This window comes from Paenibacillus elgii NBRC 100335, from assembly GCF_004000865.1.
Taxonomy (GTDB): domain Bacteria; phylum Bacillota; class Bacilli; order Paenibacillales; family NBRC-103111; genus Paenibacillus_G; species Paenibacillus_G elgii.
In genome coordinates this window covers 1-49267 of the sequence record NZ_BIMB01000054.1, presented here as the reverse complement: position 1 = coordinate 49267, position 49267 = coordinate 1, and the positions used below count along the sequence as shown (strand labels likewise).

43 protein-coding genes are annotated in these 49267 nt (G+C 55.5%); 12 read left to right on the top strand and 31 right to left on the bottom strand.

Annotated features, from left to right (window positions below):
* The 6 genes from PEL01S_RS28295 to PEL01S_RS28270 form a co-directional block, all read right to left on the bottom strand.
* Positions 1-197, bottom strand: a 197-nt coding sequence (locus PEL01S_RS28295) for a hypothetical protein (RefSeq protein WP_164824330.1), incomplete at its 3' end; no start/stop codon positions are given.
* Positions 198-269: 72 nt separating this feature from the next.
* Complete coding sequence (locus tag PEL01S_RS28290; protein WP_127462640.1) at positions 270-1286, bottom strand: aldo/keto reductase; 1017 nt, start codon at positions 1284-1286, stop codon at positions 270-272.
* 206 nt (positions 1287-1492) lie between these two features.
* Positions 1493-3664 (bottom strand): S-layer homology domain-containing protein, encoded by a 2172-nt coding sequence (locus tag PEL01S_RS28285; RefSeq protein ID WP_127462639.1) that lies wholly within the window; start codon positions 3662-3664, stop codon positions 1493-1495.
* Positions 3665-3858: 194 nt separating this feature from the next.
* The gene (locus PEL01S_RS28280; protein ID WP_163767792.1) at positions 3859-5409 is read right to left on the bottom strand and encodes an anti-sigma factor domain-containing protein; all 1551 of its coding nucleotides are present in this window, start codon (positions 5407-5409) and stop codon (positions 3859-3861) included.
* Positions 5402-6211: an RNA polymerase sigma factor SigI gene (gene sigI / locus PEL01S_RS28275; protein ID WP_063185756.1), complete on the bottom strand. Its 810-nt coding sequence runs from the start codon at positions 6209-6211 to the stop codon at positions 5402-5404. The genes PEL01S_RS28280 and sigI overlap by 8 nt, the downstream gene beginning before the upstream one ends.
* Before the next feature lie 307 nt (positions 6212-6518).
* A complete protein-coding gene (locus PEL01S_RS28270; RefSeq protein WP_063185754.1) occupies positions 6519-6947 on the bottom strand; it encodes a hypothetical protein in 429 nt (142 codons plus the stop codon).
* 473 nt (positions 6948-7420) lie between these two features.
* On the opposite strand from PEL01S_RS28270, the gene PEL01S_RS28265 reads away from it, so the two are divergent.
* From PEL01S_RS28265 to PEL01S_RS28245, 5 genes are all read left to right on the top strand, one after another.
* Complete coding sequence (locus tag PEL01S_RS28265; RefSeq protein WP_127462637.1) at positions 7421-7930, top strand: DUF4912 domain-containing protein; 510 nt, start codon at positions 7421-7423, stop codon at positions 7928-7930.
* A 12-nt stretch (positions 7931-7942) separates the two neighbouring features.
* On the top strand, positions 7943-10852 hold the full coding sequence (locus tag PEL01S_RS28260) for a 1,4-alpha-glucan branching protein domain-containing protein (RefSeq protein ID WP_127462636.1): 2910 nt from the start codon (positions 7943-7945) through the stop codon (positions 10850-10852).
* A 58-nt stretch (positions 10853-10910) separates the two neighbouring features.
* Positions 10911-13307, top strand: coding sequence for a sugar phosphate nucleotidyltransferase (locus PEL01S_RS28255; protein WP_127462635.1), 2397 nt, complete (start codon positions 10911-10913; stop codon positions 13305-13307).
* A 69-nt stretch (positions 13308-13376) separates the two neighbouring features.
* Complete coding sequence (locus tag PEL01S_RS28250) at positions 13377-13589, top strand: KTSC domain-containing protein (protein ID WP_063185748.1); 213 nt, start codon at positions 13377-13379, stop codon at positions 13587-13589.
* 167 nt (positions 13590-13756) lie between these two features.
* A complete protein-coding gene (locus PEL01S_RS28245; RefSeq protein WP_174807023.1) occupies positions 13757-15733 on the top strand; it encodes a glycoside hydrolase family 15 protein in 1977 nt (658 codons plus the stop codon).
* 88 nt (positions 15734-15821) lie between these two features.
* On the opposite strand, the gene PEL01S_RS28240 is transcribed toward PEL01S_RS28245, so the two are convergent.
* The 6 genes from PEL01S_RS28240 to PEL01S_RS28215 form a co-directional block, all read right to left on the bottom strand.
* On the bottom strand, positions 15822-16328 hold the full coding sequence (locus PEL01S_RS28240; protein WP_127462634.1) for a DUF1572 family protein: 507 nt from the start codon (positions 16326-16328) through the stop codon (positions 15822-15824).
* Positions 16329-16473: 145 nt separating this feature from the next.
* Positions 16474-16857: a glycine cleavage system protein GcvH gene (gcvH, locus tag PEL01S_RS28235; protein WP_010499566.1), complete on the bottom strand. Its 384-nt coding sequence runs from the start codon at positions 16855-16857 to the stop codon at positions 16474-16476.
* 96 nt (positions 16858-16953) lie between these two features.
* Positions 16954-17502, bottom strand: a complete 549-nt coding sequence (locus tag PEL01S_RS28230) for a peroxiredoxin (RefSeq protein ID WP_010499564.1) — start codon at positions 17500-17502, stop codon at positions 16954-16956.
* Positions 17503-17732: 230 nt separating this feature from the next.
* Positions 17733-18812: a 3-isopropylmalate dehydrogenase gene (gene leuB, locus PEL01S_RS28225; RefSeq protein WP_010499563.1), complete on the bottom strand. Its 1080-nt coding sequence runs from the start codon at positions 18810-18812 to the stop codon at positions 17733-17735.
* Between the two features lie 189 nt (positions 18813-19001).
* Positions 19002-20501: a PH domain-containing protein gene (locus PEL01S_RS28220; protein WP_127462633.1), complete on the bottom strand. Its 1500-nt coding sequence runs from the start codon at positions 20499-20501 to the stop codon at positions 19002-19004.
* On the bottom strand, positions 20498-20992 hold the full coding sequence (locus tag PEL01S_RS28215) for a PH domain-containing protein (protein WP_127462632.1): 495 nt from the start codon (positions 20990-20992) through the stop codon (positions 20498-20500). Before PEL01S_RS28215 ends, PEL01S_RS28220 begins: the two co-directional genes overlap by 4 nt.
* A gap of 203 nt (positions 20993-21195) precedes the next feature.
* On the opposite strand from PEL01S_RS28215, the gene PEL01S_RS28210 reads away from it, so the two are divergent.
* Both PEL01S_RS28210 and PEL01S_RS28205 read left to right on the top strand, forming a co-directional pair.
* Positions 21196-21768, top strand: a complete 573-nt coding sequence (locus PEL01S_RS28210; protein ID WP_127462631.1) for a DUF2975 domain-containing protein — start codon at positions 21196-21198, stop codon at positions 21766-21768.
* Positions 21769-21787: 19 nt separating this feature from the next.
* Positions 21788-22006, top strand: a complete 219-nt coding sequence (locus PEL01S_RS28205; protein ID WP_127462630.1) for a helix-turn-helix domain-containing protein — start codon at positions 21788-21790, stop codon at positions 22004-22006.
* A gap of 196 nt (positions 22007-22202) precedes the next feature.
* Here the strand turns inward: PEL01S_RS28205 and PEL01S_RS28200 are convergent, their stop codons facing one another.
* Positions 22203-23102 (bottom strand): hypothetical protein, encoded by a 900-nt coding sequence (locus PEL01S_RS28200; RefSeq protein WP_127462629.1) that lies wholly within the window; start codon positions 23100-23102, stop codon positions 22203-22205.
* A 129-nt stretch (positions 23103-23231) separates the two neighbouring features.
* Positions 23232-24053 (bottom strand): AraC family transcriptional regulator, encoded by an 822-nt coding sequence (locus tag PEL01S_RS28195; RefSeq protein WP_127462628.1) that lies wholly within the window; start codon positions 24051-24053, stop codon positions 23232-23234.
* A 191-nt stretch (positions 24054-24244) separates the two neighbouring features.
* Here PEL01S_RS28195 and PEL01S_RS28190 point away from each other — a divergent pair, with 191 nt between their 5' ends.
* Positions 24245-25435 carry an aminotransferase-like domain-containing protein gene (locus PEL01S_RS28190; RefSeq protein WP_127462627.1) on the top strand — a complete coding sequence of 397 codons (1191 nt, stop codon included), beginning with the start codon at positions 24245-24247 and terminating at the stop codon, positions 25433-25435.
* 83 nt (positions 25436-25518) lie between these two features.
* On the opposite strand, the gene PEL01S_RS28185 is transcribed toward PEL01S_RS28190, so the two are convergent.
* The 4 genes from PEL01S_RS28185 to ilvB all read right to left on the bottom strand — a co-directional run bounded on the left by PEL01S_RS28185 (position 25519) and on the right by ilvB (position 30603).
* Positions 25519-27066 carry a 2-isopropylmalate synthase gene (locus PEL01S_RS28185; RefSeq protein WP_063185731.1) on the bottom strand — a complete coding sequence of 516 codons (1548 nt, stop codon included), beginning with the start codon at positions 27064-27066 and terminating at the stop codon, positions 25519-25521.
* A 159-nt stretch (positions 27067-27225) separates the two neighbouring features.
* Positions 27226-28218 carry a ketol-acid reductoisomerase gene (gene ilvC / locus PEL01S_RS28180; RefSeq protein WP_063185729.1) on the bottom strand — a complete coding sequence of 331 codons (993 nt, stop codon included), beginning with the start codon at positions 28216-28218 and terminating at the stop codon, positions 27226-27228.
* Between the two features lie 157 nt (positions 28219-28375).
* Positions 28376-28864 (bottom strand): acetolactate synthase small subunit, encoded by a 489-nt coding sequence (ilvN, locus tag PEL01S_RS28175; protein ID WP_036693781.1) that lies wholly within the window; start codon positions 28862-28864, stop codon positions 28376-28378.
* Entirely contained in the window at positions 28861-30603 is a 1743-nt protein-coding gene (gene ilvB, locus PEL01S_RS28170; protein ID WP_108530084.1) for a biosynthetic-type acetolactate synthase large subunit, read from the bottom strand. Before ilvB ends, ilvN begins: the two co-directional genes overlap by 4 nt.
* 957 nt (positions 30604-31560) lie before the next feature.
* Between ilvB and PEL01S_RS28165 the strand changes: the two genes are divergently transcribed.
* Positions 31561-32739, top strand: a complete 1179-nt coding sequence (locus PEL01S_RS28165; protein WP_127462626.1) for a metallophosphoesterase family protein — start codon at positions 31561-31563, stop codon at positions 32737-32739.
* 295 nt (positions 32740-33034) lie between these two features.
* On the opposite strand, the gene PEL01S_RS28160 is transcribed toward PEL01S_RS28165, so the two are convergent.
* From PEL01S_RS28160 to PEL01S_RS28110, 11 genes are all read right to left on the bottom strand, one after another.
* On the bottom strand, positions 33035-33424 hold the full coding sequence (locus tag PEL01S_RS28160) for a GtrA family protein (RefSeq protein WP_063185726.1): 390 nt from the start codon (positions 33422-33424) through the stop codon (positions 33035-33037).
* A complete protein-coding gene (locus PEL01S_RS28155) occupies positions 33421-34407 on the bottom strand; it encodes a glycosyltransferase family 2 protein (RefSeq protein ID WP_127462625.1) in 987 nt (328 codons plus the stop codon). The genes PEL01S_RS28160 and PEL01S_RS28155 overlap by 4 nt, the downstream gene beginning before the upstream one ends.
* A gap of 20 nt (positions 34408-34427) precedes the next feature.
* A complete protein-coding gene (locus PEL01S_RS28150; RefSeq protein ID WP_127462624.1) occupies positions 34428-36008 on the bottom strand; it encodes an ArnT family glycosyltransferase in 1581 nt (526 codons plus the stop codon).
* A 2-nt stretch (positions 36009-36010) separates the two neighbouring features.
* Positions 36011-38380: a cyclic di-GMP-binding domain-containing protein, MshE-related gene (locus tag PEL01S_RS28145; protein WP_127462623.1), complete on the bottom strand. Its 2370-nt coding sequence runs from the start codon at positions 38378-38380 to the stop codon at positions 36011-36013.
* Positions 38359-38589 carry a hypothetical protein gene (locus tag PEL01S_RS28140; RefSeq protein WP_108530079.1) on the bottom strand — a complete coding sequence of 77 codons (231 nt, stop codon included), beginning with the start codon at positions 38587-38589 and terminating at the stop codon, positions 38359-38361. The genes PEL01S_RS28145 and PEL01S_RS28140 overlap by 22 nt, the downstream gene beginning before the upstream one ends.
* A 12-nt stretch (positions 38590-38601) precedes the next feature.
* On the bottom strand, positions 38602-39909 hold the full coding sequence (locus PEL01S_RS28135; RefSeq protein WP_127462622.1) for a sugar phosphate nucleotidyltransferase: 1308 nt from the start codon (positions 39907-39909) through the stop codon (positions 38602-38604).
* 234 nt (positions 39910-40143) lie between these two features.
* On the bottom strand, positions 40144-40503 hold the full coding sequence (rplT, locus tag PEL01S_RS28130; RefSeq protein ID WP_063185717.1) for a 50S ribosomal protein L20: 360 nt from the start codon (positions 40501-40503) through the stop codon (positions 40144-40146).
* Between the two features lie 52 nt (positions 40504-40555).
* Positions 40556-40756 carry a 50S ribosomal protein L35 gene (gene rpmI, locus PEL01S_RS28125; RefSeq protein WP_010499538.1) on the bottom strand — a complete coding sequence of 67 codons (201 nt, stop codon included), beginning with the start codon at positions 40754-40756 and terminating at the stop codon, positions 40556-40558.
* Positions 40757-40784: 28 nt separating this feature from the next.
* Positions 40785-41285: a translation initiation factor IF-3 gene (infC, locus tag PEL01S_RS28120; RefSeq protein WP_010499537.1), complete on the bottom strand. Its 501-nt coding sequence runs from the start codon at positions 41283-41285 to the stop codon at positions 40785-40787.
* Positions 41286-41547: 262 nt separating this feature from the next.
* Positions 41548-42783, bottom strand: coding sequence for a glycosyltransferase family 2 protein (locus tag PEL01S_RS28115; RefSeq protein ID WP_127462621.1), 1236 nt, complete (start codon positions 42781-42783; stop codon positions 41548-41550).
* A 305-nt stretch (positions 42784-43088) separates the two neighbouring features.
* Entirely contained in the window at positions 43089-44261 is a 1173-nt protein-coding gene (locus PEL01S_RS28110; RefSeq protein ID WP_127462620.1) for a glycosyltransferase family 4 protein, read from the bottom strand.
* Positions 44262-44726: 465 nt separating this feature from the next.
* On the opposite strand from PEL01S_RS28110, the gene PEL01S_RS28105 reads away from it, so the two are divergent.
* A complete protein-coding gene (locus PEL01S_RS28105; RefSeq protein ID WP_063185711.1) occupies positions 44727-45254 on the top strand; it encodes a phosphatase PAP2 family protein in 528 nt (175 codons plus the stop codon).
* A 58-nt stretch (positions 45255-45312) separates the two neighbouring features.
* Positions 45313-46431 carry an MGDG synthase family glycosyltransferase gene (locus tag PEL01S_RS28100; RefSeq protein WP_063185710.1) on the top strand — a complete coding sequence of 373 codons (1119 nt, stop codon included), beginning with the start codon at positions 45313-45315 and terminating at the stop codon, positions 46429-46431.
* Positions 46432-46476: 45 nt separating this feature from the next.
* On the opposite strand, the gene trmB is transcribed toward PEL01S_RS28100, so the two are convergent.
* A complete protein-coding gene (gene trmB, locus PEL01S_RS28095; RefSeq protein WP_127462619.1) occupies positions 46477-47223 on the bottom strand; it encodes a tRNA (guanosine(46)-N7)-methyltransferase TrmB in 747 nt (248 codons plus the stop codon).
* Positions 47224-47361: 138 nt separating this feature from the next.
* Positions 47362-47814: a WGxxGxxG-CTERM domain-containing protein gene (locus PEL01S_RS28090; RefSeq protein WP_127462618.1), complete on the bottom strand. Its 453-nt coding sequence runs from the start codon at positions 47812-47814 to the stop codon at positions 47362-47364.
* Between the two features lie 230 nt (positions 47815-48044).
* Here PEL01S_RS28090 and mnmL point away from each other — a divergent pair, with 230 nt between their 5' ends.
* Positions 48045-49025: a tRNA modification radical SAM protein MnmL/YtqA gene (gene mnmL / locus PEL01S_RS28085; protein ID WP_127462617.1), complete on the top strand. Its 981-nt coding sequence runs from the start codon at positions 48045-48047 to the stop codon at positions 49023-49025.
* Positions 49026-49267: the final 242 nt, after the last annotated feature.

Genomic DNA, 49267 nt, shown 5'->3' with positions numbered 1-49267 from the left:
GCCGTCCACGCGTTCGCCGCCAGCGCCTCCGGCGTGACGAATACCGCGAGCGCGACGGCCTCCGCCGCGTCTCCCTCCGCACCCGCCGGCGCTTCGCTTCCGGCTTCGCCGACTCCAGCCCCGCCAAAGCGCTCCTCATTCACCAATACGATGCGCAGCTTCAGCTCCTGCGTAATATAACGATCCAACGTCTCCACTCTCGTCACTCCTTATCGATTTGAGCGGGCGCTGATCCCCGCAAAGTTCTTCCTTCACCCTAGCCGAAAAATTCAGCCGAAATACCCGGCGGCCTCCATCACGACCTGCCGCATCGGCAGATGGTACGGACACTGCTGCTGGCAGAGCGCCTTCTCCTTACAGGGCTCGTAGTCGGCACAGGACAATATTTTGTCCTTTTGCTTCTGGTAAAACCCGTCGCCCTTCGGCAGCAAGCCGAACGTCCGGCGCACTTGACTTGAAATCATAATGTCGGGAATCGTCACGCCGATCGGACAGGAGCAGTAATTGCACCGGCGGCAGTTATGCGCTCCGAGCTCCACTGCCAGCGCCTCCAGCTCATGCCGTTCATCGTCCCCGACTTCTTCCCGCATCGCGGCGATATTTTCTTTCACCTCGTCAACGCTGATCATGCCCGAGATCGTCACATGCACGTCCTGACTGTAAGGATAGCGAATCGCCTTCGACACCGGCTGGATAAAGCCGCCCGACAGCGGTTTCATTGCCGTCTTCCCCATCTGCTGCCGATTTGCCTCGGGAATCAGCTCGTCCAAAGCGAACGGCTGCGCCAAGTTCAAATGAAACAGCACCTGATCGAACTGCCCTTTGCTGATCCATTTCGCAAGCAGCTCCGGCCGGTGCCCGGTCAGGCCGATGAACCGGATATGCCCCTTGCGCTTCATCTCAAGCGCCGCCTGGTATGCGCCGTTCTCTTCCATTGCCGCTTTAAACTCTTGAACTGTGTTGACATAATGAATCTGCAGCAGATCGATAACGTCCGTTTTCATCCGGTCCAGGCTGCGCTCCATTTCCTCCATGGCCGACTTGTAATCCCGTTTCCCCGTCTTCGTCGCCAAAAAATATTCCGAACGGCGGTGCGAAATGCATTCGCCGATAATTTCTTCGCTGTTGCGGTAGGCTGCGGCCGTATCGATGTAGTTGATCCCTTCGTCAAGCGCGTAATTCAGCGCCTCCCGGGCCTGTTCGAGCGGTACACCGGGCAAGTTCATCGCCCCGAAGCCGAGCGAAGAGACGCGGTATCCCGTGCTTCCGAACGTCGTGTAACGCATATCCAAGTCTCTCCCTCATGGAAAAATTACATGTTCTCCCTTAATTAATTATAGAGCAACCGGCTCCAAAATAACAGTCTGTGGAACGTGCCTCCCTCGCAGACTCCCAGGCTTAACCGCCTCTGTTCTCTTTCCTGAAACGGCAAAAAACGGGCCGCCCCGAAAGGCAAACCCGCTTTTTGTATCCTATGACTCACCATATGCACTTACGGTTTCGGCACGTCGTTTTTGTCGGTCGGCAAGCTTTTGAAGTTTTTGAATACCTTCACCGTTTTGCCTACCAGCGCGCTGCCTTCCGGCATCATATCCGCCGTAATGACCATATCCTCCGGCTGGCCCATTTCTTCCAGATCCGTAAAACCGTCCCCGTCCGTGTCCTTGCCGGTGAGCGGATCGGTGCTCGTCCGGATGATCATGCCGTTCTCCAGCATCATTCCGGCCGTCTTCTCGTAGAAGTCGTCCAAGCCGTCCTGGTCTTTATCTTCGTGATAGCTGTTCTCCAGCGCCGACTTGAAGTACGCCTCAAGATCGTCGGCCGTCTGCACCTGGAAGTACATCCCCCCGGTATATTCGGCAATTTGCTTCAGCAGGCTGAGGTCGGCATCTCTGCTCAGTCCCATCGTGATGATCGTGATGCCTTTTTCGAATGCCTCTTTCAGCATGTTCAGATCGTCTTGGGTCGTCGCGAAGTTGTTTTGTCCGTCGGTCAGCAGCAGGGCGATTTTCCGCTGTCCGTTGTCTCCGTACGTATCGAACAGCTTCACCGCTTCGCGAACCCCTGCGAAAATATTCGTTCCGCCGTTGCTGTCGATATGGTACACCGCATCGGCTACGGTCTGACTGTGGGCCGAGAATGTCGCGTACGTTCGCACTCCGGAGTCAAAATCGATAATCGCCGCCCGGTCGCTCAAGGAATAGACCTGATTCGTTACGGTCGGGTATTCGAAGTGATACCCTTTCCCATCCTCGTATACCGACTTGGCCACCGTTACCGTTTCCGTCTTCAGCGGACTCTCCGGATCGTGCTTCAAGCCGTAAACCAAGCTCGTAACCGCCGTTTTGCGCAAATTTTTAGGGTCCGTGTCATTCATGCTGCCGGAGCTGTCGATGATGAAGGCAAAATCGATATACGGCTTGTAGGTACCGTCGACTACGGTTGAGAGATGCGCCCGGAACGTTTGCTCCCAGGACGTTTTATCAATCAGCACGTATTTGCTATTGTGCGTCGTCGTAAAGCTCAGCGTTCCTTGATCCGCATTGTACGCGGTAGGCAAAAATTCGAACCGCTTCGTCGTTTCGTTATAATACGCCGCCGCCAAATTTTGTTTGTTGGACACTTTGGCGACATCGAACGTCAGCGTGCCGGACGCAAACGACTTCCCGTTGGTGGAGAACTCGACCACAGGCCCCGTCAAACCGGGAACGGACAGCTGGCTGAATACCGTATTCGGCTTCTCCAATTTGACCGAAATGTCGCTAAGGCTTCCGCCAAAAGAGCTCAGGTCCAGACCGATCAAAGCGATCCTGTTGTTCAAGTCGTCGGTCCCTTCCACCGGGTTGCCGCCGCCAAGCGTATTTTGGATCGCCTCTTTATCCAGCGTGACCCTCTGCGTGCCGGAATCCGAGCTCGAATCGGAGTCGGAGCTGGAGCTTCCTCCACTGGTTGTGCCGGATGTACCCGCGGCCGGGGTCGTTGACGGCGCAGGAGCCGGCGTCTCTTTCTTCGGATCTTTGGCGCCGGTTTCCGTTGTTTTCAAGTACCGGGTCAGCATCGCCATCCCTTCGGCGCGGGTTGCCGCATTTTCCGGATAAAAATAGCGCTTGCCGTTCACCGTATCGCCTTCGACGATTTTGTTCGAAGCGGCGACGTTTACGTAATGGTTCGCCCAGTGGCCTGCCGTATCCTCGAATGCGACCGTATTGCCTTCCTGCATTCTTAGATTGTAGCTGCGGACCATCAAGGCAGCGATTTCCGCTCGGCTTACTTTGTTATCGGGCTTAAACGTCCCGTCCTCATACCCGTCGGACCATCCGTTCGCTTTGGCCGCCTCGATGTACTTCAGCGCCCAGTGGGAGGCAGCAACGTCCTTAAACGAGCTCTGAGCCGGTTCGGCCAGCTTCACCTGGCGGGTAGAGACAAGCAGCTTGATGTACTCCGCTCTTGTAATGCTTTGGTCCGGCAGGATGGCAGGTTGTCCATTCTGTATGACCCCGTCGACGATCCCTTTCTGTACGAGATACTCCACTTCGCTCTTCGACCAATGATCTTTCAGATCGTCAAAAGCCGGAACTTGATTGTCCGCCGCCGCGATACCGGAAAGAGAAGACCCGATTACGAGACTTGCAATGGATACTGCTGTAATTGCTTTCCTTAGCATCTGTACACCTTCCTTGGCTACTATGTTTAAACTATACTTTTGTCTCGTGCGCGCCCCCCTTATCGCTAAGCGCCACTCTTACATTTTATCGGTGGGCCATCTGGCTTTTTTTATGTGAAATAAACCCCAAAAAACCGTTTCCCGAGCGGCGTGATCGCCTCGGTAACGGTTTTTGGATAGAGCGATATATGATTTTAATCCTTCTTCCGGTCCTCGTCCTGACGATCCTCTTTTTTGCGGGAATCGTCCGCCTTGTTATCGTCTTTTTTCTTCGAATCTCCGGCCTGCTTTTTATTGTTGCCGTCATCCGATTTCTTGCTGTCGGATTCCTTCTTTTTATCCTGGTCCTTCTGTTGGTCTTGCTCTTTCTTTTTAGATTCGTCAACGCGCCGGTCTGCATCATCGCGCCGGCGCTCATCGTTCGATTTGGGGGACTCTTCCTTCTTCCGGTCGTCCTCCCGGTCTTTCGAATTCGAACCGGAACGGTCGTTCTTTTGGCGATCGTCCTCTTTTTTCCGGTCGTCATCCTTCTTGTCGTCGTTTTTGTCACCGGGACGCGACGTGCCGGGATTCGTTGTTCCCGGCTTCGTGCCCGCAGGAGGCGTACTGCCCGGCCTTGTATTGACCGGCGTCGTCTTTCCATGATCTGCGGATTTGTCGTCTTTATCGCTGCCCCGCTTGTTGCCGTTCTTGTCGTCGTTTTTATCGTCGTCCTTGTTTTTGTCTTTTCCGCCGTTCCCGGTCGTGCTTCCGGGCTTTTTCGGATCGTTCTTCGAATCGTTTCTCGAGTCGTTCTTGGAGTTGTTGTTCTTGGGGTCGTTTTTCGAGTCGTTTTTCGAATCGTTCTTTCCATTTTTCCCGTTCTTGCCGTTGTCCTGCTTGCGGTCTTTCTGCTGCTCCTCCAGCTTCTTGTCCAGCTCTCCGTTCTTCTCTTCCTCCACCATCTTCTTGATGTCCGCTTTGGTCGGAAGCTTATCCGGTTGAATGAGCTTGGCCACTTCCGGCTTCTGCTTGGAGATCTGCAGGACCGATTCTCGCTTCAATTCGTCGAGAGTTACGCTCTCTCCGTTGCTTTTGGCATTCAAATATACGGTGTATTTGCCCATCGATACACCGTTCTGGGAGGCGGCCTCCCGCACCTCCTGCGGCGCGGCGAACGCGGCGACCTGATAAGCTTCCACTTTGGTCGGGTGCGCCTCTTGGATGTGCTTGGTCACCTGCTTGCGCAGCTTCTCGGCAATGCCCGCATCGCTCACCTGGCTTTTAGGCTCGACGACGGTGCTGGCAATGACGATCTCCGCCTCTTGCTTGGCAAGCGGGCCCTGCTCGGCCTTGTCCAACAGCTTCGAGGTAACGGCCTCCAGCGTTTTCCCCTTGTAGTCGACCGCCTGGGCCAGCACCGCTCCGTCGTCGTTCAGCCCCCGCAGCTCGAGCACGTTCTCTTTGGCGTCAATGCCCATCTCGATGCTCGGGTTAATGTCCATCGAGACGTAGGCTACCACCTCGGGACTGCCCAGCTTCCCATTGAAGCTGGCAAACAATACCAGACCAAAAACGACGGCTGCCGCAATCGCCGAACGGCCGGCGACGGAAGGACTTCTCCAATTAATGCCGCTATCCGCATAGACGATCTCTTCGCCGATTTCGCAAGTCCGCTTCTTGCGGGGCACCCGCTCGAACTTGCCGTCCGGACGCATCACAACGATGCTTTTTTCCGTGATTTCCATCACGACCCCTTTATTCACGGACATCTTCCCCTTTTTCATGTTCCTCTCTGATATGTAAGTAATCTCTGAGATACGGATAAGGTCCTTGATATATCAGAGCAACAGCAATAATAAATTTGCGGTTTCGTTCCAGCGTCTTGCGCGAAACCTTCACTTGAGCCAGCAGCTCCTTAATCGGAAGCATCCGCTTGGATAACATGATCCGCATCAGCTCGCCGTCATTCGAGAGCGTCTTGGCAATACCGAAGAGCGCCTGACGCGAGTCGTCGTGCTTAGGGGAAGCATCGACCAAATCTCCGAAGCGGATACCGAATTCGGACAGACAGCGGTTCAGATCGATAATCTCGCTGCGCCGCTCCTCCATTCCCTTCTGCTTCTCGTACTGTTCAACAGCCTGATGGATTTCGACCGGGTTGACGATGTTGTCCTCCTCGTCCTCCACCTCGAACGTGCTGTACGGAATTTGCTGCGAGAAGCGCTGTTCCTTGCGGACATAATCAATGAGTCGCCGGCGGATGACCTGCTCGGAAAATCCGAGAAACGACCTTCCGGCCTGCGGTGAAAATTGATTGATCGCTTCATTGAAGGCGCCGAGCGCGATGCTGAACTCATCGTCCCGGGCCGGGTCCACATATCTTTTGCAAAATCTGCTCGTTACCTTCGCAACATAAGGTTGATAATCGGTGATGAATTGATTGCGGAGGCGTAGATCACCTTCTTGAATCAAAATTACGATTTGTTCCGGCGTTTGCGCATCCGCGGAATCCGAGTGGTGTGCCTGGCGTTTTCCGAGAAATTTCTTAAATAAAACCAGCAGCAATCGTTCCACCTCTCTGCTTAAAAATTTCGCTGTCGCTTATACGATTACGGGGGTCATTTCGAAGGCTGGACGCCTATATTTCTTAAGGAATTTTTTTGCGTGTCAGGACGGGTTTTCCAACCGGGCCAGCCGCAAAAAACGTCCCTATCCAAGCCGCAGCCGCGGCAGGCTTGCCCGGGCGCCGGACCGCATCGCCATGCGGCAGCAGCGCCACGCTCACATGGGCATACGGCGCCGCTGCCGGCGCTGTCTTTGCCTGCAAAGAAGCTTGGCGAAGAAGGGACGTTTTTGCAAAAGCTTGGTACTTTTAAGACAGGCCACGCATGGTCTTTTTATTTTTCAGCTTGTGACGGCGCTGGCTGAGCACGTTCAGCCTTTTTTTGAGCTGCTGCTCCCATTCGGCGTCGCCGATCTCTTTGGCCACCATCAACAGGTCAAGCGCCATGTCGATCTGGCTTCGAACGACCTCAAGCGGCTCTTCGTTCTCGTGATTGACGCAGTTCTCGAACATCTCCTGAACGTCCCGATGCTCGACGTACTCTTGGAAATCCACTTCCGGCGCGCCGTCTCCATGCGCGTATTCGGCAAGGATCTCGTACTCGTTTTCCACCTGATGGTGCACTTCCACACGGTGGCATACCGGGCAGAACAATAACGGCACGTTATGAATCTGCGTCCGGATATGTCTTAGCGTCCCTTTGGTCCCCAACATGCTGGCTCCGCAGCAAAAACTCATCGTCCTCGTCCCCCTGTTTCCACTTTGAATCTATGACGGCTATGATTGCAAACTGATCGGAAAACGTTTTGACTGGAAAAAGCGTGAGTCGAATCGTATTTGAAGTCACCCAGGACGATTCCAACTATATTGACGTTATTTTCCTGTAAAAGGTTTCTCGATGTTTGCGCATCCCAAGCCGCATGGTCTCCTTGCTTTATAGTGACGTTAGCGAATTGTCAATCGTTTATGCGCAGCTGTAGACTGCAAAAAGCTTATCCATTCTTACCAACAAAAAAAAAAGACCCATGCCGCTATCCCTAATCTATTCGACCAAGAGCGCCAAAAATCCTCTTTTTTCGCCTCGCAGATGCCTAGTTAAATGTTTCCTTCTCGGAAACGGCAGGTCGTTCCCTCGCTTCCTGCGTGCATAAATTGGCTGCGATTTGCAAATTCTGTTAAAGATAAAGTTCGTTTCCAAGGAGGACTTTGCCGTGCGGTCTATTCCGACGTCCGGATTCGAGCTGCCGGATCGCTACGAGAAGGATCTGCTGCATCTGATGGTCCGGGATGCCCATACGCTGTTCGTTTATTGGGAAGTCGGCAACCGCAAGCGCTGGCTGTGCTCGCAGCATTTTGAGTGCGACTGGGGCGTGCTGCCGAAGGTGCTGCGGGTATACGACGTTACCGGCGTGTACTTTAACGGGAACAACGCGCACCGTCATTTCGATATCGAGACGACGCCGGAGGCGGACCGTTGGTACATTCATGGGGTTTCGGCCGATACCGTATGGACCGTCGATTACGGAGTTTATACGATCCGGCGGCAGTTCGTTCCGCTGCTGCGGTCTGGCGCCGTTCGCACGCCGCGGGACAGCCCCGCTCCGTGGGGCGCTCCGCTGCAGCCAACCGTACCGGAAGCACGGGAGCCCGGCAAAACTCCCGCTCGTATACGACCGTACGATTTTGAGAATTTCAGCGCTTACCACAGCTGGATGAAATGAGGTTCTTCGTTTATGCTCAACCGAGGCCAGCCGAAGCCGGACCCGAAGGGCTATCTGGCTTTGGTTCTTCACGCCCATTTGCCCTATATCCGTCACTACGATCGCGACGACTATATGGAGGAGCGCTGGTTTTACGAGGCGATGACGGAAACGTACCTTCCCTTCGTCGACCTGTTCAGTCGGTTGGCGGCGGAAGGCATCGAATTCAAGCTCACCTTCTCAATGACGCCTACGCTGCTGGCGCTGTGCACGGACCCGCTGATGCAAGAACGCTACGCGGTCCATCTGGCCAAGATGATCCGGCTGGCGGATCAGGAAATCGTCCGGCTTCGGGGCGACGAGCGCTTCGAGCCGCTCGCCCGCATGTACGCCAAGCGATTCCGCGAGCTGAGCCGGCTTTACGAGGCTTGCGGACGCGATATCGTGTCCCGCTTTAAGCATTACCAAGATCTCGGCATGCTCGAAATCATCACCTGCGCCGCAACCCACGGCTTTTTGCCGCTAATGCGAACCGAAGAGGCGATTCGCGCCCAGATTCTCACGGCCGTCCGCGATTACGAACGGCATTTCGGCCGCCCGCCGCGCGGCATCTGGCTGCCCGAATGCGGCTTCACCCCCGGGGTGGACCGGGTGCTGAAATCGTGCGGCATCGATTATTTTTTTGCCGACGCTACGGCGGTCGCTTATGCCACCCCGCGCCCGAACCGCGAGCTGTATGCCCCGCTCATGACGCCCTACGGCGTCACGGCGTTTCCGCGCGATCCCGAATCGTCGCAGCAGGTATGGAGCGCGGAGAACGGATATCCGGGCGACTACGACTATCGGGAATATTACCGGGATATCGGCTGGGACCTTGGCTGGCACGATTTGGCGGAGTGGGAGCATATTCGCCCATACGTATTGCCTACGCACGAAAGGGTCAATACGGGCATCAAATATTACCGCATCACCGGTAAAGACGGACACCGCGAGCCGTACAACCCGGAATGGGCAAGAAGCAAGGCCGCCGAGCATGCGGGCAACTTTCTGTTCAACCGGCAAAAGCAGGCGGAGCATTGGCATCATCATTTGGACCGCAAGCCGATCATCGTCTCGCCCTACGACGCCGAGCTGTTCGGCCATTGGTGGTACGAAGGGCCGCTGTGGATCGAGATGCTGTGCCGCAAGCTGTTTTACGATCCGTATGAGCTGCGGATGGTAACGCCTTCGGAATATTTGCGGGAGTACCCCGTCGCCGATACGGGCAAAGTGAACGAATCCAGCTGGGGCCGCATGGCTTCGGCGGAGGTATGGCTGCAGGGGAACAACGATTGGATTTACCGCCACCTGCACGAAGCCGAGCTGCGGATGATCCGGCTTGCCACGAAGCACGAGCATTTGGAGGAAGGTAAGAGACTCCTGAAGCGCGCGCTGAATCAAGCGGCCCGCGAGCTGATGCTAGCGCAAAGCAGCGACTGGGCGTTCATTATGGATTCGCAGACGGTCGTCGATTACGCCTGCCGCCGGACGAAGGACCACCTCGGCTGCTTCCGGCTGCTGTGCGAACAAATCGAGGCAGAGGTGGTCAACGAATCGTTCGTCGCGGAGCTGGAAGCGAAGGACAACTGCTTTCCCGGGATTGACTATCGGGATTACGTTTCCATTCACCGGGCGTCGCCGGTTCCTTTGCTGCCGGATGCGGAGCATTTCCGACAAATCCTGGAGGAAACGAAGCATAGCCCGAACGTGTTCATGCTCGCTTGGGAGTACCCGCCCAAAACGGTCGGCGGGCTGTCCCGCGCCGTGGCCGATTTATCCGAGGCGCTGGCCGCGCAGGGCGCGATCGTACATGTGGTGACGAGCGCGCACGACGGCGCGCCGTATTTCGAGAAGCGCGGCGGCGTGTACGTGCACCGCGTTCCGGTGCTGCATTCCGGCGATACGGACTTTTACGATTGGACCTTCGAGATGAATCTGGCCTTCACGGATCATCTTGTCCGTTATAAAGAAAACGGCGGGCGCATCGATCTGCTGCATGCCCACGATTGGATGGTGTACCACACGGCCCGCGAGCTGAAAATGAGCTACGGCCTTCCGCTCGTCTGCACGATTCATGCCACCGAATGGGGGCGGAATCACGGACGGCTGAATACCGACCTGTCGAACCGGATACACCGGCTCGAATGGCGGCTCACCTACGATTCGGAACGCGTCTTCGTCTGCAGCCATGCGATGAAACGGGAAGTGCAGGACTTGTTCCGGCAAGCGGACGACAAAATGCTCGTTTTCCCGAACGGGGTGAAGCTGGAGGAGCCTGTCGGAAGCTTGGCCGATTCGCAGGAAGACGCCAAACGCTGGTTCAATGTTGAAGGGCGGCGCGTGCTTGTTTTTGTCGGCAGGCTCGTCTTCGAGAAGGGCGTGCAGACGCTGCTCCACGCGATGCCGGACATTTTGTCGGGCGCGCCTGACACGGTGCTGTTCATCGGCGGCTCCGGGCCGATGGAGGACGAGCTGAAGCGGCAGGCTGCCCATCTCGGCGACCGCGTGCGCTTCACCGGGTTCATTGACGACGGGACGAAAGCGGCGCTGTACCGTGCGGCCGACGTGTGCGTCATCCCGAGCCTGTACGAGCCGTTCGGCATCGTTGCCCTGGAGGCGATGAAGCACGGATGCCCCGTCGTCTTGTCGGATACCGGCGGGCTCGCCGAGCTCGTGGAGCACGGCGTTGACGGGTACAAAGCGCTGCCCGGCCATGTCGAATCGCTCGCCTGGCATGTCGGCGACCTGCTGCGGCAGCCGGAGCTCGGGCGAAGCATGGCGGAGCGGGCGCGGCTCAAGCTGGAACGGCACTATGCGCTGGAACGCATTGCAGGCGCCGTAGCGGAGCAGTATGAGGAGCGGATTCGCTCGCGCAAGCCTCCGGCATCCGGCGTCGGCTCGTGACAGTGGCCGGCCCTCCGGAGATTCGCAGCACGACAGATCGCCGCAAGGAGGGATGTGTATGAAAGCCGTCATTATGGCCGGAGGCAAAGGGACTAGGCTTCGCCCGTTGACCTGCCATCTCCCGAAGCCGATGGTTCCGCTTGCCGGCCGCCCCTGCATGGAGTACATCATCGAGCTGCTGGAGGCGCACGGGATTACGGATATTGCCGTCACAATCCAATATTTGCCGGACGTTATACGCGATTATTTCGGGGACGGAAGCCGGCACGGCGTCCGCCTGCATTATTTTGAAGAAACGGTGCCGCTCGGCACCGCCGGCAGCGTCAAGCACGCCGCCCCGTTTCTGGACGAGCCGTTCGTCGTCATTAGCGGCGATGCGCTGACCGATTTTGATCTGACCCAGGCAATCCGGTTTCATCAAGAGAAGCGTTCGCTCGCCACGCTTGTGCTCACTCGGGCCCGGCATCCGCTCGAATACGGCGTCGTGATGACCGACGACGGCGGGCGCATCGTCCGCTTTCTCGAAAAGCCGAGCTGGAGCGAGGTGTTCAGCGACACGGTCAATACGGGGATCTATATTCTCGAACCCGAGGTGCTGGACCGCTTCGAGCCGGGCATCGCGTACGATTTCAGCCAGCAGCTGTTCCCGGGCCTTCTCTCTGATGGAAAGCCGCTATACGGCTATGTCGCGGACGGCTACTGGTCGGATATCGGCACGCTGGAGCAATACCGGCAGACGCAGTTCGACATGCTCGACCGCAAGGCGAACGTCCGCATCCGCGGCACCGAGCTGCGACCCGGCATTTACGTCGGCGAGAACGTCACCGCCGCTCCGGACGTCAAATGGATCGGGCCGGCGTTTATCGGCGACGGCTGCCGGATTGGGGACGGCGTGGAGATCGGCGAGTACAGCATCATCGGACAGGGCAACGTGCTGTCCGCAGGAAGCGTGCTGGGCCGGACGATCCTATGGGATCATAACCATATCGCCGAACGGAACGAACTGCTCGGTTCGACGCTGGGAAGCCGGATCTTCTGCAAGGAAAGCGCGCGGTTCGCCGACGGGAGCGTCGTCGGGAGCCACTGCGTCATCGGCCCAAAAGCCGTTGTCGAGCCGCATGTGAAAATATGGCCGAAGAAGCAAATCCGCGAAAATACGCGGCTGACCTCCTCGTTCATTTGGGGCGAACACTTGGGCAAGCCGCTGTACAGCGCTTACGGCGTTGCCGGCACGCCCAATCTTGATCTGACGCCGGAGTTCGCCGCCCGCTTCGCCACGGCCTACGGCTCCGCTCTCGCTGCCGGCAAGCGGCTCGCCGTCAGCTCGGCGCCCCACGAATTCGCGCGGCTGATCAAGCGCACCGTGGCCGCCGGCCTGCAATCGGTCGGCGTCGACGTGGTCGATCTCGGTGACGTGCTGCCACCGGTGGCCCGCTTCGCCGTCCGCGAGCTGCAAACCGCCGGAGGAATCCACGTGCAGCTTGGCGCCGACGGTCTCGGCTGCCTCGAATGCTACGACGGGCAGGGACTGCCGATCGACAAAGCGGCGGAGCGCAAGGTCGAGAACGGCTTCCGTCAGGAGGATTACGGCCGGGCCCCGGCGGAATCGCCCGGAAGCTATCGGACGGACGAGACGATGACGGCATCGTATCTCGGGGCCCTGCTCGCCTTCACGGCGATGGAAGGCGAAAGACCCCCGCCGCTGCGCGCCGTCGTCTGCACGCGCCCGGCCGTCTTCGCGCTGCTGCGGCCGCTGCTCGATGCGCTCGGCTGCGAGGCCGTGCATTTGCCCGCCGCTGTGCAGCGCGGGCGGCTGGCCGACCATGTCCGCGCGCTCTCGGCCGATCTGGGCCTGTGGCTCGACGACGACGCCCGCGGCATGTCGCTCGTCACGTCCGGAGGCGAGACGGTGACCGGCGACCGGCTGATGCTGCTGCAGTACGTATCGTTTTTCCACAGCTTCAAGTCCGCCGTCATTGGCGCACCCGTGAGCGCGCCTCACCTGCTCGAAAGCTTGGCAGAAGGGCTCGGCGCCCGGATCGTGCGCACGAAGCAGCAGATTCGCAGCATCATGGAGGTTTCCGCAGACCTTGCGCTGCATCCGCTATTTGACGGCTTGTTCGCCACCGGGCTCATCGTGCGCAATATGCACCGCAGCGGCTTGCCGCTTGACGAGCTGCTGCGGCTCCTGCCGAGCGTTTACGTCCGGCGCGAGCGGATCGACTGCCCGTGGGACCGCAAAGGCGAGATCATGCGCCGGATGCTGCAGGAAGCCAAGGGACGGCCGGTCGAGCTCATCGACGGCATCAAAGTGCACCACGACGGCGGCTGGGTGCTGCTGCTTCCCGATTCGGACGATCCGGCCTTCAGCGTCGTCGCCCAAGGGCTTCACGACGAGCATGCGCTGTCGCTCGTTCACGAATACCGCGAGCAAATTCTAAACCTGATGCAGTGAGCATAGCCATAAAGTAATGCCCAAATGAAGTCCGGCTTCACCGGACCTTCCAAAGGAAAGGATGATCGTATGAAGCTCATTCCGATCGGCTCGAAGCAGATTGCTTTTGTCCGGTATGACGACCAAGCTTCGCAGATGCACATTCAATATCATACGGGACACACCCATACGTGCTGCGACGTCCTGCCCGAGCATTACCAGCGGCTGCTCCAGTCTCCCAATCCATACGATTTGCTCATGCAAATGACATCCGACAAAGCCTGGTGCCCTCCGCAAGCCTGAGGCAGCCGGGCTTTGCCTCTTCCTCCGCTCCGGTCCCGTGGCCGACAAATTGAAGCAAACATGCCGCCGGCAGCCGTTTTCACCCATTTTCACGGATTGACCGGCATGGCATAAAAAGGTATCTTAAGAGAAAGCAAGCATTCTGGAACGAGAAGGGTGTGGGTGGATTGCCTAGGCACTTAGTCATCGGAAACGGCAAGTTTTTGATCAACCTGGACCGTAATACGTACATGCGCGATTTGTATTATCCTTACGTCGGGCAGCTCAACCATGTCGGCGGCTATCAATGCCGCATCGGCCTGTGGGTGGACGGCGCTTTTACTTGGCTGGCCGACCCGGAATGGAAGTTCGAGCTTTCGTATATCGAAGACTCTCTGGTCACCGAAGTTCGCGCCTCCCATTACCATCTCGGGATTACTTTGCTTATCAACGACGGCGTGCATCAGCGCGAGGACGTCTATCTGAAACGGGTGCGCGTCCACAATCATTGGGATACCGTGCGCGAAGTGCGCATGTTCTTCAATCAGGACCTCGTTATCAACGAGACCGAGGTGGGCGATACCGCCGCATATTATCCTCAGAACAATACCGTCTTTCATTATAAAAAAGACCGCTACTTCATGTTCAACGGGCTGGCCGGCACCGACGGCATTTATCAGTACACGACGGGCGTCAAACGATTTTACAACGCCGAGGGCACATGGCGCGATGCGGAGGACGGCCATCTGATGGGCAATGCGATCGCGCAGGGCTCGGTCGACAGCACCGTCAGCTTCCGGCTGCATGTGCCGCCGAACGGCGACGAGACGCTCTATTATTGGATGAGTGCGGGCAAAAATCTCGAAGAAGTGAAGAAGCTCGACAACTACGTCAAAGAAAGCCATCCGGGCAAGCTGCTGGACCGGGTGGAAATCTATTGGCAGCGCTGGGTCAATAAGCCGGAGGAACGCGATTACGGCAACCTGAGCGAGGCCTGTGTGCGGTTGTACAAGCACAGCCTGCTGATCGTCCGGACGCAGACCGACGTGAACGGCGCGATTATCGCGGCCAACGACTCCGACATCATGCAGTCCAACCGGGATCACTACAGCTATATGTGGCCCCGGGACGGCGCGCTGATCGCTTACGCGATGACCATGGCCGGCTACCAGGGCATGATTACGCCGTTCTTTAACTTTTGCGCGGAGGCGCTCTCGCCGGACGGCTACCTGCATCATAAATACAATCCCGACGGAACGGTCGGCTCCAGCTGGCATCCGTACCTCAATGGCAGCAGCATGCAGCTGCCCATTCAGGAGGACGAGACCGGGCTCGTCCTGTTCGCGCTGTGGCAGGATTACGTCCGCCACGGCATCATCGAGCTTCCGCAGTCGCTATACCGAACGCTGATCCGCCGCGCCGCTCGCTTTATGTCCGGCTATATCGAGCAGGAGCTGAGCCTGCCGAAGCCGAGCTACGACCTGTGGGAGGAGCGGTACGGCATCTTCACCTTCACCGCCTCGGCCGTCTACGGCGGCCTCATTGCAGCCGCCAACTTTTGCAGCCTGTTCGGGGACGAAGAGCGGTCCAGCCGGTACCGGCACACGGCGGAGAAAATCAAGTCCGGCATCCTCAAGCATCTGTGGGATGAAGAGGAGCAGCGTTTCGTGCGGGGACTCGTGCTGGACGGCGAAGTCTGGGTGAAGGACAAGACGCTGGAGAGCAGCGTCTACGGCATTTTCGAATTCGGCGTTCTCCCGGCCGACGACCCGCGCGTCGTCAGCACGATGAAGGCCAACCGGGACGGACTGACGATCAAAACGGACATCGGCGGTGTCGCCCGTTACCATCACGACTATTACTTCCAGCGTTCGTCGGATATCGATAACGTCCCGGGCAATCCATGGATCATCTGCACACTATGGATCGCGGAATGGGAGATCGAGTGCGCCAAGACGCTGGAAGACCTCGAATCGCCGCGGCGTACGCTCGAATGGGTTGTCAGCCACGCGATGGAAAGCGGCATATTGCCGGAGCAGCTCGATCCGTTCGACGGCGGGCCGGTATCGGTTGCCCCACTCACCTGGTCGCACGCCACCTATGTACTGACCGTCGTCAAGTATACAGAGAAATATAAAAAGCTGCTGGCCGCAAGCAAAGCCTAAACCCGACCGATTTCATAATAAAAAACATGCCGGCAAGACGGGTAGTCCGTCCTGACGGCATGTTTCTTTTGGTTCTGCACAGCCTCTGCTACCGCTTGCGGGGAATGCTCAGCGTCTGCCAATGGTCGCTTTTCAGGTGCTTGCCCAAAAAGACGATCTGCCCGACATGGTACCCGTAATGGGAAACCTGGCGCTGAATCGCCTTCAGCACCGTATGCGCTTCGCCGCGGATATAGACGGTGCGCAGCACATCCTCCGGGGTTAGCGAGCGCAGCGTCTGAAACACCCGCTCCCAGCCTTCCTCCCACAGCCGCAGCAGCTCGGCCCGAGGGAGCCGGCTGACTTCGAATTCGCCGTCCCGGTTGCGGTCCGACTTCTCGCCATCCGTCGTCAAAAAATCGGTCCAGCGCGAAATCATATTTCCATGCATATGCTTGATCAGTAGTTCCAGCGAGTTGGATTCCGGATCGATCGTTTCGTAAAAGTGCGCGTCCTCCAGTTGGCTCATCGTTCCATCAGCCAGCTTCTTCATGCTTTCAAAAGCCGAAATCGATTCTTTCAAAAATTCGTCGCCAAGTTGAATCGGTTGGTTCATGATGATCCTCCCTTTCCGCGAAATGGGTACAACACCATCTTACGGGAACAAGGACGGAAAGTACATTCCCGTTTTTTTATCGGGGCGATAAACCGTACAAGCGCGGAAGACGCAAAAAAACCTGACCGAAGTCAGGCTGCCGTGCTTATTCATGCACGTAAGTTTGTTCGTATTTGTCCGCTTCCCACAGCCGGTCAAGCTCGGCAGGATCGCTCATTTCGACGACGATCATCCAGCCTTGGCCATACGGGGACAGGTTGATGACGCCCGGGTTTTCCGCCAGCTTCGGATTGACGCTGACGACCTTGCCGGATACCGGAGCATACAGCTCCGTCACCGTCTTGACCGACTCCATGCTGCCGAACGGCTCGCCGGCCTGAAGGACGTCTCCCTCTTCGGGGAGCTCCACAAAGACGATGATCCCAAACTCCTCTTGGGCAAAATCGGTGAGGCCGATCACGGCTCTCCCGTTTTCCACCCGCACCCATTCATGATTTTCGCTGTATTTGAGCCCTTTGATTACTTCCATGACGTTGGTTCCGAGCCCCTTTACTCCAAGTAGTGAAAAACCCCCTAGCCTGCCGCAAGACAGGCCGAGGGGGAGTTGCGAAACGTATGAAGACGGTTATTTCGCCACCAGATGCTTGTCGCCTTTTTTCCAGCCGATCGGGCACAGACCGCCGGATTGCAGAGCTTCGAGAACGCGAAGCGTTTCTTCGACGCTGCGGCCGACATTGTTGTGATGAACGACTTGGTATTGCAGTTCGCCTTCCGGGCTGATGATGAACAGGCCGCGCAGCGCGATGCCTTCTTCTTCGATCAGTACGCCGTAGTCGCGCGATACTTGTTTCGTAATATCGGCAGCCAGCGGGAAGTTCAGTTGGCCAAGGCCGTTTTGATCTACCGGCGTGTTGATCCAAGCGCGGTGGGAATGAATGCTATCGATGGATACGCCGAGGATTTCGGCATTGATCGCTTTAAATTGCGAAGCGGCTTCGCTGATAGCCGTAATTTCCGTCGGGCACACGAAAGTGAAGTCCAGCGGATAGAAGAACAATACGAGCCACTTGCCTTTGTAATCGGACAACGATACTTTGCCGAACTCTTGTCCGTTCCCAAGGGCGGTGTCCATTGTAAAATCGGGTGCCGGTTTACCTACCAAACGTTCTGCCATGTTCCAAAAATCCTCCCTTAAATTGGTTAATTGATCACGGTTTTCACGATATAAATCGTATCATTTGGAGCCCAATGAAGTCAAGATTAAACTAATTACTTTTTTATAATAATTCTAATCTGAGATAATCCAAACCCAAACTGCGCTGCAGAAAACAGAAAAAACTCTTAAGAAATCGGAATTCCTCAAGAGTTTTTCTTGCTTTCCGGTCTTGCTATTCGGTTCGAGCCTTATTTGCGGATGGCGTTAACGATCAGCTCGCCCATTGCGGTCGTGCCGATAGCCTTGCTCTTGTCGACGGCAATGTCTCCGGTACGGTGACCCGCGTCCAGCACTTCCTTCACGGCGCGCTCGATCGCTTCGGCGGCGTCATGGTAGCCGAACGTCAGGCGGTACATCAGCGCTACGGACAAGATCGTCGCGATCGGATTCGCGATGCCTTGGCCCGCAATGTCCGGCGCGGAGCCGTGCACCGGCTCGTACAGGCCGAACGCCCCTTCGCCCAGGGAGGCGGAGGACAGCATGCCGATCGACCCTGTCAGCATCGCCGCTTCGTCGCTCAGAATGTCGCCGAACATGTTCTCCGTCACGATGACGTCGAAGCTGGACGGGCGGCGCAGAAGCTGCATCGCGCAGTTGTCTACCAGCACGTGCTCCAGCTCGACGTCCGGATAATCCGGCGCGATCCGGTTGACCGTTTCTCTCCACAGGCGGGACGTTTCCAGCACGTTCGCTTTATCGACGGACGCCAGCTTCTTGCGGCGGGTGCGGGCGATCTCGAACGCTTGGCGCACGATGCGCTCCACTTCCGTGACGTTGTATACGCACGTATCGACCGCTTCTTCTCCATTTGCACCCTCGCGGCGGAATTTCTCTCCGAAGTAAATCCCCCCGGTCAGCTCGCGTACGACGATCAGGTCCGTGCCTTCAAGTACTTCCGGCTTCAGCGTGGAAGCTTCCTTCAAGCAATCGAATACGTTAGCCGGACGAATGTTGGAGAACAAGCCGAGCGCCTTGCGGATGCCGAGCAGCCCTGTTTCCGGACGGAGCTCCTTCGGATTGTTGTCCCATTTCGGGCCGCCGACGGCTCCGAGCAGGACAGCGTCCGATTTCTTACAAATCGCTAGCGTATCCTCCGGCAACGGCGTTCCTTTCTCGTCAATGGCGATGCCGCCGAACAAACCGTGCTCGAATTCAAAACGGTAGCCGAACACGTCCTCGGTTTTTTTCATGACTTTAATCGCTTCCGCTACAACCTCGGGACCGATGCCGTCCCCGGCGATAACGGCAATTTTCTTCACGTCTGCCATTGGTTTCACTCCTAAATAAATTCGTTATCTCTTTTGTAGCACATTTGTGCGTCTTTGCGCCAAGACATAAATCGAATAAATTTGATAGACAAAACCTATAACCAACGACATGCCGATAACCGGCCTTCCCGGACCTTCTCCAGAGCTGGAAGGAGGGATGCGCTCCAAATCGGACACACCAGCGCCCTTCTATTCCATTTTGACCTCTTTGCGGCGTCCCATATACCACTTGACGAACGACTCGGCCAGTTCGACCGGCGCATCGTCGATCCCGGCGCGACGTACCGGCTTGGCCCGGTTCATGGTCCCGACGGACGCGAGCCCCAGCCATTTTTGAAATAGACTGCGGGTCACGTTCACTTCAATAATTTTCTCCCGCTTCGATATGAATAATGCCGTTGTCAGACTTCCCGTTCTGAACTGAATGAAGTTATCCTTCAAGACGTACCGCGTATTGGCGAAATCAAGCCATCTGGATACGAAGATCCAGATCAGCAAAACGCCGGATAAAACCCACCAAGTCTGCTCGAATCCTAACAACCGCGGCTTGAAATAAAATAAAGCGGCCGTCGCTACAATCCAAAGCCAGCTTGGTTTTAGCATGCGTACCCATAACGATTTCGCGGGAAGCCGGTTCATCTCGCGGGTCACTTCATAAGCCGGCAGTATTTCCGAGATCATCCCATAGGCGCGCTGAACAGGCAAAAAAGGATACAGCGAGCTGATTTCGAGCTTGTCTTCCCCGTCGCCAAGCCCTCCTGCGCTGGTCAGCTTCACTTCGGCGAGTCCTAGCAAGCGTTTCAGCACAGACTGTGTAATTTCAACCGCCTGCACCCTTTGCTTGGCTATGGAAAATACCGTTTCGTCGACCAGGCCTTTTGTGATGTAAATCCGCTCGGGATCGGAAGAAATCTCGTATTTCCCATACTTCACAAAGGTTCTGACGATTCCGAAAGCGACGGAGACTACGGTGAGCACAACGATCAGAATTGCGGCAATCCACCAGGAGTCCATAATGACGGAAAACAAGCCTTTCGCCTCTTGCTTCACATGAAAGAATTGATCGATTTTGGAATAGGCGGAACCGAGCAAAGGAATAAGGAGCAGAAAGCTTAAGGAAGTAAAGGAAGCTCTTACAATATCCTTTCTTGTCGGCTTAAAATGAACGGTCCGCTGCGGTTTCACCGCTTCGGCATGCGACTCCGCGGCAGCTTCACCGTCCTGTACTGTCATCAGCCCGCCCGTCACCGGGCTTGCCACATGCTTTTCAATATTATCGGCTTCCGCTAAAGAGATGACCTCGAATTCGACAGCAGCCTCTTCACCGGTGAGCCCTGTTTCAAATCGGATGGAAGTCATATTAAACAGCCGATGGAATAAGGTCGTGTGACGGTTGACGTTTTGAATTTTGGCAAAAGGAATCGTTCGTACGGACTTGGTGAACACCCCATCATAGAGATGAAACGAAGCATCGTCGAGCTTGTATTTATGCGTCAGCCACTGAAATAGTATGACGAGAACAGCGACCCCGACAAAAAGAAAAAAAGCGATCCTCCCATACTTAAGGAAAGTCGAATCCGCACCGAATTTGATCACGAACAAATACATGGCGATGACAAACGAGAATTTGGCCAACTTCCACAATTTCCAAACCATCGTCAGCGGATGATGCCGTCTCTCTTCGGTCATGACTCCACTTCCTTTAGTTTGGCGAAATGGGCAATTTGATCCCTTAACTCAATCGCGACCTCTTTAGGCAGAGCAGGTATGGCATGCGTCGATCCCATCGTTTTGATTGAGACCGAGCAGAGGCCGTACTTTCGTAGAAGCGGTCCTTGCTTCGTAGCGACCGACTGAATTTTGGTCATCGGGACGAGCCGATGCTCTTCGTTTAACGCGCCCGATTTCAGCTGCAAAAACTCTTCATTCATATCGTAGCGCCAGTTATTATAGAGCAAAAACGGTCTATAGAAAGACCAGATCGCAGACGGCACGGAAATGACGGCAAGACCGATAAGAATCCAGCCGATCCACTCTTTCCATGCGTAACGATAGTCCAAATAGAGCAAAACCCCAAGCGCGACAAAGCCGATCACATTCGAAATCGTTTCACTGATGATCCATACTTTGACCGCATCCTTGGACAACCGTCTTTGAGGCGCGCCAATTGGAGAAAACATAATTTCACCCCTATAGCTCCATACTGCCATGTTCATGTTTCTGATTTTAACCTTAGCAGCTTTCATCATCTTAATCAATAAATTCTTATCGAAAAACGATAAATTTTTATTGTTTTGGATAAAACGATATGGTAGATTAATGAACAGAAGCGGCCTTTTGTCCGTCTCGTTACTACATTTCTGCTATAAAGGAGTTATCCTTCATGAAATCAAAAATCGTCTTTAAAATAGGCGCGATCCTGTGTCTCATTTGTTTTTACTTTGTCGTATTGATAGGGATATTTGCGTTAGGGGAACATTCCTTACGTCTGTGGAGCCCGGATAGCGATCTCACCCGGTCCTTTGGAGACTTCCAGCCTTTATTTAGTTATATTGATCTCAACTTTTATCAGCAGCCGGAGCTTTATAGCAATCCGTCCTTTGTTCAACTATCGTTCATTTCCACGACGTGCATGCTCTTGTTCATGCTCTTATTCTTATGGTTTATGCGCAAGCTCCTGAACAATATATATGAAGACAGTCTTTTTTCGTATGAGAACGTGTCGATTGTTTTCAAATTAGGGCTGACGATCATTGTTACGGGGTCGGCCTATACGTATACCGATGGCCTTCTGTTATCGAAGGCGCTTGCGGCCTTAATGGTTTCCAATGCGCAAATTTCGCTTTCCAACCTGTCCTATGTCGATACGATAACCGGCGGGATCGTGCTCCTGTTGATCTCTTGGGCTTTAAAAATTGCGGTACATGCAGTGGAGGAAAATAGCCAAACAATTTAACTGCGAAGTAGGCGATAAAATGATAAGAATCAAACTGGATGTCGTGATGGCGGAGCGTAAAATGTCGTTAAACCGGCTCTCCGAACTGGTCGGCATCACCCCGGCGAATTTGTCGATCTTAAAAAACGAAAACGGAAAAGCCATTCGCTTCACAACGCTTGATGCGTTGTGCAAAGCTTTAAACTGCCAGCCCGGCGACTTAATGGAATATATCGACGAGCCCGAGAATCAAGACTAGCGCTTATCATTCGGAATAGAACAAAAAAGAACCTTATACGGGGTTCCTTTTTGTTTGAATATTAAACTACAACGGCATGATCCGTTCCAAAGACTGCAACCATGGGGTCCGCCACCCGCCGTGCGGCACCGCAATCGCAACACACGCGCCGGGAAAGGCGGGTGGTGACTGCGTTGCTTCCGCCGGGTAACCCGCTCTATCGCAAATCCCGCAGCAGCCGCAAATTGCCCAGCGTCAGCACGCTTTTCCACGCTTCTTTGGCAATCGGCCAAACGTCTTCGTACTGCCCCCAAGCCCACGCCGGTTCCCATGCTCCCTCCTCCGTCTGCCCCCGGACGATGAACTCCAGATTGGCCGGTATGATTTCCTTATACCGCTTGTAGTATGGAGACTGCCGCGTTGTCGCCACTTGAACCGGATGCAGCCCGTACCCGCTCCACTGTGACGGATCGACTGTGACACAACGGCCGATCATCGTGTCGAGCCGATCGGCGATCCGTGCCCGCTGCTCGCCCGCAAGCCGCTCGGACAGGCGCAAGTAGCACAACAGCTCATGGAATTCGTCCAGCGACGATTCCGAGCACAGCTTATCGACGGCAAGCTCCGCCAGCTTATACGCCCAGCCTTCCGCCTCCGGTAATTCCCGGAACTGAGTAAAATAGCCCGCGATTTCCGCGCTCGGATTGCCCCAGTACGGATTCGCCTTGCTGTAATCCCACCACGGGGCCCGAGGGGACTGCTCGACCTCCGGCGGCACCTTGTCCCAGCCCGAAATCGCAGGGTCGTACGTTTCCGCGAAGTAACGCAACGCTTTTCTCGTCATCTCCCTGCCTGACTCCCAGGGAAGCAGGGACAGCGTTTGCAGCGCTACGGTCGTGGCGATTGTCGAGGACGCCTCGCAGCGAATATCCGGCTCCAGTCCATGCCCGAAGCCGCCGTCTTCGTTCTGATAGGGTTCCAGCGCCCGGACTACGTCCTCCGCGCGTCCTCCCTCGAACTCGTATTCATACATCGCCTTCTCCAACGGTCGCGCTTTCGTTTGCAGGTAATGCTTGGCCCGTTCTTCCGCCGCCGCAGCGGCTCTATTGAATTCCATCGCCCACACGCCTCCTAGATGTTCAATTTCCGTATACTAGTGTAACCGGCCTTAAGCGGCTTGTATTGAACAAATCGGACATGCTGCATGGGAACGAACCCCGTGCGTACATGATGACTTGACTACTTGCTAGGACATCATCAACGAGGAAGGCAGCTCGCCGTAAAAGCGCTTGAAGTCACGAATAAAATGCGCTTGATCGCAGTATCCGTAAGCCCCGGCAATTTCCTGCCAAGAAAGCTTGGGATGCCTTTCCGCATCGCGAAGTATATTTTGAAACCGGACAATGCCGCAAAACGTTTTCGGCCCTAGCCCGATCCGGCCGTCGAACAGCCGCTGCAGCTGCCTTGCGCTAATATTGCCCGACTGAGCCAATTGCTGGACGCTAACCGTCCCCCTGGCTGCAAAAATACGCACCATCGCCTCCTGTAATGCCGGCGGCGCTTCAAATCGGCCGCTATCCGCAGCCGCCAGCAGGCGGAGCAGCGCCGTTTCGACATGGACGATCCGTTCCGCCGTCCCTGCGGCAAGCCTCAGCTGCTCCCCGAGCTCCGCAGCCGCTTTTCCCCATACGTCCGTGCCCCGAAACAGCGCATTTTTAAACTCGCCGAGCGGCACTCCTATAAAAGGATACGCTCCTCCCGGAAAAAAACGCACCGCGAACGTTTCCGACGCGCCCTCGCGCTTCGGCCCTGGGCTGAAGGGAAGCTCAAACGCTCCGCAATAACGGATAGAAACGTCTCCCCCACCCTCGGCTTCCCATTCGAAAATCAAATCCGTACAACCGTCCGGAACAACGGTGACCGCAGGCTCGCATAGTCCCGTTCCATCCGCCCGGGAGCTCCAATAGCACGATACATACGCCTTAAGCGCGGGACATGGCTTGTATTCCGCGTAATGATCCGGGGTGCGCGCCCCCTGCGTCGGTTCAAACATCAGGTAAGATTCCACATCGTCCGGCCCCTTCCATCTTCGTGCTGATACGAATAGTTTACCACACCGATCGTTTGGACGCCTTGGCAGTATGCGAACGGCTGCTGTCGGCTTTTGGCGTCAGTTGTCATCTCCCCCGGATAGGTTTACAATTAAATTTATTACGTTGAAGCAACACTCACTTCTTTTCGTCAAAGGAGCCTTAACCGATGAAATACCGTTTTTCCGATACAACCAAAGCCTTCGAATCGTCGGCCGTGCGCGAGATCTTGAAATTGACCCAGGGCCGTTCGATCATTTCACTCGCCGGCGGCTTGCCGAACGAGCAGTTTTTTCCGGTAGAAGCGGTCAGCGAAGCGTTCGATCGCGTGTTCAAGCAGGGCAAGGGCGTACTGCAGTACGGCTTGACCGAAGGCTATACGCCGCTGCGCGAGAACATCTCGAAGCATCTGGAACGCAAAGGCATCCGCGCCGGCGTCGACAACATGCTGCTGACGACAGGATCGCAGCAGGCGATCGACCTGCTCACCCGCGTCTATATCGATCCGGGCGATGTCATTCTCGTTGAGCGGCCGACTTACCTCGCTGCCATTCAAGTATTCCAATCCCGCCAGGCGAAGCTTGTCTCCGTCGACTGCGACGCGGACGGCATGATCCCCGAGGATCTGGAGCGTAAAATCAAGCAGCACCGTCCGAAGCTCGTTTACGTCATCCCGACCTTCTCCAACCCGACGGGGAAATCGTGGAGCCTGGAGCGCCGCCAAAGCACGCTGAACCTGTGCAAAAGCAACGACGTGCTAATTTTGGAAGACGACCCGTACGGCGAGCTGCGCTTCGGCGGCGGCGAGCCGATGCCGTCGATTTTCTCGTTGGAGCAGGAAGCCAACGGCGGCGCGGTGGTTTACACCAGCACGTTCTCCAAAATCGTTGCTCCGGCACTGCGCACGGGCTGGGTCATCGGCGACGAGCAGGTGATCCGTCATATGACCCGCGCCAAGCAGGCGGCCGACTTACACTCCAGCACGATGGATCAACAGGCGCTGCATCAGCTGTTCGAGCATTTCGATTTATACGGCCATATCGACCAGATCCGAACGGCTTACGAGACGCGGATGCGGCAGATGATCGACCTGATGAAGGCGAAAAACTGGGACGGCGTGCAGTGGATCGAGCCGAAAGGCGGCATGTTCGTCTGGGTGGAAATGCCCGAGCATATCAACTCGCAGGAGCTGCTTAAGCTGGCTGTCGAAGAAGGCGTCGCTTTCGTCCCGGGCATCAGCTTCTTCGCGAACGAGCCGCAGACGAACACGATGCGGCTGAACTTCACCCACACGGACAGCGAGGACATGGTCCGTGCGTTCGACCGGTTGGATCGCGCCCTGCGGCGCGTTGAGAAGTAAATCCCGTTAAATAATATAGGCGATAGCATTCCCGGTACTCCGGATGCTATCGCCTATTTCATTTCCCAACCTTATAGAAAATGCTAAATCAACGTCACATTATCGCGGCTGCGAGCCGGGCTTTTGCGCTTGTCGATCAAGCGGTTGATCGCGTCCACATACGCACGGGCGCTTGCTTCGAGAATGTCCGTGCTAACGCCACGGCCGAGCACGGCGTAATCGCCCTGCTTCAGCACCACATGCACCTCGCCGAGAGCATCCTTGCCGTGCGTAACCGATTGGATCGAATAGTCGTCGAGCTCGACTTCTTCCTTGGTCGCCTTGTCGATCGCTTTGTAGATCGCATCGACGGAGCCGTTGCCGACGGCCGCTTCGTCCAGGTAACCGCCTTCCAACAGCTTGATCCGCACGGTGGCGGTCGGGGTCGATTGATTGCCGTACGTTACTTGAATCGTCTCCAGCGAGAACATTTCCGGCGTTTCGATCAGCTTCTCCTCGAGCAGCGCGACAATGTCCTCGTCCGTGACGCTCTTCTTCTTGTCGGCCAAGTCTTTGAACTTGGCGAACGCGGCATTCACATGCTCGTCGTCGAGGTTGTAGCCGAGGTCGACCAGCTTCTCGCGGAACGCATGGCGTCCGGAGTGCTTGCCGAGCACCAGCTTGCTTTCCTTGAGCCCGATCGTCTCCGGCGACATAATCTCGTACGTCGTCTTTTCCTTCAGCATGCCGTCCTGATGGATACCGGATTCGTGCGCGAACGCATTGGCGCCGACAATCGCCTTGTTGCCCGGCACGACCATACCAGTTAGCTTGCTGACCAAACGGCTCGTGCGAGCAATCTCGGACAGCGTGAGCGTCGTCTTCGCTTGGAAAAACTCCTGACGCGTCTCAAGCGCCATCGCCACTTCTTCGATCGACGTATTGCCGGCGCGTTCGCCGATGCCGTTGATCGTCCCTTCGATCTGGTCCGCTCCGTTCAGAATCGCCGCCAGCGCATTCGCCGTCGCCATACCCAAATCGTCGTGACAGTGCGCGCTGAGCTGAATTTTCTCGATGCCCGGCACGTTCTCTTTCAACGTCTTGAAAATGTTACCGTATTCATAAGGCGTCATATAGCCGACCGTATCCGGGATGTTCACGACCGTCGCGCCGGCGCGGATCGCCATCTCCGTCACTTCGCACAGAAAATCAAGCTCGGTGCGGCCGGCATCCTCCGGCGAGAACTCGATTTTGCTGAAGTATTTCTTCGCGTAACGGATCGCCGCTTCCGCCGTTTCGAGCACTTGATGCTTTTCCATCCGCAGCTTGTGCTGGCGGTGGATCGGCGAGGTCGCGAGGAACAAATGCAGACACGGGTCCTGCGCATCCTTCAGCGCTTCGCGGGCCGCCTCGATATCCTGCTCGCGGGAACGCGACAGGGCGATAACCGAGGCATTTTTCACGGCGCGGGCTACAGCGCTGACGCCCGCCAAGTCTCCGGGAGAGGCCGCCGGGAAGCCGGCTTCCATCCGGTCGACGCCGAGCTTCTCGAGCTGCAGCGCAATCTCGACTTTTTCCTGCATGTTCAGGTTGACGCCCGGCGACTGCTCGCCGTCACGAAGCGTCGTATCGAAAATATAAATTTTTCTCATGGTTTTGGCTGCGCCTCCTTTGGAATTGACTTGCATTAAAGCAGAAAAAGGTGCGATCCGAAACGGGCAGGGATCGGATCTCTTATTGTCCATTTCCCTGCGCCGCTTCAAACCGACCTTAAACCACTTCTCCGTTATAGGCTGAAATCGTCTGCCGAATTACTTCTTGATCCAGTGCATCAATTCGCGCAGCTGGGAACCGACTTGCTCGATCGGATGCTCGGCTTCCAGACGGCGGGTAGCTGTCAGGAACGCACGGCCCGATTGGTTCTCCAAAATGAAGTCGCGGGCGAATTTGCCTTGTTGGATGTCGGACAGGACGCGTTTCATTTCTTTCTTCGTTTCTTCCGTAATGATGCGAGGACCTGTGACATAGTCGCCATACTCCGCCGTGTTGGAGATGGAATGTCTCATTGTCGCGAGACCGCCTTCGTACATCAGGTCAACGATCAGCTTCAGCTCGTGCAAGCACTCGAAGTAAGCCATTTCCGGCGCGTAGCCTGCTTCCACCAGCGTTTCGAAGCCTGCTTTAACAAGTGCAGAAGCTCCGCCGCACAGAACGGCTTGCTCGCCGAACAGGTCGGTTTCGGTTTCTTCGCGGAACGAGGTTTCGATGACGCCCGCACGTGTGCAGCCGATCCCTTTGGCATACGCCAAGCCGATGGCTTTCGCTTGACCGCTTGCATCTTGCTCAACCGCAATCAGGCCGGGAACCCCGAAGCCTTCGACGTACACGCGGCGAACCATGTGGCCCGGCGATTTCGGAGCGACAAGGAATACGTCTTTGTCCGCGGACGGTTGAATTTGGCCGAAATGAACGTTGAAGCCGTGGGAGAACATGATAGCTGCGCCATGCTTCAGGTTCGGTTCGATTTCGTTTTTGTATACGCTCGCTTGGGTTTCGTCCGGCATCAGAAGCTGTACGACGTCGGCAAGCTTAGTTGCTTCCGCTACGGAGTAAACTTCGAAACCGTCGTTTTTCGCTTGCTCGAAGGAACGGCCTTGACGAAGTCCGATGATGACTTTCAAGCCGCTGTCGCGCAGGTTTTGCGCTTGGGCGTGGCCTTGGCTGCCGTAGCCGATGATGGCAATCGTTTTCCCTCTCAATACGTTCAAATCAGCGTCTTTTTCATAGTACATCGTAACTGCCATGGATAATAGCTCCTCCTTTGAATTAAAACCCTGTGAACGGGTGCTCGAACGGACGACGGGGACAGGAAGGTTGGACCACGGCCGGGTTGGCCCTGTCATCCGCATGAGCCCCCGCTCACAGGATCATCTTGATATTAGGTGCAAAACGAAAAATGAATTATTTAATCATACCGCGGATCATCGCCGTTACGCCGGTGCGGGACAACTCCTTGATGCCGTAAGGCTTGAGCAGCTCGGTCATGGCTTCGATTTTCTCGGAATCCCCGACCACCTGCACGATCAGCGAGCTCGGACCGATATCGACGATAGCTGCGCGGAACGTCTCGACGACGCCGAGAATTTCCGGCCGCATGCTTGGTTCGGCGTTGACTTTGATCAGCGCCAGCTCGCGCGCCACCATCGGATGGGCGCTCAGGTCGACGACTTTGATCACGTCGATCAGCTTATAGAGCTGCTTGGAAACCTGTTCCAGCGTCTTGTCGTCTCCCGTCGTGACGATAACCATGCGGGAGAGCCCTTTTTCCTCGGACTCGCCCACCGTAATGCTCTCGATATTGAAGCCCCGGCGGCCGAACAGGCCGGATACGCGCTGCAGCACACCGGGCTGGTTGTTCACTAGAACGGATATGGTGTGTTTGCGTGTCATTCCGAATCCCCCATTATCATTTGGTCTATCGTCGAGCCCTGCGTTACCATCGGGAACACGTTCTCGTGCTTCCGGACGACGAATTCGACGAGCACCGGACCCGGGGTATCGAGCGCCTCCTGCCAAGCGGAGCGGGCTTCGTCTTTATTCGTCGCGCGAAGCCCCTTCACGCCGTAAGCTTCCGCCAGCTTCACGAAATCCGGACTGCCGGCCAGGTCGATATGACTGTACCGATTGTCGTAAATGATCTCCTGCCACTGACGCACCATGCCAAGCACCTGGTTGTTGATGACGACGATTTTGACCGGAATTTGGTTAATCGCACAAACCGCAAGCTCCTGAGAACACATCTGCATGCCGCCGTCGCCGTTGATCGAAACGACCAACCGGTCCGGGTGCGCCTTCTGCGCGCCGATCGCCGACGGGAAGCCGAAGCCCATCGTGCCGAGGCCACCCGAGGTGATCCAGGAACGCGGATGATTGAATTTGTAATACTGCGCCGACCACATCTGATGCTGGCCGACGTCCGTCGTGACGATCGCTTCGCCCTTGGTCGTCTCGTGGATCATCTCGATAACGTACTGCGGCTTCAGCTCCGTATCGGAATCTTTGTAGCGCAGCGGGAAATTCCGTTTCGTCTCCTGCACCCATTCGATCCATTTCTCGGATCGGGAAGGCTTCGCCTTCAGGTTGGCAAGCTGCAGCACAGCTTTCACGTCGCCGACGACCGGGATGGCCGTTTCGACGATTTTACCGATTTCCGCCGGGTCTACATCGATATGAACGATTTTTTTCGCCTTCGGCGCAAAGCCGTCCACCTTCATCGTGACGCGGTCGTCGAACCGGGCGCCGATGCCGATCAACAGATCGCAGTTTTGCAGCGCGTTGTTCGCAGTGTACGTTCCGTGCATCCCCGGCATGCCGAGCCACAGCTCGTGCGCGCTCGGGAAGCCTCCCAAGCCAAGCAGCGTCGTGGCGACCGGAATCCGCGTTTTGTTGACGAACTCGATCAGTTGCTCCGCCGCGTCGGCGTAAACGACGCCGCCGCCTGCGATGATGACCGGACGCTCGCTCTCGGCAATCGCCTCCAGCATCTTGTCGACTTGGAGCTTGTTCGGCTGTACCGTCGGATTATAGCCGCGGATGTCCACCTTCTCCGGATAGTAGAATGGCGCCGTATCGTTCGAAACGTCTTTCGGAATATCGATCAGAACCGGGCCTCTGCGGCCGGTTGAAGCGATATGGAACGCTTCTTTGATAATGCGCGGCAAATCTTTCACGTCGCGCACCAAATAGCTGTGCTTCGTAATCGGCATCGTGATACCGGTAATGTCCGCCTCTTGGAAAGCGTCCGTACCGATCACCGATGTCGCAACGTTGCCCGTGATGACCACGAGCGGCACCGAATCCATGTAAGCTGTCGCAATCCCGGTGACGAGGTTCGTTGCTCCCGGACCCGAGGTGGCGATACAGACGCCTACCTTGCCGGTCGAACGGGCGTACCCATCGGCTGCGTGAATCGCGCCTTGCTCATGCCGCGTCAGCAAATGGTTGAAATCCGGATTGCCGTGCATGGCATCGTAAATATATAACACCGCTCCGCCGGGATAACCGAAGACGCAATCCACGTCCTCCAGCAGCAGGCTACGAAGCAGCATTTCCGAACCGGTAATGACGTCCGGCTTCAGCAGCTCTTCGCGAAGCTGTTCCTTTGACTTTTGTGTGGTTTGGACGATCATGAATATTGGCCTCCTCTCAGATAATCCGACAAACGACTAAAAAACCCCTCTCATCCCCAAACGCAGCATGTGCGTCTGACGGGACGAAAGGGGTTAATCTTCCGTGGTACCACCCAGAATTTGTTAGATGCCTCGCGGCAAATAACCTTAGCAGGTAATGCGCGCTGCAGCAATCCTCATCGGCTAGCACGATGACGACCCGTAAATTCGCGTCTTACCTTCGGCACGGTAACGTGTGCCAAATCCGATTTTCCCTAGTAACATTGTCGCTTTCAAGTGGTAAAGCCTGATGCTATGCGACAGGGCTTTCAGGAAAACAGCTCCGAGGTGAGCTCGTACATAAGGGGTTAAGGCATTGGTTTCAGCATCTCCGCTGCTCTCTGAACATAAGAGCCCTTATAACTTCGTCCTCTTCATAGCCGATATATCTGATGTTGTGTTTTTTTGTATTATATGCTGAATCGATTCTTTAGTCAAGCATCATTCCAGCCGAACAAACGGATGCGAAAACGCCCTTGATCCAGAACTTCCCGCTCAATTCGGAGACGGCGTTTGCGATTTCTTTACACGAAGCCGGACTATAGACTCTTTCGTAAAGCCCGCCTGCAGGCTTTCCCTCCTCACAGCTGCCGATTGCCGTCGCATCGAATGAAGATTTTATGAACGCCCCTCGTCGTTTTCACAAACAATTCTTGCCGGCTTGACGAAGAAATAACAAACTTTGGTTATGTTAAAAAGGAGCCCCGCGACCAAGAAACGGAGGACGGCCAACCGAAAATTGGATACACTGAAACTTTTACCAGAATGAACTCGTCTTCAATCTTGCGGCTTCAGACCAATCATAGCCACGATGAACAAAAGATTGCCGTTTTGGGTCAAAACGGAGAAGCCGTACGCCGAAGTATATAAAGACCGAAAAGATAAAAAAGAGCGCAACTAAGAAAAAGGAGTGATTTCATGCGAGACATGCTGCAATCCGCCGTCCTGTCCATTACCTTGATCTCCGGCGCCCTTGCAACCGCTGCAGCCGCTCCTTTTGTCATGGGTTCCGAACTGATGACAACCGGCATGGGACAAGTCATAAGCCAAGCTTCCACCGCATCCGGCCCGTTCCTGAGCAGCGAAACGGTGTCCCCGGCTCCGCCGACAGCCCTCTCCGGCACTGCTCCGGCAGCGAATCCGCCGCAAGACGGGGCCTCCGGAAGCGGTCAGCCCCAAGCCGACGGAAATCCGGTGCTGACCTTTCCCGTCATCAGCGATATCCACGTTCAATCGTGGGAGGATGCGTCGCACAAGAAGCTGGTTCGCGTATTGAACGACCTGAACGAAATCAATCCGTCGGCCGACACGCTCGTGATCAACGGGGATTTAACCGAAGGCATGCCCGAGGACTATGCCAAGCTGAAGGAGATCATGCAAAGCGCGCCACATCCGGAAAGCGTCTTGTACAATATCGGCAATCACGAGTTTTACAAAGCCTGGTACAGCAGCCGTACCCGTTGGAACCCGGACGGCTTCCCGAACGGGGAAACGGAGCAAGCATCGATTTCCCGTTTTCTTGCGTTCTCCGGTGAGAACAAGGTCTATTACGACAAGACAATCAAGGGCTATCACTTTATCTTCCTTGGCTCGGAGCGGTACCGGCAATCCGATCAGGCTAATGCGGAGGACGCTTATTTGTCGCCCGAGCAGCTGGAATGGCTGAAGCAGACGCTGCAAAAAGACGCCCGCTCGAACAAGCCGGTCTTCGTCTTCCTGCACCAGCCGCTGCCTGCCACCGTAGCGGGAACGCATTTTTGCTGCACGAACAGCCGGGCCGTCATTCAGCACGAGGAGCTGAAGGCGATCTTGTCGCAATATCCGCAGGTCATCTACTTCAGCAGCCATTCGCACTGGGAGCTGAATCAGCCGGATACGCTGGTGCGGGACGGCTTCACGATGGTCAACACCGCCTCGGTGTCCGAAACGTGGACGAGCGACGGCAAAGGAGCGGAAAAGCTGAAGGGCAAGGAAGAAAGCGAAGGGCTGTACGTCGAGGTGTATCCGGACCGGGTTCGGATCAAGGGCAGGGATTTTTACCGGAAGCAGTGGATTCCGGAAGCGCAGTTTACCGTGCCGGCAGCCCAGAAGAAGTAAGAGGCAGCCGGCAGGCTATATTTTTAAGGTCCGGTGAATAAGAGAAAGCCGCTCGGCGGCTCGAGCTTGTTGAGAAAGTGGTCCAAACAAAAATAGAGATGTATACGCAGGTGGGGTATCCACTGGAAAAGCGATAGCGGCCACCTTTGTCTTCGGGAAATGTCCGCTGATAAGCGGCTTCCAATCAAAATTTCCCGATGACAACAGTGGTCGGAAGTGGATACCTCACCCATTCGTACACCTCTATTCTCCCAATGATCACTTTCTCAACACTCTCAGGCCGCTCGGCGGCTTCTTATTCACCGGACCTTTTTTCACGAAACGTCCAGTAATAATTAAACAAAAAGTTCGAGATCGGCACGGCAACGACAACGAGACATTGGCCGACGGCATAGTGCCAATGCAGCCGGTCCACGGCCAAATACATGAGGCCGATATTGAGCAGCAGGCCGGTGACAGACACGACCGTATATTTGGCAAGGGGCTTCCAGCCCGATGCGGAAGCTTGAAACGTCCACCGCCGGTTCAGCGCGTACGATACCAGCAGCACAAGCACGAACCCGAGCGACGAGGCAAGCACCGGATGCAGCTTCGCCGCTTCGACGAGCACGAACAGCGCCGCAAAATGAAGCGCCGTTCCGAGCAGCCCGACGATGCCGTACCGAAAGAGCAGCCGCAGCGTCATGATACCTCGCCCATCCGGCGGCTTTCCTCGCCGGCCGCAGCGGACGCTTCGCTGAAGATGCGCTGGCTGACCAAATACCGCGGCCTTCCCTTCACCTCGTTGTAAATCGAGGCGATGTACTCGCCGATGATGCCAAGCGAAATCATTATGACGCTGCCGATGACGAGCAGCAGCAGGATGACCGTTGTAAAACCGGTCACTGCATTGCCGACGATTTTCTGATACAACGTCTGGACCCCGAGCACAGCGGCGCCGAGCAGGAACACGATCCCGAACAAACTGACAAACCGCAGCGGAATGGAAGAAAAGGCAACCACGGCGTTCACCGCCAGCTTCATAAGGCCGAGAAAGCTCCATTGGCTGTGACCGTCCGCCCGCTCCGGCACCTCGAATGAAATCTGCGCCCGGTTGAAGCCGAGCCACGCCGTCATCCCGCGGAAAAACGTGTTCCGCTCCGGCATCTCCCGCCATGCCTGCACGACCTTCCGGTCCAGCAGCTTGAAATCCGACGCCCCGCGCAGATCAAAGCCGGACAGCCGGTTGAGAATGCTGTAGAACAGCGCGGAGCCGACAGCCTTATCCAGCGACTCCTTGCCCCGGTCCTGCTTGACGCATTCCACGATCTCTTTGCCTTCCTCGCGCCACAGCCGGACCATCTCCGGAAGTAGCGCCGGCGGGTGCTGCAGGTCGGAGTCCATAATAATGACCGCCCGTCCCAATGCATGCTCCAATCCGGCGCAGAGCGCCAGCTCCTTGCCGAAATTGCGGCTCAGCCGCAGCGCGTTAAGCCGGGGCGAACGCTGCCCGTACAAAATCAGCTGCTCCCATGTACCGTCCCGCGAACCGTCGTCGATGACGATGATCTCGTAAGAAGCCGTCAGCCGTTCCAGCTCCTCCTCAATATGCTGAAGCGAGCGGTAAATATGAACTTCCTCGTTATAAACCGGTATAATGACGGTAATCTCGGGCTCCGCGCGTTCCACGTTTCCCCGCCTCCCTCTTGCTAACGAATGACCTTGTACAATCTCCATTTGCCGCCGAATTCCTTATACAGCTCCGTCCATTCCGTGCCCTTCTCGTAGAAGTCTTTGTACGTCCGCTCCTCGGCGCTTAGTGCCGAACTCTTGTCCGGCTTCGCCGTTAGAATAAAATCGACGCCCCGGCCGACCGGATCTTTCAGCGAAGGAGTAAACTCAAAATCGCTGGTAATCAAAAATTTGTCAGAATGCTTGCTGTTCAAAATAACCGAATAAGTGGAATACGAATCCATCAAAATGTTATAGCCGCTCAGCTCTGTATCCAAATAATGGGCAATCTCCTTCTCCACCTGCTGGGAAGCCGCATACTGCTGTGCATGCAAAAACTTGTTTTCGTCCGGGGCGATCTGCGGATTCGTCCATGCGTATCCCAGCACGACACAGGCTCCGAGCATCCCGGCCAGCACGATCCCGTAATTGACGAAGGAACGTTTCACCCGGGCGAGCTCGTACGGCAGCCAAGCCACGGTGATCGGAAACACGTACATGAAGTAACGGAACCAGCCGTAGGATGTTCCTTTCATGAGCATGAGGAACTGCAGCGCAACGATCGAGACGAACAGCATTAGCAGCACCAGCATGTCCCACAGAAACCAGCGCCGGTTCCAAAGCCGCAGCAGCACCACGGCCGCCAGCGGAAGCGAGAAATAGGCCGTTTTCTTGGCCACAAACACCAGACCAAGCAGCGGGTTACCCATCATGTCCACAAAGGTCTGCTCGGTCGCCAGCCCTTGCGCCTGAGCCACGTTCGAGTACTCGGAACGCAGGAAATAAAGCGCGTCTCCCATGATGCTGTAATTGAACCAAAGCCACAGCAGCCCGGAAAAGACGACCGGCGCCATGACCATCGACCACGTCCCCTCGATATGGAACAGCTTGTACAGCAGCCCGTACTGCCGCTTCGGCGGGTCGACCCGAGGGTCCGTCGGTGGAATCCACAGTACGATGAGGATGATCGCCAGAGCGACCGCCGCTCCCAAGGGCACCGCTTCGTATCTGGTCCAAAAAGCAAGCGCCAGTGCAAAGCTTACTTTGATCAGGCTGCCGACGCGACGCCCGTAAATCCAGTGCGTCAAATGAACGACCGCATACATGATGAAAAATATAAACGGCGCATCGCTAAGTCCGTTCGCGCCGAACAAGAACATGAACGGGTTGCAGCTGAAGCTCAGGCTCAGCAGCACGGCGAAGGTGCGCGACAGCCCGAAATCGACCGCTGCCCGCGCCAGCAGCACCGCCGTCATCCCGGCGAACACGCTGCTCATGAGCACGCCGGCCAGCGCCGACGAAGCGAGCTCCGGCAGCCAATGGTACGGCAGCAGAAACAGCAGCTCGACGAGGCTGGGCAGCGGGTTCCACACGAAGCCGATGGCGGCAAGGTGCGGGTCCCGGCTGTAGAGCACGTAGAAGGCGTTCGCCACCCGGCTCATCGCGTCCGAATGCACATAACCGATGACGTGGCTCACATAGTAGCCGGCGGCGAATTCCAGCGAGAAAATAAACAAAAATAAGACCCAATAGACGCTTTTCGGCAAGCGGACCTCCATCGTCAGCCACCTCCCTGCGACACGCCGCCGCCCGGGCCAGCCGGATGATTTTGCTTCGCCAGACCGTGCGTCGTTTTTTCCCAATAAAACGGCTTCGTAATCAGCTGCCAAGCCGCTTTCACGGCCGCAATGCTCATCAGCACCCAATAGATCGGCGTCAGCAGCGCGTACTTGACGAGCCCATAGGAGAACGTGCGGTCTCCGCGCTTCTCAAGATCGTGAATAACCCAGTACACTCCCGCAACGTTACTGAAGACAAACAGGAAATTGCCGATCAAAAACTCCGCCGCCGCCAAATAATAAATCAGGCCGGGGAAAAACTGCGGAATCCATGCCAATTTCCAGCCATACCACAGCACCAGCATCACCCAGTAAAACGGATTAAGCAGAGGCAGCATCGGCGTGGCGAGTACCATCACCTGAAAGCCTAAAAATCCTTTCGGCCCGAGCTCGCGCCACAGCCGTACCGGGTTGCGCATATGGACAAGCCATGTCTGCATATACCCCTTGATCCAGCGGGAACGCTGCCGGATCCAGTTGCCGACTCGGCTGTTGGCTTCTTCCCACGTCCGGGAATCGACAATCGCCGTGCTGTAGCCCGATTTGTAGAGCCGGATGCCGAGGTCCGCATCCTCCGTCACGTTGTAAGGGTCCCAGGCATTGATCTCTTTGAGCACCGACATTTTAAAATGGTTCGACGTCCCGCCAAGCGGGATCGGAATATTGAGCTGCATGACGCCGGGCAGCAGCAGCTCGAACCACATGCTGTATTCGTGCGTAAACCAGCGGGTCAGCAGATTCTGATCGCTGTTGAAATAATTGAGCTTGGCTTGAATGCATGCCGTATTTTCCGGGCTTCTCATGAAGGCGGCGTGCACCTTTTTCAGCTGATCCGGATCGGGCCGGTCCTCGGCATCGTAGATGACAACATACTCGCCCCGCGCGCGGATCAATCCGTAGTTGCATGCCTTAGGCTTCGTCTTCGGCAAGCTGTGCGGCACGACGATCGTCGTGTAATAGGGTGGCAGCTTCATGCCTTGCAAAATCTCCTGCGCCTCGATATCGTCCTGCTCGATCAGGAGCCGCACATCCAGCTTCGCCTTCGGGTAATCGAGCTGCTCGATATTGTGCAGCAGGTGCGGGATGACCTCGCTCTCCTTGTACATCGGAACGAGAATCGTATAGACGGGCAGCGTCCGCTCGTCGATGGCGTCGATCTCTTCCTGCTTGAAGCGAATTTGCGCAAAATCGCGGGTTCCGTACATAATGATCATGAACTTGAACAGCGTCATCGCAAAATAAAACAGCTGCACGGCTATGTTGATGACGATTAGCGTATGCAGCCAATCGAGCCCCAAGCTGAGTAAGACAAGGAACGCGCATATGCCGATGACGGTCAGCTGCGGCTTCGTAAACGTGATGTGCGCGGAATTTTGCGGCTGCTCGTCCGCCAGCTTCTGGGTGCTCTCGCGCAGCAGCTCGGACTGGTACGCTTCCTTCCAGAAATATTCCATTTCCTCCCGCGTCGCCAGCACCTGCTGCACCGGCATGCCCAGCACGTTCTCAATCGCAACGACCGCTTCGTCCGTCAGCGGATGGCCGACGGCTACCAGATAGCGGTTGTCGTCTTGGTGAATGACGACGGCATCGTACTGCCTGGCCATCGCTTCCGGAAGCTTGTTCACTTCCGCGAACATATATTCCGAGCCGATTCGTCCGAGGTTGTATTGCGTAGCGATGTGACGATACAGCTTCTCCGGCTCGATGAAGCGCATCGACATCAAAATGTCGCCGAGCAGCCCGCCGCTCTTGCGTTGAAACTCGAGCGCCCTGTCCAGCTGATCCTTGGTAATGGCGCCGGTTTCGACCAGCATGTCGCCAAGACGTCCCTTGCTTCCTTGCTGATGCAGGATCGGCGCAATGCGCTCCCGCGGAGTGAAGCCAAGCTCCACCAGAATATCCCCAAGGCGTCCGCCGAATTTCTGCTGCCGCTCCATCGCCGTGTCGAGCTGCTCGGGGGTCACCAGCCCCTCGGCTACCAGCCGGTCGCCAAGACGCTGCTGCCTGGGCTTTTCCACGGGCTCATCGTCCAGCTTCGGCTCGAAGCCAGGCCGTTCCATAAGCTCCATCTTCGTTGCGATTAGCTGCTGCACCGTACGATCCTTGCTCTCGATCTGCGCCTTAAGCTCCTGTGCCCGCGCTTGCAGCTCGCCGACCCGCTCCTGCCGCCGGGTGCGCTCCCGGTTTAGCTGTTCTTCCCTCTCCCGGACCTGTGCTTCCAACTCATCGACGATCCGGTCGGTCGTGCTCTTGCGGAGCCCAAACAGCGTGCGCCCGAACCGCTTTCTCTTTACCCGTTTCTTTGAATCCATTGCCTCAGACCCGCTTCCATACGCTCCAATTCGGTCAATCCCTGCTCTAAGTCGGCGATTTCGTTCAATAGCTCCGCTTCCGTCCGTTCATATGCTGCGCTTTCCTCTTGCTGTCGTTCCTCCAGAAGCTTGAGCTCCGCTTCAAGCGAGGAGACGTACCGGTGTACCTGATCGGCTTTATAACCGAACAAAGCCTTGTCTACTCTCACGAGTTTCTCCCCTTATGCATGACATTCCGTAATAATCTCGATCAGATCAAGCGGGTCCAGCGCTTTCAGCCTGGCGCTATCTTCCTCCCCCAGCACGACGCTTCTTCCGACGGCTGCCGGCAGTTCCCGGCCGTTTTGGAACAGACGGCACCTGCCATGCAGAACGGTCCATGAGACGATACGCTGTACATCGGCAGACGGGGCGGTGACGAGCTCCTCTCCCGCTTCCAGATGAATGCGGCGCGTCGTCACCGAGGTCCCGTCCGGGAAGGCGGAGCTGTCCACCGTCCGCTCAGAGGACGCCTTTTTATCGTCGGTCCTCTCCCGCCCCATGCGATCGAGCGCTTCTTTCAGCCGGGAGCTGCTCTCCCGATGCGTCACCAAAATACCTTCGGGGCTTGCCGCGACGACGACGTCGGACAACCCAAGCACGACCGCCGGCACCTCAAGCTCGTTCACCACGTGAACGTTATCACATTCCTCTCCGATATATCCGGGACCGACCAACGGCCGATTCATTTCCTCCGTCAGCGCGCACCACGTGCCAAGGTCTTTCCACGGACCTTCATATGCAAGCGCCGCAATCCGATCCTCCCGTTCCACGACAGCATAATCGAAGCTGCGGCTTTCGATCCGGTCATACGCCAGCAGTAGCTCCTCATACGCTTCCGGAAGCCCCATGGCATTCAGCCTGTCCAATAAATACCCCGCGCGGAAACAAAACACGCCGCAGTTCCAAAGCGCACCTTGTTCGATATAACGAACGGCATCCGCCTTCGAAGGCTTCTCGTGAAAAGCGCGGATCGTCAGCACAGCATCGGCTCCGCCATCCCCTTCCGGGACCATATACCCGTATTTCTGCGACGGAAAATTAGGCCGGACACCCATCAAAGCCAAGTTTGCGCCGGAGCTTGTCAACGTTCCGGGCAGTTGCAGCAGCCTGTCGTAGAACGTATCCTCTGTCCGTCCGTCCACAGGCATAACGATGATCGGCTCGTCACGGGATACGCCGCGATGCGAGCACAGGTAAGCGACCGAGAGCAGGATGGCGGCAAACGTATCGCGCTTCTCCGGCTCCAGCACCAGATCCGCTTCGCATCCGAGCTGCTCCAGAATCGCCTCCCGTTGGTTGCCCGAAGTGGCAATAACGGCCGATTGATGAAGCCCCTTGCCTCCCAGCCTTCCCCATACCTGCTGTAGCATCGAGACCGGGCGCCCCGCTTCATCATGAAACAACCGTATAAATTGCTTGGAGCGCTGCTCCGTCGACAGCGGCCACAGCCTCGTTCCCGAACCTCCGGACAGCAAAATAATGTTCATCCGTTCACCCGTTTTCCGTGCGAAACAATTCGTTTCGTGTTTTATGAATACTAGTATAATAGCATAATCGTTTTAAAATTTTATTTAGCAAATATTAGCCGGAAGTCAAAATTTGATAAAAATCGGTCAAGTTGTTAGCCTTGCGTTAATATCAAACAAACACCCCTTGCAAGGATACGGTTGTACGCATCGTTACAAGGGGTGTACTGGGCAGACCCGGTTGAAAACCGTGCCTTATGCATTCACTTTTTGCTTAGCAGCTTCTGCCAAAGAGTTGAACGCATTGATATCGTTAACGGCGAGATCCGCCAACATTTTGCGGTTCACTTCTACGCCAGCCAGTTTCAGGCCGTGCATCAGCTTGCTGTAGGACAAGCCGTTTTGACGCGCTGCCGCATTGATCCGCACGATCCACAGTTTGCGGAAATCGCGTTTTTTCTGACGGCGGTCGCGGTATGCGTAAAGCAAGGATTTCATCACTTGCTCTTTTGCGGTTTTAAACAGTCTATGTTTCGAGCCAAAGTAACCTTTAGCAAGTTTCAATATTTTTTTACGACGACGCGTACGGATAAATCCGCCCTTCACTCTTGCCATGACAATCTACCTCCAGAAATGTTGTAAGTATGTGAATTCGAGACGAACGAGATTACTTAATGTTAGCGAGCTGCTGCTTCAGGCGTCTTACATCGCCCGGATGCATAACCGGATTCGTGCCCAGAACGCGTTTTTGGCGAGCGGATTTGCTGGACAGCAGGTGGTTTTTATACGCTTTGTAGCGTTTAACTTTGCCGGTACCTGTAATTTTGAAGCGGTCTTTCAAGCTGCTGTGAGTTTTCATTTTTGGCATGGGGTGTTCCTCCTTAAAGAATGAGAATTTACTGTTGCTGCTTCGGCGCCAAGATCATGATCATGCTCCGGCCTTCCAGCTTCGGCCTGCGCTCAACGATGCACAGCTCTTCCACTTCGGCTGCCATGCGCTCCAGAACGCGTTGACCGATGTCGGCATGAGCGATCTCGCGGCCGCGAAAACGGACGGACAGCTTTACTTTATCGCCATCGTTCAGGAATTTCACAACGTTGCGCAGTTTCGTTTGAAAATCGTGCTCGTCAATCGTCGCGCTCAGACGAATTTCTTTCAGCTCGACGATCTTTTGATTCTTACGGGCTTCTTTCTCTTTCTTCTGCGTTTCGTAGCGGAATTTACCGTAGTCCATGATCCGGCAAACCGGCGGTTTCGCCGTAGGCGCCACGTTCACCAAGTCCAGATTCTGATCGAGCGCAATTTGCAGCGCCTCACGAATCGGCTTGATGCCGAGCTGTTCTCCATTCGCATCAATCAAACGAACTTCTCTCGCCCGAATTTCATCGTTAATCATGTGCTCTGTACTGATAACCTGCCACCTCCAAAAGATTTTGCAAAAAAAATACGTGGGCGTTTAACGCCCACGTTTGGTTTTAGGTCCAATGGTGATTGGTCCGTTCGCAAACGGATCAATCAAACAAAGTCACTCTCAGTCATAACCAGCCAACCAAGGTCGGGCAGGTGAGAAGCGGGCGCTTCTTCTTTCGCACTAAAATAATATACCATTGTCATTGACTATAGTCAACAGCGAATTCTGATTTTTTAAGCGGCTTGCGCTAGCTGGCCTGCTTGCTCTGCATATCCTCGAGCCGGATGACACGGGTATGCTCGGTATGGCTCCATTGCTTGTTGTTTTGCGTAAAGAATGCGTAGAACGTAATCGGCCACCAGGACAGCAGGAAGAGCGGGAACGTAATCAAGTACTTATACGATTTCCAAGGTGCTTTCTCCAAAATCAGCGCGATTACAAACTGGGCGTAGGTTAACACCGAGAATATCGCGAAGAAGCTCGGCGCAATCTGGAACAAGGAACTAAAGTTCGGAACGCCCGGGAGCGTCATGTCGATCCACAGCACGACGGTAACGATCGAACCGATGAACAGGTTGTAAACGTTGAGCGCATAAACGGCCGTATCGATCTTCGCCCAGCTGCCTTCCTTGACCCCTTTCCACAACAGCGGGAAGAAGTAGCGTCTCGCCACGTTGAAATGGCCCTGCATCCAACGGAGCCGTTGGCGCGCCGAAGCTTTGAACGTGAGCGGCTTCTCGTCGTACACTCTCGCGTAATAGTTGAACGTCGGGTTGACGCCGCGCATCACGCAGCGCATCGTAAACTCCAAGTCCTCGACGAGGCTTGTCGCCCCCCAGCCGATTTCCTTCAGCAGGTTCGATTCGAAGCACATGCCCGTGCCGCCCAAATAGTTGGCCAGACCAAGGTTGGTCCGCGGCAGCTGCCAAAGACGGTTACAGTACCAGTAGGTTACCGCGTAAGCGGCGGTAATCCAGGAATCGTGCGGATTCTTCGTATCCAGATAAGCCTGAATAACCTTGGAACCATTGCACAAGTCGTTGTTCATATGCGTAAGGTAATCCGTGCTGACAAGGTTGTCGGCGTCGAACATGACGACAGCATCGTACTCGCGCGGCATTTTCCACAGCTCTTTGAGCATCCATTCGATCGCGTAGCCTTTGCCTCTCAGCTTCGGATTGTTGCGTTCGCAGGCGTGCACGCCCATGTCGCGGGCGATCTGAGCCGTATTGTCGGTGCAGTTATCGCAAATCACGAATATATCATATAGTTCTTTCGGATAGTCAAGATTCTTCAAGTTCTCGATAAGCGCCCCGACAACCTGCTCCTCATTGTGAGCCGCTACAAGAACGGCAAACGTTTTTTGAGGCGCATGATCGATTTGATTTTTGCGGCGGTACCAACCGAAAAACGTCAGAACCAGCTGGTAGGCTCCAATCATAGCCAAAACAATCTGGAGGCCTAACAGAATACTGTCCAACATGAAACATCCCCCTTTTTTTGTATGTACCCCTTATGTCTGTTTCTCTTAGCGCCTTCAAAAATTTTTTCGATGGTGTGGATTAGATTACGAGGGTCGCCGAATATGATTTTCCTCTCTTTGGTCTGATTTGTCAAAACCGCCAAGACGCTGCCTGCGGCCGGATCTTTGTTTTTCCGGTAAATACGGCAGGAATTCCGGCAAGACTCTTTGCTATCCATCTTTTTACGTCTTATTTTCATCGATTTTCAAACTTTTTATAAGCGCCAACTGGAAAAAACTTTCTGAAATCACAAACGGAAAAGCGGTCATTTGGAAAAGACGGCCTCCTTCTTCCGCATGGTCCCGGCTTCACGCACGACTTGACCATAGCTTTGGTACAGCCTGTGGAAAATCGCGTTCCAAGACTGCTGCAAGCTGTAAGCCCGTCCGGCTTGACCGAGCCTTGCGCCCAGCCCGCGGTCCTCATACAACCGGAGCATCGCTTCGGCGAAATCCGACACGTTCCCCGGTCTGCAGAGCAGCCCGGTTTCCTCATACGCGATCGATTCCCCGACGCCTCCGGCATCCGCACCGACAACCGGCGTCCCGCAAGCCATCGCTTCAAGCACGACATTGCCGAATGTTTCCGTCGCCGACGGGAACACAAAGGCATCCGCAGCGGCGTACAAGTCGCTCAGTTCCTTTCCTTGCCGGAAGCCCGTAAAAGTCACGTCTTCCCTGCCCGCAAGCAGCTCCTGCATGGGCCGCAGCAAAGGCCCGTCCCCGGTCACGATCAAGTGCGACCTGCTGCGCACCTCGCCCGGAAGCGAATCAAATGCGCGAAGAAGAACATCGACGCTTTTCTCGGGAGCTAACCTCCCGACATATAATATAACGAATTTGGATGAGGAAAGGTTGCAAGTCCGCAGCACTTCTTCCCGGTTGACAAACGGGTGAAACCGGTTCACTTCCACACCGCGGGACCAAATTTCCAGCGATTTCAATCCTTTTTCCTGCAAATGCTGGAGCGTCGAACGGGACGGAACATAAATTTTGCGGCAATCCTGGTGAAACCACAGCATGTATTTCCAGAGCAGCGGTTCCATCCATTGCAGCTTATAGTAAGCAAGATATTGATCGAAGTGGGTATGGTACGAGGCGACGACCGGCACTTGATGGCGTTTGGCATACTGAAGCCCGATCCATCCCAAGTTAAACGGCGTGGCTACATGAATCAGGTCGGGAGAGAACGCCTTCAGCGACTTGGCCAGGTTGACCGGATTAGGGATAGCCATACGGCACTCCGGATACAATAAGAAGGGGATGCTGCCAAATCTTTCAATCATCCATTGATCGGATTCGGCTGCCGACTGACTATGCGGCGCAAACACTTTGCAAGCCACTCCGCGCGCTTCAAGATACTTCACCCACCGCCCGAGCGTCTTCGCTACCCCGTTCACGTCCGGCACGAACGTGTCCGTAAATAGAGCTACTCTCATGTTTAACCTCCTCCAAGTTTTGTGAAACAGCAACTATTAAAAAGTTGGTGGAAACAAAACTACATCGGAAGCATTGACTTAAGTTTTGTTGAAACAGCAACTAGAAAAAAGTTGATGGAGACAAAACTGGCATCGGAAGCATTGGCCTGTATAAGCGCACAAAACAGGCCCTTTTTGAAACCAAACCGGTACCGCAAGCGTTAAGTTGTATAAAAACGAAGCTTTTTAGAGCATGGTATATAACCTTCGATTTAGCACATTTTTCAAAAATTCATTTCATCGTTGAAGGGGAAGCCGGCCGGCCGTCGTCAAAAATGATTGTAACGAGGCAATGTTAGCGCAGCGTCAATGGAAGATTAAATTTACCTTTTATATTGTTTTTATATTCCTATAACATTTGCCCCCTACACTTATATATGAGCTGGCCAGACAGCTTATCCCACACTGCAAGGAGGCGTTGTTCCCTTGAGCCGTGTCGTTTCGTGGCTGCAAAAGCATGAGCACCGGATGTTTTTTTTCGTGAATCAACGTATTCAGCACTCTGCGCTGGATTACTTTTTTAATGCGATTACCCATTTGGGGGGCGCTACGGCTATGATTATCATTGCGCTCTGCGTCGCTCTGTTTACGGAGGGAGTATGGAGAATAGCCGGCATCGAGAGCTGTATCGCCCTGGCGATTAGCCATGTGCCCGTCGCTATCATTAAGAAGAAATATCCGCGGCTTCGGCCCTATCTCGTGCTAAAGGGCACGCACACATGCAAAAAACCGTTAACGGACCATTCGTTTCCGTCCGGCCATACGACGGCCGTATTTTCCGTAACCGTGCCGCTCATGCTCGTTCATTCGTGGATCGCTATTATTTTGCTTCCTATTGCATCTCTCGTCGGTCTGTCGCGTATATATCTAGGACTCCACTACCCGTCCGACTGTTTGGCCGGGCTGTTGATCGGAACTGTAACGGCCCTGTCTGCCGTTGCAATTTTAGGTTAAAAGCATTAATGTTAATTTTGTGTAAATTCCATTTGGTACAAGGTTGGGTGAAGCGCCTATGCGTAAAAAGAGAGTCTTATTATTATCCGAAGGCTTCGGCGCCGGTCACACGCAAGCGGCTCACGCTCTGTCCGACAGCCTTCGCATGCTCTCGCCCGAAGTCCAGACTCGCGTACTTGAGCTCGGCACGTTTCTGCATCCGACGCTGGCTCCATGGATTCTTACCGCTTACCGCAAGACCGTGTCGACTCAACCCAAGCTTTACGGGCTGATGTATCGTTCCCAATACAAAAAATCGCTAAACCGCTTTACCCGGCTTGCGCTTCATCGCATCTTTTACGCGCAGGCTGCCGAGGTTATCCACCAGCTGCGTCCGGATACGATCGTATGCACGCATCCGTTCCCGAGCGCGGTCATCTCCCGCTTGAAGCGTTCCGGCTTGAACGTGCCGCTCTGCACCGTGATTACCGATTACGACGCCCATGGCACCTGGGTTAGCCCTGAAGTCAACACCTACCTGGTATCGACGCCGGACGTTAAAGAAAAACTGCTTAGCCGGGGGGTCCCGTCCGAAACCGTAAAGGTCACGGGCATTCCCATCCATCCGAACTTCTGGGAGCAGCACAACCGGGAAGAGCTTCGCAGCCGCTTCGGCCTGTCGGCGCTGCCTACGGTGCTCGTTATGGGCGGCGGCTGGGGACTGGTGAAGGACGAAGGATTCCTCCAGCACTTGACCACTTGGCGCGATCGTATTCAGCTTATCGTCTGTCTCGGAAATAACGAGAAGGCGCTGGCGGAGCTGGCCGAGGACGAGCGTTTCCGGCATCCGAACATCCGTCTGCTCGGGTTTACCAAAGAAATCGACAAATGGATGGACGTCTCCGATCTGCTGATCACGAAGCCGGGAGGCATGACCTGCACGGAAGGGCTCGCCAAAGGAATTCCGATGCTGTTCTACAAGCCGATCCCGGGGCAGGAAGAGGAAAATTTGCAGTACTTCACGCAGCACGGCTTAGGAGAGCCGATCAAATCGGCAGAGACGATCGATCATTGGTTCCGGCTTCTGACCGACAAGGTGCCTGAGATGCGAAAAGCCCGTGCCGGGCTGGTTCGAAAAGAGGGCGCATACAATCCCGCCCAGTGCTCCCAAGCAATAATAGATGTATTGGCCCGTTAAAAAAGGCAAAGCCTTGTGGCTCATGATGAGCGCACAAGGCTTTTTTTAATCGTTGTCTTCCGGCGAGGCTTCAGCGTCCGCTTCAGGCTCCTGCCGTTCAGACAGCTGCTTCTGATGTGCGGCCAGCGCTTCTTTCCCGATCACAGCTTCCAATCGGTAAATCGGCATCCCCTGCTTGTAGAATTTCGTTTCGTATTCCGTCATGACCAAATCCGTCCGCGCTTCTTCCGCATGAAGATCAAGCGAAATATTGCGCATGCGAAGCCCTAAATCGGCAAACGAGTTAAGCGAAAACTCAAACAGCGAACGGGAATCCGTTTTGAAATGAATTTCTCCCCGTTCATTCAAGATCGACTGATATTTATGAACAAAGTTCGCATGGGTCAGCCTGCGGCGGGCATGTCTTTTTTTCGGCCAAGGATCGCTGAAATTAAGATAAATGCGCTCCAGTTCCTCTGCCGCGAAAATGTTTTCGATCTGTTCGATATTAAAACGCGCGAGCCGCAAATTGGACAGGTCGCCGCCATGCTCCTCGCGGGAAGCATGCGCCTTCTCGCCGGCCCGGCGTACAAGCTCGTCATACATGTCGACGCCTATGTAATTGATGTGCGGATTAAGGGCGCTCAACTCGGTAATAAACCGCCCCTTGCCCATCCCCAGCTCCACATGGATAGGACGGTCGTTGCCGAACACCTCGGCCCACCGGCCCTTGTACGGTTCCGGCTCCAGCACGACCAGCTCCGGCTGTGCCTCCAGCGCTTCCCTAATTCCTTTACGTCCTCTTAACCGCATAGATCAATCTTCCTCCAACCGCTTGCGCATCATACCGCGCGTTTTCGTCTTGATCGATTATACTCCAGAAGACCGGGAATGAAAAGACCGGCCCGTGCCGTAAGGGCGGAAGGACCGGTCAGGAGGCTGGTTAAAACGTTATTTGCGGAATTCGCCTTCGTCACGATTCCGGCTGCGCAGGCCAGCCAACCCGAGCAAGCCTAGCAAACCAAGCCAGCCCCAGTTAGAGCCAGTGTTCGTGTTCGCTGCAGCATTACGGTACGAGTAAGTGTTGTAATTGCCGCCGTATCCGTAACCCGTACGGTCCGTTGTTCCGGTGTACGTGTTCATGCGGTCCAGCATGTTGTAGTTATAATTAGTTCCTGTCGTCGTACCCGTCGTAGTGCCAGTAGTACCTGTAGTAGTGCCTGTTGTCCCTGTGGTTCCTGTAGTAGTGCCTGTCGTTCCTGCGGTTCCTGTGGTGCCCGTCGTGGTCCCATACGTAGACGAAGTCCCGGTTCCCGTAGCCATCGTTTCCGCATAGGCTTGCCCCCCCGTACCAATAGCAGCCGTTAGAGCGAGCGCAAGCACCGTTTTCCCGAACTTGTTCATGGTATGATAATATCTCCCTTCTCAAGCTGGATTGGTTTTTAACGCCTTGCAACCTTAGCATAGGCCACGTGCTGTTTTCTTATCCCGTTCTCGGGCAGGAGGGTTTTGTCAAGGACGAAGTTCGCTTTTGAGGCCGATTTTCGGTACAATATATATTGTAATGCTCGGCGAAAGAGCCGATTCGAGTCTATTCGAGCTTTATCGATTTTTTACAAAAGGAGTTTCGCCTTATGAAGCAAGCTGAAATCATCCGACCGCCATTATGGGGCGATAAACGTTTTCATACATGGAACTACGAAATGCGGGAGCAGTTCGGAGGCAAAGTATTTAAGGTCATGCTAGACGCCGGATTCACTTGTCCGAACCGCGACGGGACGATAGCCGCGGGAGGCTGCACGTTTTGCAGCGCGCGGGGCTCCGGCGATTTTGCCGGAAGCCGCCGGGACGATCTGGTGACGCAATTCAACAAAATCCGCGATTTGCAGCATCAAAAATGGCCGGAAGCGCAGTATATCGGCTATTTCCAAGCGTATACCAATACGTATGCTCCGGTGGAGGAGCTGCGCGAATATTATGAAGCGATTTTGCAGCAGCCCGGGGTGGTCGGCTTGTCGATTGCTACCAGGCCGGATTGTCTGCCGGACGATGTCGTCGATTATTTGGCCGAGCTGAACGAACGCACATACTTGTGGGTCGAAATGGGCCTGCAGACGATCCACGAACGGACGTCAGAGCTCATCAACCGGGCGCACGATACGCAGTGCTACCTGGATGCGGTCGCGAAGCTTCGAGCCAGAGGCATCCGGGTCTGCGCGCATATCATTTACGGCCTGCCCCAGGAAACGCAAGAGATGATGCTGGAAACCGGCCGCGCCGTCGCACGGATGGACGTGCAGGGGATCAAGATCCACCTGCTCCACTTGATGCGCAAAACGCCGATGGTGAAGCAGTATGAGGCCGGTCTGCTGCGGTTTCTGGAAAAAGACGAGTACGTGTCGCTCGTCGTCGATACGTTGGAATTTCTGCCGCCGGAGATGATCGTTCACCGGCTGACCGGGGACGCGCCCCGGGATTTGTTGATCGGACCGATGTGGAGCTTGAAAAAGTGGGAGGTGCTCAACGCCTTCGACGAAGAGCTGCGCAGACGCGATACGTGGCAAGGAAAAAAGTGGCCGCACGGCGCACAAGGTTCCGGGTCGGGATTGGCCTGAACCGGGAGGCGCCAGGCTCGGGGACCGGCAAGATCGACCGGCACCCGGCGGGCCGCGGGAGGAGTGAGGAACGATGAACGGCAAACGGAGAGTCGTTTGCTTCATGCTCGGGGCCGCGGCATGTCTCGCGGCCGGCTGCAGTGACGATCCGGCGACGCCGACGACGCCAGTCAACGTGGCCCCCGCCCCGACGGAGGACGGGGCGAAGGTACCGCCGCCGAAGGCGGAGGCGAACGCCCCCG

Bases quoted from the DNA above. Each gene is read 5' to 3' on its own strand.
- PEL01S_RS28290 (WP_127462640.1), bottom strand. From the start codon at position 1,286: ATGCGTTACACGACGTTCGGAAGCACGGGATACCGCGTCTCTTCGCTC.
- PEL01S_RS28285 (WP_127462639.1), bottom strand. From the start codon at position 3,664: ATGCTAAGGAAAGCAATTACAGCAGTATCCATTGCAAGTCTCGTAATC.
- PEL01S_RS28270 (WP_063185754.1), bottom strand. From the start codon at position 6,947: ATGAGTTTTTGCTGCGGAGCCAGCATGTTGGGGACCAAAGGGACGCTA.
- PEL01S_RS28260 (WP_127462636.1), top strand. From the start codon at position 7,943: ATGCTCAACCGAGGCCAGCCGAAGCCGGACCCGAAGGGCTATCTGGCT.
- PEL01S_RS28255 (WP_127462635.1), top strand. From the start codon at position 10,911: ATGAAAGCCGTCATTATGGCCGGAGGCAAAGGGACTAGGCTTCGCCCG.
- PEL01S_RS28250 (WP_063185748.1), top strand. From the start codon at position 13,377: ATGAAGCTCATTCCGATCGGCTCGAAGCAGATTGCTTTTGTCCGGTAT.
- PEL01S_RS28240 (WP_127462634.1), bottom strand. From the start codon at position 16,328: ATGAACCAACCGATTCAACTTGGCGACGAATTTTTGAAAGAATCGATT.
- gcvH (WP_010499566.1), bottom strand. From the start codon at position 16,857: ATGGAAGTAATCAAAGGGCTCAAATACAGCGAAAATCATGAATGGGTG.
- PEL01S_RS28230 (WP_010499564.1), bottom strand. From the start codon at position 17,502: ATGGCAGAACGTTTGGTAGGTAAACCGGCACCCGATTTTACAATGGAC.
- leuB (WP_010499563.1), bottom strand. From the start codon at position 18,812: ATGGCAGACGTGAAGAAAATTGCCGTTATCGCCGGGGACGGCATCGGT.
- PEL01S_RS28220 (WP_127462633.1), bottom strand. From the start codon at position 20,501: ATGACCGAAGAGAGACGGCATCATCCGCTGACGATGGTTTGGAAATTG.
- PEL01S_RS28215 (WP_127462632.1), bottom strand. From the start codon at position 20,992: ATGTTTTCTCCAATTGGCGCGCCTCAAAGACGGTTGTCCAAGGATGCG.
- PEL01S_RS28210 (WP_127462631.1), top strand. From the start codon at position 21,196: ATGAAATCAAAAATCGTCTTTAAAATAGGCGCGATCCTGTGTCTCATT.
- PEL01S_RS28205 (WP_127462630.1), top strand. From the start codon at position 21,788: ATGATAAGAATCAAACTGGATGTCGTGATGGCGGAGCGTAAAATGTCG.
- PEL01S_RS28200 (WP_127462629.1), bottom strand. From the start codon at position 23,102: ATGGAATTCAATAGAGCCGCTGCGGCGGCGGAAGAACGGGCCAAGCAT.
- PEL01S_RS28190 (WP_127462627.1), top strand. From the start codon at position 24,245: ATGAAATACCGTTTTTCCGATACAACCAAAGCCTTCGAATCGTCGGCC.
- PEL01S_RS28185 (WP_063185731.1), bottom strand. From the start codon at position 27,066: ATGAGAAAAATTTATATTTTCGATACGACGCTTCGTGACGGCGAGCAG.
- ilvC (WP_063185729.1), bottom strand. From the start codon at position 28,218: ATGGCAGTTACGATGTACTATGAAAAAGACGCTGATTTGAACGTATTG.
- ilvN (WP_036693781.1), bottom strand. From the start codon at position 28,864: ATGACACGCAAACACACCATATCCGTTCTAGTGAACAACCAGCCCGGT.
- ilvB (WP_108530084.1), bottom strand. From the start codon at position 30,603: ATGATCGTCCAAACCACACAAAAGTCAAAGGAACAGCTTCGCGAAGAG.
- PEL01S_RS28165 (WP_127462626.1), top strand. From the start codon at position 31,561: ATGCGAGACATGCTGCAATCCGCCGTCCTGTCCATTACCTTGATCTCC.
- PEL01S_RS28160 (WP_063185726.1), bottom strand. From the start codon at position 33,424: ATGACGCTGCGGCTGCTCTTTCGGTACGGCATCGTCGGGCTGCTCGGA.
- PEL01S_RS28150 (WP_127462624.1), bottom strand. From the start codon at position 36,008: ATGGAGGTCCGCTTGCCGAAAAGCGTCTATTGGGTCTTATTTTTGTTT.
- PEL01S_RS28145 (WP_127462623.1), bottom strand. From the start codon at position 38,380: ATGGATTCAAAGAAACGGGTAAAGAGAAAGCGGTTCGGGCGCACGCTG.
- PEL01S_RS28135 (WP_127462622.1), bottom strand. From the start codon at position 39,909: ATGAACATTATTTTGCTGTCCGGAGGTTCGGGAACGAGGCTGTGGCCG.
- rplT (WP_063185717.1), bottom strand. From the start codon at position 40,503: ATGGCAAGAGTGAAGGGCGGATTTATCCGTACGCGTCGTCGTAAAAAA.
- rpmI (WP_010499538.1), bottom strand. From the start codon at position 40,756: ATGCCAAAAATGAAAACTCACAGCAGCTTGAAAGACCGCTTCAAAATT.
- infC (WP_010499537.1), bottom strand. From the start codon at position 41,285: ATGATTAACGATGAAATTCGGGCGAGAGAAGTTCGTTTGATTGATGCG.
- PEL01S_RS28115 (WP_127462621.1), bottom strand. From the start codon at position 42,783: ATGTTGGACAGTATTCTGTTAGGCCTCCAGATTGTTTTGGCTATGATT.
- PEL01S_RS28110 (WP_127462620.1), bottom strand. From the start codon at position 44,261: ATGAGAGTAGCTCTATTTACGGACACGTTCGTGCCGGACGTGAACGGG.
- PEL01S_RS28100 (WP_063185710.1), top strand. From the start codon at position 45,313: ATGCGTAAAAAGAGAGTCTTATTATTATCCGAAGGCTTCGGCGCCGGT.
- trmB (WP_127462619.1), bottom strand. From the start codon at position 47,223: ATGCGGTTAAGAGGACGTAAAGGAATTAGGGAAGCGCTGGAGGCACAG.
- PEL01S_RS28090 (WP_127462618.1), bottom strand. From the start codon at position 47,814: ATGAACAAGTTCGGGAAAACGGTGCTTGCGCTCGCTCTAACGGCTGCT.
- mnmL (WP_127462617.1), top strand. From the start codon at position 48,045: ATGAAGCAAGCTGAAATCATCCGACCGCCATTATGGGGCGATAAACGT.